The 54,737-nt window shown below is 71.0% G+C and carries 55 protein-coding genes (1 of these 55 running past the window's edge); 23 read left to right on the forward strand and 32 right to left on the reverse strand.

Features of this window, described 5'->3' with window-relative positions:
- Positions 1-177: 177 nt before the first annotated feature.
- Together ACFWXQ_RS46215 and ACFWXQ_RS46220 are read right to left on the reverse strand one after the other, a co-directional pair.
- Complete coding sequence (locus ACFWXQ_RS46215; protein WP_386270363.1) at positions 178-1,311, reverse strand: acyl-CoA dehydrogenase family protein; 1,134 nt, start codon at positions 1,309-1,311, stop codon at positions 178-180.
- A gap of 254 nt (positions 1,312-1,565) precedes the next feature.
- On the reverse strand, positions 1,566-2,240 hold the full coding sequence (locus ACFWXQ_RS46220; protein ID WP_383957337.1) for a TetR/AcrR family transcriptional regulator: 675 nt from the start codon (positions 2,238-2,240) through the stop codon (positions 1,566-1,568).
- Positions 2,241-2,374: 134 nt separating this feature from the next.
- Here ACFWXQ_RS46220 and ACFWXQ_RS46225 point away from each other — a divergent pair, with 134 nt between their 5' ends.
- On the forward strand, positions 2,375-2,842 hold the full coding sequence (locus ACFWXQ_RS46225; protein ID WP_383957335.1) for a nitroreductase/quinone reductase family protein: 468 nt from the start codon (positions 2,375-2,377) through the stop codon (positions 2,840-2,842).
- Between the two features lie 3 nt (positions 2,843-2,845).
- Positions 2,846-3,910 carry an aldo/keto reductase gene (locus tag ACFWXQ_RS46230; RefSeq protein WP_383957333.1) on the forward strand — a complete coding sequence of 355 codons (1,065 nt, stop codon included), beginning with the start codon at positions 2,846-2,848 and terminating at the stop codon, positions 3,908-3,910.
- A gap of 127 nt (positions 3,911-4,037) precedes the next feature.
- On the opposite strand, the gene ACFWXQ_RS46235 is transcribed toward ACFWXQ_RS46230, so the two are convergent.
- The 5 genes from ACFWXQ_RS46235 to ACFWXQ_RS46255 all read right to left on the reverse strand — a co-directional run bounded on the left by ACFWXQ_RS46235 (position 4,038) and on the right by ACFWXQ_RS46255 (position 7,699).
- Positions 4,038-4,496, reverse strand: coding sequence for a PPOX class F420-dependent oxidoreductase (locus tag ACFWXQ_RS46235; RefSeq protein ID WP_383942977.1), 459 nt, complete (start codon positions 4,494-4,496; stop codon positions 4,038-4,040).
- Positions 4,496-4,951 (reverse strand): lipocalin-like domain-containing protein, encoded by a 456-nt coding sequence (locus tag ACFWXQ_RS46240; RefSeq protein ID WP_383942980.1) that lies wholly within the window; start codon positions 4,949-4,951, stop codon positions 4,496-4,498. The genes ACFWXQ_RS46235 and ACFWXQ_RS46240 overlap by 1 nt, the downstream gene beginning before the upstream one ends.
- Positions 4,948-6,027 (reverse strand): DUF6081 family protein, encoded by a 1,080-nt coding sequence (locus ACFWXQ_RS46245; RefSeq protein ID WP_383942983.1) that lies wholly within the window; start codon positions 6,025-6,027, stop codon positions 4,948-4,950. The genes ACFWXQ_RS46240 and ACFWXQ_RS46245 overlap by 4 nt, the downstream gene beginning before the upstream one ends.
- 71 nt (positions 6,028-6,098) lie before the next feature.
- Positions 6,099-6,782: an HAD family hydrolase gene (locus ACFWXQ_RS46250; protein ID WP_383942986.1), complete on the reverse strand. Its 684-nt coding sequence runs from the start codon at positions 6,780-6,782 to the stop codon at positions 6,099-6,101.
- The gene (locus ACFWXQ_RS46255) at positions 6,779-7,699 is read right to left on the reverse strand and encodes a pseudouridine-5'-phosphate glycosidase (RefSeq protein ID WP_383942989.1); all 921 of its coding nucleotides are present in this window, start codon (positions 7,697-7,699) and stop codon (positions 6,779-6,781) included. The genes ACFWXQ_RS46250 and ACFWXQ_RS46255 overlap by 4 nt, the downstream gene beginning before the upstream one ends.
- A gap of 190 nt (positions 7,700-7,889) precedes the next feature.
- On the opposite strand from ACFWXQ_RS46255, the gene ACFWXQ_RS46260 reads away from it, so the two are divergent.
- Complete coding sequence (locus ACFWXQ_RS46260) at positions 7,890-8,948, forward strand: DUF6081 family protein (RefSeq protein ID WP_383942993.1); 1,059 nt, start codon at positions 7,890-7,892, stop codon at positions 8,946-8,948.
- A gap of 123 nt (positions 8,949-9,071) precedes the next feature.
- Here the strand turns inward: ACFWXQ_RS46260 and ACFWXQ_RS46265 are convergent, their stop codons facing one another.
- The 3 genes from ACFWXQ_RS46265 to ACFWXQ_RS46275 form a co-directional block, all read right to left on the reverse strand.
- On the reverse strand, positions 9,072-9,887 hold the full coding sequence (locus ACFWXQ_RS46265; protein WP_200398638.1) for an AfsR/SARP family transcriptional regulator: 816 nt from the start codon (positions 9,885-9,887) through the stop codon (positions 9,072-9,074).
- 350 nt (positions 9,888-10,237) lie between these two features.
- Positions 10,238-10,795, reverse strand: coding sequence for a hypothetical protein (locus ACFWXQ_RS46270; RefSeq protein WP_383942997.1), 558 nt, complete (start codon positions 10,793-10,795; stop codon positions 10,238-10,240).
- A gap of 198 nt (positions 10,796-10,993) precedes the next feature.
- Positions 10,994-12,526, reverse strand: a complete 1,533-nt coding sequence (locus ACFWXQ_RS46275) for an MFS transporter (protein ID WP_383943000.1) — start codon at positions 12,524-12,526, stop codon at positions 10,994-10,996.
- Between the two features lie 91 nt (positions 12,527-12,617).
- Between ACFWXQ_RS46275 and ACFWXQ_RS46280 the strand changes: the two genes are divergently transcribed.
- Both ACFWXQ_RS46280 and ACFWXQ_RS46285 read left to right on the forward strand, forming a co-directional pair.
- On the forward strand, positions 12,618-13,118 hold the full coding sequence (locus tag ACFWXQ_RS46280; protein ID WP_383943004.1) for a MarR family winged helix-turn-helix transcriptional regulator: 501 nt from the start codon (positions 12,618-12,620) through the stop codon (positions 13,116-13,118).
- Positions 13,119-13,268: 150 nt separating this feature from the next.
- Positions 13,269-14,516, forward strand: coding sequence for a sensor histidine kinase (locus ACFWXQ_RS46285; protein WP_383943007.1), 1,248 nt, complete (start codon positions 13,269-13,271; stop codon positions 14,514-14,516).
- A gap of 12 nt (positions 14,517-14,528) precedes the next feature.
- Here the strand turns inward: ACFWXQ_RS46285 and ACFWXQ_RS46290 are convergent, their stop codons facing one another.
- Both ACFWXQ_RS46290 and ACFWXQ_RS46295 read right to left on the reverse strand, forming a co-directional pair.
- Positions 14,529-15,134: a response regulator gene (locus tag ACFWXQ_RS46290; RefSeq protein WP_383943010.1), complete on the reverse strand. Its 606-nt coding sequence runs from the start codon at positions 15,132-15,134 to the stop codon at positions 14,529-14,531.
- A 43-nt stretch (positions 15,135-15,177) separates the two neighbouring features.
- On the reverse strand, positions 15,178-15,399 hold the full coding sequence (locus ACFWXQ_RS46295) for a hypothetical protein (RefSeq protein WP_383943013.1): 222 nt from the start codon (positions 15,397-15,399) through the stop codon (positions 15,178-15,180).
- Between the two features lie 350 nt (positions 15,400-15,749).
- Here ACFWXQ_RS46295 and ACFWXQ_RS46300 point away from each other — a divergent pair, with 350 nt between their 5' ends.
- Both ACFWXQ_RS46300 and ACFWXQ_RS46305 read left to right on the forward strand, forming a co-directional pair.
- A complete protein-coding gene (locus ACFWXQ_RS46300) occupies positions 15,750-16,748 on the forward strand; it encodes a beta-ketoacyl-ACP synthase 3 (RefSeq protein ID WP_383943016.1) in 999 nt (332 codons plus the stop codon).
- The gene (locus tag ACFWXQ_RS46305) at positions 16,745-17,287 is read left to right on the forward strand and encodes a flavin reductase family protein (RefSeq protein ID WP_383943019.1); all 543 of its coding nucleotides are present in this window, start codon (positions 16,745-16,747) and stop codon (positions 17,285-17,287) included. The genes ACFWXQ_RS46300 and ACFWXQ_RS46305 overlap by 4 nt, the downstream gene beginning before the upstream one ends.
- A gap of 22 nt (positions 17,288-17,309) precedes the next feature.
- Here the strand turns inward: ACFWXQ_RS46305 and ACFWXQ_RS46310 are convergent, their stop codons facing one another.
- The 4 genes from ACFWXQ_RS46310 to ACFWXQ_RS46325 form a co-directional block, all read right to left on the reverse strand.
- Positions 17,310-17,966, reverse strand: a complete 657-nt coding sequence (locus ACFWXQ_RS46310; RefSeq protein ID WP_383943022.1) for a response regulator — start codon at positions 17,964-17,966, stop codon at positions 17,310-17,312.
- Positions 17,963-19,306 carry a sensor histidine kinase gene (locus ACFWXQ_RS46315; protein ID WP_383943025.1) on the reverse strand — a complete coding sequence of 448 codons (1,344 nt, stop codon included), beginning with the start codon at positions 19,304-19,306 and terminating at the stop codon, positions 17,963-17,965. The genes ACFWXQ_RS46310 and ACFWXQ_RS46315 overlap by 4 nt, the downstream gene beginning before the upstream one ends.
- 468 nt (positions 19,307-19,774) lie before the next feature.
- Positions 19,775-22,012, reverse strand: coding sequence for an MMPL family transporter (locus tag ACFWXQ_RS46320; protein WP_383943027.1), 2,238 nt, complete (start codon positions 22,010-22,012; stop codon positions 19,775-19,777).
- A gap of 177 nt (positions 22,013-22,189) precedes the next feature.
- Positions 22,190-22,816, reverse strand: a complete 627-nt coding sequence (locus ACFWXQ_RS46325; RefSeq protein WP_383943030.1) for a TetR/AcrR family transcriptional regulator — start codon at positions 22,814-22,816, stop codon at positions 22,190-22,192.
- A gap of 82 nt (positions 22,817-22,898) precedes the next feature.
- On the opposite strand from ACFWXQ_RS46325, the gene ACFWXQ_RS46330 reads away from it, so the two are divergent.
- Entirely contained in the window at positions 22,899-23,897 is a 999-nt protein-coding gene (locus tag ACFWXQ_RS46330; RefSeq protein WP_383943033.1) for an alpha/beta hydrolase fold domain-containing protein, read from the forward strand.
- Positions 23,894-24,661, forward strand: coding sequence for an SDR family NAD(P)-dependent oxidoreductase (locus ACFWXQ_RS46335; protein ID WP_383943036.1), 768 nt, complete (start codon positions 23,894-23,896; stop codon positions 24,659-24,661). Before ACFWXQ_RS46330 ends, ACFWXQ_RS46335 begins: the two co-directional genes overlap by 4 nt.
- Before the next feature lie 3 nt (positions 24,662-24,664).
- On the opposite strand, the gene ACFWXQ_RS46340 is transcribed toward ACFWXQ_RS46335, so the two are convergent.
- Positions 24,665-25,336: an enoyl-CoA hydratase-related protein gene (locus ACFWXQ_RS46340; RefSeq protein WP_383943039.1), complete on the reverse strand. Its 672-nt coding sequence runs from the start codon at positions 25,334-25,336 to the stop codon at positions 24,665-24,667.
- Between the two features lie 271 nt (positions 25,337-25,607).
- Here ACFWXQ_RS46340 and ACFWXQ_RS46345 point away from each other — a divergent pair, with 271 nt between their 5' ends.
- The 3 genes from ACFWXQ_RS46345 to ACFWXQ_RS46355 all read left to right on the forward strand — a co-directional run bounded on the left by ACFWXQ_RS46345 (position 25,608) and on the right by ACFWXQ_RS46355 (position 29,424).
- On the forward strand, positions 25,608-26,987 hold the full coding sequence (locus ACFWXQ_RS46345) for a PHB depolymerase family esterase (protein ID WP_383943042.1): 1,380 nt from the start codon (positions 25,608-25,610) through the stop codon (positions 26,985-26,987).
- Between the two features lie 163 nt (positions 26,988-27,150).
- On the forward strand, positions 27,151-28,488 hold the full coding sequence (locus tag ACFWXQ_RS46350; RefSeq protein WP_383943078.1) for an SGNH/GDSL hydrolase family protein: 1,338 nt from the start codon (positions 27,151-27,153) through the stop codon (positions 28,486-28,488).
- Positions 28,489-28,629: 141 nt separating this feature from the next.
- A complete protein-coding gene (locus tag ACFWXQ_RS46355; RefSeq protein ID WP_383943045.1) occupies positions 28,630-29,424 on the forward strand; it encodes a maleylpyruvate isomerase family mycothiol-dependent enzyme in 795 nt (264 codons plus the stop codon).
- 92 nt (positions 29,425-29,516) lie between these two features.
- Here the strand turns inward: ACFWXQ_RS46355 and ACFWXQ_RS46360 are convergent, their stop codons facing one another.
- Positions 29,517-29,951 carry a MarR family winged helix-turn-helix transcriptional regulator gene (locus ACFWXQ_RS46360; RefSeq protein ID WP_383943081.1) on the reverse strand — a complete coding sequence of 145 codons (435 nt, stop codon included), beginning with the start codon at positions 29,949-29,951 and terminating at the stop codon, positions 29,517-29,519.
- A gap of 234 nt (positions 29,952-30,185) precedes the next feature.
- Here ACFWXQ_RS46360 and ACFWXQ_RS46365 point away from each other — a divergent pair, with 234 nt between their 5' ends.
- The gene (locus tag ACFWXQ_RS46365) at positions 30,186-30,701 is read left to right on the forward strand and encodes a YceI family protein (RefSeq protein ID WP_383943048.1); all 516 of its coding nucleotides are present in this window, start codon (positions 30,186-30,188) and stop codon (positions 30,699-30,701) included.
- Between the two features lie 102 nt (positions 30,702-30,803).
- Entirely contained in the window at positions 30,804-31,292 is a 489-nt protein-coding gene (locus tag ACFWXQ_RS46370; protein ID WP_383943051.1) for a MarR family winged helix-turn-helix transcriptional regulator, read from the forward strand.
- Between the two features lie 48 nt (positions 31,293-31,340).
- Here ACFWXQ_RS46370 and ACFWXQ_RS46375 read toward each other — a convergent pair whose 3' ends face one another.
- A complete protein-coding gene (locus ACFWXQ_RS46375; protein ID WP_383943084.1) occupies positions 31,341-31,736 on the reverse strand; it encodes a RidA family protein in 396 nt (131 codons plus the stop codon).
- A 124-nt stretch (positions 31,737-31,860) separates the two neighbouring features.
- Here ACFWXQ_RS46375 and ACFWXQ_RS46380 point away from each other — a divergent pair, with 124 nt between their 5' ends.
- Positions 31,861-32,838, forward strand: a complete 978-nt coding sequence (locus tag ACFWXQ_RS46380; RefSeq protein ID WP_383943054.1) for a helix-turn-helix transcriptional regulator — start codon at positions 31,861-31,863, stop codon at positions 32,836-32,838.
- Positions 32,839-32,917: 79 nt separating this feature from the next.
- Here ACFWXQ_RS46380 and ACFWXQ_RS46385 read toward each other — a convergent pair whose 3' ends face one another.
- Positions 32,918-33,241: a MazG-like family protein gene (locus ACFWXQ_RS46385; RefSeq protein WP_383943056.1), complete on the reverse strand. Its 324-nt coding sequence runs from the start codon at positions 33,239-33,241 to the stop codon at positions 32,918-32,920.
- 100 nt (positions 33,242-33,341) lie between these two features.
- Positions 33,342-33,908, reverse strand: coding sequence for a DoxX family membrane protein (locus tag ACFWXQ_RS46390; protein ID WP_386270366.1), 567 nt, complete (start codon positions 33,906-33,908; stop codon positions 33,342-33,344).
- 188 nt (positions 33,909-34,096) lie between these two features.
- Between ACFWXQ_RS46390 and ACFWXQ_RS46395 the strand changes: the two genes are divergently transcribed.
- The gene (locus tag ACFWXQ_RS46395; protein ID WP_383943058.1) at positions 34,097-34,423 is read left to right on the forward strand and encodes a nuclear transport factor 2 family protein; all 327 of its coding nucleotides are present in this window, start codon (positions 34,097-34,099) and stop codon (positions 34,421-34,423) included.
- 319 nt (positions 34,424-34,742) lie between these two features.
- Here ACFWXQ_RS46395 and ACFWXQ_RS46400 read toward each other — a convergent pair whose 3' ends face one another.
- Positions 34,743-35,531 (reverse strand): SDR family oxidoreductase, encoded by a 789-nt coding sequence (locus ACFWXQ_RS46400; protein ID WP_383943061.1) that lies wholly within the window; start codon positions 35,529-35,531, stop codon positions 34,743-34,745.
- A 143-nt stretch (positions 35,532-35,674) separates the two neighbouring features.
- On the opposite strand from ACFWXQ_RS46400, the gene ACFWXQ_RS46405 reads away from it, so the two are divergent.
- Positions 35,675-37,321 carry an alkaline phosphatase D family protein gene (locus ACFWXQ_RS46405; RefSeq protein WP_383943064.1) on the forward strand — a complete coding sequence of 549 codons (1,647 nt, stop codon included), beginning with the start codon at positions 35,675-35,677 and terminating at the stop codon, positions 37,319-37,321.
- A gap of 55 nt (positions 37,322-37,376) precedes the next feature.
- Here ACFWXQ_RS46405 and ACFWXQ_RS46410 read toward each other — a convergent pair whose 3' ends face one another.
- On the reverse strand, positions 37,377-38,378 hold the full coding sequence (locus tag ACFWXQ_RS46410) for a Gfo/Idh/MocA family protein (RefSeq protein WP_383943067.1): 1,002 nt from the start codon (positions 38,376-38,378) through the stop codon (positions 37,377-37,379).
- Between the two features lie 162 nt (positions 38,379-38,540).
- Here ACFWXQ_RS46410 and ACFWXQ_RS46415 point away from each other — a divergent pair, with 162 nt between their 5' ends.
- The 3 genes from ACFWXQ_RS46415 to ACFWXQ_RS46425 all read left to right on the forward strand — a co-directional run bounded on the left by ACFWXQ_RS46415 (position 38,541) and on the right by ACFWXQ_RS46425 (position 42,291).
- The gene (locus tag ACFWXQ_RS46415) at positions 38,541-39,932 is read left to right on the forward strand and encodes a Bcr/CflA family multidrug efflux MFS transporter (protein ID WP_383943069.1); all 1,392 of its coding nucleotides are present in this window, start codon (positions 38,541-38,543) and stop codon (positions 39,930-39,932) included.
- A complete protein-coding gene (locus ACFWXQ_RS46420) occupies positions 39,857-41,062 on the forward strand; it encodes a serine hydrolase domain-containing protein (protein WP_383943090.1) in 1,206 nt (401 codons plus the stop codon). The genes ACFWXQ_RS46415 and ACFWXQ_RS46420 overlap by 76 nt, the downstream gene beginning before the upstream one ends.
- A gap of 209 nt (positions 41,063-41,271) precedes the next feature.
- Positions 41,272-42,291, forward strand: coding sequence for a small ribosomal subunit Rsm22 family protein (locus tag ACFWXQ_RS46425; RefSeq protein ID WP_383943072.1), 1,020 nt, complete (start codon positions 41,272-41,274; stop codon positions 42,289-42,291).
- Here ACFWXQ_RS46425 and ddaH read toward each other — a convergent pair.
- Positions 42,280-43,101 carry a dimethylargininase gene (gene ddaH / locus ACFWXQ_RS46430; RefSeq protein ID WP_383943075.1) on the reverse strand — a complete coding sequence of 274 codons (822 nt, stop codon included), beginning with the start codon at positions 43,099-43,101 and terminating at the stop codon, positions 42,280-42,282. The two genes, ACFWXQ_RS46425 and ddaH, sit on opposite strands and share 12 nt — an antisense overlap.
- A gap of 302 nt (positions 43,102-43,403) precedes the next feature.
- On the opposite strand from ddaH, the gene ACFWXQ_RS46435 reads away from it, so the two are divergent.
- Complete coding sequence (locus ACFWXQ_RS46435) at positions 43,404-44,075, forward strand: TetR/AcrR family transcriptional regulator (protein ID WP_383952909.1); 672 nt, start codon at positions 43,404-43,406, stop codon at positions 44,073-44,075.
- Here ACFWXQ_RS46435 and ACFWXQ_RS46440 read toward each other — a convergent pair.
- Complete coding sequence (locus tag ACFWXQ_RS46440; protein WP_383952907.1) at positions 44,039-44,917, reverse strand: glycerophosphodiester phosphodiesterase; 879 nt, start codon at positions 44,915-44,917, stop codon at positions 44,039-44,041. The two genes, ACFWXQ_RS46435 and ACFWXQ_RS46440, sit on opposite strands and share 37 nt — an antisense overlap.
- Before the next feature lie 169 nt (positions 44,918-45,086).
- Between ACFWXQ_RS46440 and ACFWXQ_RS46445 the strand changes: the two genes are divergently transcribed.
- Positions 45,087-45,818 carry a bifunctional DNA primase/polymerase gene (locus tag ACFWXQ_RS46445; protein WP_383952905.1) on the forward strand — a complete coding sequence of 244 codons (732 nt, stop codon included), beginning with the start codon at positions 45,087-45,089 and terminating at the stop codon, positions 45,816-45,818.
- A gap of 233 nt (positions 45,819-46,051) precedes the next feature.
- Here the strand turns inward: ACFWXQ_RS46445 and ACFWXQ_RS46450 are convergent, their stop codons facing one another.
- The 7 genes from ACFWXQ_RS46450 to ACFWXQ_RS46480 all read right to left on the reverse strand — a co-directional run bounded on the left by ACFWXQ_RS46450 (position 46,052) and on the right by ACFWXQ_RS46480 (position 53,812).
- Entirely contained in the window at positions 46,052-47,056 is a 1,005-nt protein-coding gene (locus ACFWXQ_RS46450) for a hypothetical protein (protein WP_383952903.1), read from the reverse strand.
- Positions 47,057-47,230: 174 nt separating this feature from the next.
- Positions 47,231-48,076, reverse strand: a complete 846-nt coding sequence (efeU, locus tag ACFWXQ_RS46455) for an iron uptake transporter permease EfeU (RefSeq protein WP_383952901.1) — start codon at positions 48,074-48,076, stop codon at positions 47,231-47,233.
- Between the two features lie 2 nt (positions 48,077-48,078).
- Positions 48,079-49,443, reverse strand: a complete 1,365-nt coding sequence (gene efeB, locus ACFWXQ_RS46460; protein ID WP_383952900.1) for an iron uptake transporter deferrochelatase/peroxidase subunit — start codon at positions 49,441-49,443, stop codon at positions 48,079-48,081.
- A gap of 28 nt (positions 49,444-49,471) precedes the next feature.
- Positions 49,472-50,626 carry an iron uptake system protein EfeO gene (efeO, locus tag ACFWXQ_RS46465; RefSeq protein ID WP_383952898.1) on the reverse strand — a complete coding sequence of 385 codons (1,155 nt, stop codon included), beginning with the start codon at positions 50,624-50,626 and terminating at the stop codon, positions 49,472-49,474.
- Between the two features lie 176 nt (positions 50,627-50,802).
- Complete coding sequence (locus ACFWXQ_RS46470; RefSeq protein ID WP_383952896.1) at positions 50,803-51,645, reverse strand: heme ABC transporter ATP-binding protein; 843 nt, start codon at positions 51,643-51,645, stop codon at positions 50,803-50,805.
- The gene (locus tag ACFWXQ_RS46475; RefSeq protein WP_383952911.1) at positions 51,642-52,652 is read right to left on the reverse strand and encodes a FecCD family ABC transporter permease; all 1,011 of its coding nucleotides are present in this window, start codon (positions 52,650-52,652) and stop codon (positions 51,642-51,644) included. Before ACFWXQ_RS46475 ends, ACFWXQ_RS46470 begins: the two co-directional genes overlap by 4 nt.
- Positions 52,653-52,804: 152 nt before the next feature.
- A complete protein-coding gene (locus ACFWXQ_RS46480; RefSeq protein ID WP_383952894.1) occupies positions 52,805-53,812 on the reverse strand; it encodes a hemin ABC transporter substrate-binding protein in 1,008 nt (335 codons plus the stop codon).
- A 263-nt stretch (positions 53,813-54,075) separates the two neighbouring features.
- Here ACFWXQ_RS46480 and ACFWXQ_RS46485 point away from each other — a divergent pair, with 263 nt between their 5' ends.
- Positions 54,076-54,737, forward strand: the beginning of a protein-coding gene (locus ACFWXQ_RS46485; RefSeq protein ID WP_383952892.1) for an HtaA domain-containing protein. The gene runs 802 nt beyond the window's last position; the window shows 662 of its 1,464 coding nt (coding positions 1-662); the start codon lies at positions 54,076-54,078; its stop codon lies beyond the right edge, outside the window.

Consider the following 54,737-nt stretch of genomic DNA (forward strand, 5'->3'; position numbering starts at 1 on the left):
TGGGCGGCGAGGAGGCGTTCGTCGATGTGGTCCGGGTCCAGCTCGCCCGCCGCGGGCGCGCGGGCCCCCCCCCCCCCCGCCGGGGCGCCTGGCCCCCCGGCCCACCGTTCGGGCCGCGGCTGGGGCGCCCGGCCCCGTCTCCCGGGGCCGGCCGGCTCCGTCCGTGTTGCGCGGCCGCTACCGCGCCGGTGCCGGACCGCTGGTCTCCGTGGTCCACAGGCGTCCCTCGGCGTAGGCGAGCGCCGCCGATTCGAACTGGAGGGCCACGTGGGTGGCCGAGGTGTTGACGTCCCGCCAGTAGCGCTGGAGCGGGGCGCTCTCCCCGTAGCCCGTGGTGCCGCCGTTCGCCGCGAGCCGGTTGACCGCGGAGGCCAGCATCCGCACCGACAGGGCGGTGTCGCGCAGATTGCGCCGGGTCTGCTCGGGCGTCACCTCAGCGCCCAGGTCGGCGACTTGCGCGCACCGCTCAAGGAGCAGCCGCGCGGCGTCCGTCTCCCCGGCCGAGTGGGCCAGCACCCCGGCGAGCGCCTCGCGGCTGGGGCCCGGCGCCTGGGGCCGCAGGACCGCGCTGCGCGCCTTGACCACCGCGTACGCCGACCACTGGCCGAGCGCGCCCTCGGCGGCGCCGAGCAGCGGCCCGGCGAAGGAGAGACCGTTGGCCGCTTCCAGTGGCACGGTGTGACAGGGCGCCGTGGACGCCGTGGGGCGGCCCGTCAGCAGGTCGGCGCGGGCGAAGGCGCGCCGCTCGGGAACGAACACACCGGAGGCGACCACCGTGTGGCTGCCGGTGGCGCGCATACCCACGCTCTCCCAGCTCTCCACGACCTCCACCTCGGCCCGGGGAACCGCGAAGACCCGGGGCCCGGCCCCGTCGGGCAGCGTGGCGCACAGCAGCAGCCAGTCCGCGTACGCCACGGCGCTGATGTAGGGCCAGCGCCCGGACACCGTCCAGCCGCCGGCCGCGGGGGCGGCCTGCCCGAAGGGGGAGAGGGAGCCGACGACGAGCGCGTCCGGTCCCTGCGCCCACACCTCCCGGTAGCCCTCGGCGGGCAGATAGGCCGCCATCCGGCCCAGGTTGGCGGCCAGCGAGGCGCACCAGGCGGTGGCGGGGCAGGCGGCGCCGACCCGCGCCACCGCCTCGGTGAGCTCCGCGAAGGTGCCCTCGGCCCCGCCGCACTCCCGGGGTACGAAGTGCCGGGCGAAGCCGGTCTCGACCAGCAGTTTGACCACGTCGGGGTCGAGCTTGCGGGCCTCCTCGGCCCCTCGCACGGATTCGGCGGCCTGCCCGGCCAATTCCTCGGTGTCCAGCATCCTTGCGCCTCCCATGGACCGCGTCGTGCGGGGAAGCAGCCGTGGGCATGGACGTCGCGCTCCAGGGCGTGTTGCGAAAGTCCCGCCTGCCTGGCGACGCCTGGCACGCACTCTCGCCGCATCGGGCGGAAGGCCAAGTACGTCCAGTACGAGGCCTTCCGCCCGGCACGCCGAGAGCACGCACCAGACGCCGCCAGGCCCGTCCTCCGGACGGACGGCGGGACTTTCGCAACACGCCCTAGGCGGCCATGCCGTCAGCGGCGTGCGTTCGCGCACCCGTCGTCCGCCACGGTCCCGGGCTCCGCTGGAAGGCTGCTGGAGGTCGGCTCGACAGCGGCCGCCGTCACCGCTCCCGACTCCAGCGTGCTGCGCAGGAGCTGGTCGAAGCCGGCCTTGATGCGCTCCGGTGAGAAGCCCCTGACCCGGCACTGGTGGTCGATCAGGCTGGGCGCGAAGGGGGCCAGCAGCGCGTCCGCCAGAAAGTCCGCGTCGGCGTCCGGGCGCAGCTCGGCGATCAGCCGGCCGGCATGCGCGTGCTGAAAGTCGTAGGAGGCACTGAGGTAACGCGCGGGCGGCGAACTGGACTCGGCGAGCAGCAGCAGTTCCCGCTGCCCGACGGAGAGGTCGACGAGCGCGTGCAGGAAGGCACGCAGCCGGTCACCGGCGTCGGCCTGCGGCCCCAAGGGGGGCGGGCCCTCCACCACCCGGGCCCGGAACAGCTGGTGCTGTTCCTCCAGGAGCGCGAAGACCAGTCCGGCGCGGTCGCCGAAGCGGCGGTAGACCGTGCCCACGCCCACGTCCGCCACCCGGGCCACCTCGTCGAGGGAGAGCCGCTCCGCTGCTCCGGCGGCCACCAGACGGGCGGCCGCGGCCAGGATCTTCTGTCGGTTGCGCACCGCGTCGGCGCGTTCGGAGGGGGCTGCGGACATGGCCGTGAGCATAGTTCGCCCTTCTCCAGTGGCGTACGAGGTCGTTGCTTGCGATACGGAAGTCTCTCCGCTTAGGCTCGGCGCGCGTATCGATATGGAGAAATCTCCGTTTGTCTCGCCGAGAGGAAGTCCCCGTGGCTGCTGACCAGTTCGACCCCGCGCCCACCACGCCCGCCGAAGGAGACCCGGGCAGTTACAACCTCCCGGTCATGCAGGAGTTCCGGCAGAACGGGGGCAAGGTCGGCGGCCCCTTCGAGGGCGGTTCGCTCATCCTGCTCACCACCAAGGGGGCGAAGTCCGGCGTGGTGCGCACGGTGCCCACGCTCTTCTTCGCCCAGGCCGACGGCAGCCTGCTGATATTCGGCAGCAACGGCGGCGCGGACACCCACCCCGCCTGGTTCCACAACATCAAGGTGAACCCCCGGGTGACCGTCGAGACCGGCGAGGAGACCTACTCGGCCGTCGCGACCGAGGTGCCGGCCGGGAGCGAGGAGCGTGACCGTCTCTTCGCCGAGGCCGCCGCCGAGGTGCAGGCCTTCGCCGCCTACCAGTCCCAGACCGAGCGGAAGATCCCCCTGGTCATACTGAGCCGGAAGGACTGAGCCGTGCGCTACACGCTTCTCGGCAGGACCGGGGTCCGGATCTCCCGGCTGGCACTGGGCACCATGACCTTCGGCGACGACTGGAAGCTCCCCGAGGCGACACGCGCGCGGATCTTCGACCAGTACGCCGAGGCCGGCGGCAACTTCATCGACACCGCAGACGAGTACGGCGACGGTTCGGCGGAGACGGCGCTCGGCAAGCTGCTCGCCGGACGCCGTGACGAGTTCGTCCTCAGCACCAAGTACACGATGCAGACGCGGCCGGGTGACCTGAACTCCGCGGGCAACCACCGGAAGAACCTGGTGCGTTCCCTGGAGGCGAGCCTGCGCCGGCTCGGCACGGACCACCTGGACATGCTGTGGGTGCACGCCCGCGACACCCTCACCCCGGTGCCCGAGGTGATGCGAGCCCTTGACGACCAGGTGCGCGCGGGCAAGGTGCTCTACGTCGGGGTGTCCGACTGGCCCGCGTGGGAGGTGGCCCAGGCCAACACCCTGGCCGAACTGCGTGACTGGTCGCCCTTCGCGGGACTGCAGATCAGGTACAACCTGCTGGAGCGCACCGTCGAGCGTGAACTCCTTCCGATGGCCCACGCCTTCGACCTGCCGGTGTTCGCCTGGGGCCCGCTGGCCGACGGACGCCTCACCGGCAAGTACCTGCGGTCCGAGGAGGGGCGGCTGGACCACGTGGCCTGGGGGCAGGGCGGCACAGGACCCGGCGACGACGTCGTGGAGGAGACCGTGCGGGTCGCCGAGGCCGCCGGAGTCAGCCCCGCCCAGGTGGCGCTGGCCTGGCTGCTGTCCCGGCCCGGAAACGTGGTGCCGATCCTCGGCGCCACCAAGCCCGAGCAGCTCGCCGACAACCTGGGCGCCGTCGACGCCGTGCTGCAGGACGACTGGCTGGCGGGCCTGGAAGCGGTCAGCCGCGTGGAGCCGGGCTTCCCGCACGACTTCCTGCGCTTCCCGGCCATGCGGGACGCGATCTACGGCGACCGCTGGCAGCAGGTCGACGACCTGCGGACGACCGCGCGACGCGTGCCGGCCGACGACCGGTACGGGGCAGCCTGAGCGCTGCGCCGGAAGTGCGGTGCCTGAACCAGCAGTGCGAACCAGCAGTGCGAACCAGCAGTGCGGCGGAGCGGCCAACCGGCCCGCTCCGCCGCACTGTTGTGTCACCGCACCGGCCCCGGGAGGGCTATGCGTCCTTCACGTTCACGGTCTCCGACAGGTTCACCTTGGCGACGATCTGCTCCACCTTCACCCGGACCACGACGCCGTTGGGGATGGTGAACCGCTCGGAGAACTCCTCCTCGCGCCGCTTGCCGTGGTACCGGCCGCCGATCCGGGCGGTCCAGGTGCGCAGTTCGTCGATGTCCTCGCTGAGCGTCGCCCGCCCGCGCACCAGCACGAACGAGAAGGGCGGACGCTCGTCGTCCCACAGCATCGCGATCCTGCCGTCCCGTTGCAGGGAGCGGCCCTTCACGCTGTCCTTCTGGCACGTGTAGATGATGTCGTCGCCGTCCATGATGACTCCGACCGGGACCACATGGGGACTGCCGTCCTTGCGGACCACCGAGGCCTTCGCGGTCCTGGGCGGATCGGCCATGATGAACTCCCGCCACCAACCCTCGGGCGCGTCCACGTAGTTGGGCATCAGTGCGTCTCCTTCTCGTGCTGTTCCGCCGTCTCGTCGGACGCCGTGCTGTCGGATGCGGTGCCGTCGGCCTTCGCGCGCCGCCAGGTGAGCACGCGCTCCGGCGCGCGGCCCCCCACCGGTGTCACGGCCGTGCCGCGCAGCGACAGCGTTTCGCCGTCGAGCGTGACCCGGCGTATCTGCTCGGTGCCCGCCATCCGCGGATGGGCGCTGACCTGGACCCGGTGCGTCATCCGGTCCCCGGCCAGCCGCCACTGCCCCGAGTAGCCCATGTAGGTCTCCAGGGCCGGGGCGTCCCCGGTCTTCATCATGCTCACCGCGACATGGCCGTCCGCGGTGTAGATCAGCAGCCCGGCCGGCGCCTCGCCCAACGGCCCCGCCACCGTGCCCCCGTCCTCGCCCACCTCCGTGTACGAGGCCAGCCGCCACACTCCGACGACCTCCTCCGGCGTCACCGCGAGCGCCTGCTGGTGACGCGGTAGGAGCCGAGCCGCACGGCCGCGCCCTGTCCGAAGAGCCGCCCGGCGTCGGTGCTGTCCTCGTCGGCGAAGGTCTGTTCCTGCGGCGCGCCGACCGAGGGCCGGTAGTACGTGGTGTGCTTGCGCGCGGAGAGCCGTACGAGGCCCTTGTCGGTGGGCCAGGACGCGTCCAGCAGGGTCAGCAGTCCCAGCCCGGCGTTGAGCTGCCGCGGCTTGACCAGCGTCTCCTCGCCGCCCTCGTCCAGGGTCGCGGTGGACCGGTCGAGCCGGTACCCGATGCGGTCCACCCGGAAGTGCTCCTCGCCGTCGATCAGCCAGCGCACCACCCCGGCCGCGCGGTCGTAGGCGATGCCGAAGTCGTGGCTGTCGCCGGGCCGCCGCGCGACCAGCGGCACGGTGTGCGCGAACGAGGCGTAGTCGCCCAACTGGCCGCGCAGGAAGGTGGGGCGCCCGTACCAGGCGTAGATCCGCTTGTTGGTGACCACGAAGTCGAAGGAGACGGAGGTCTCCGGGTCGGTGGTCAGCATCATCGCGGAGGCCAGCCGCAGATCGTCCTCCGGATCCCGCACCGCGTCCCCGAAGGGATGGCCCGCGGTGCCGTAGGTCCGGCCGGAGAGCCGCGTCTCGAAGAGGAGCTCGTAACCCTCGTGGGCGTCGAACCCCGGGTGGCCGCTGGAAGCGGTGTGACTGGTGTACGCGATGAACTTGGCGTGGTCCCCGGAGCCGGGCATGCCGACCGGGTTCTCGGCGGGGATGGTCTGCGTGAACGCCGGCTCGCCGGTCGTGGGGTGGCTGCCACGTGCCCGCACGGACAGCTCGCCCTGGCGGGTGGTGACGATGCCGTCGTCGGCCCGGTAGGGGCCGCCGGCCACGTGGAACCACCGGGCGCCCTCGCCCTCGGTGCGGAACCCGTCGGCGAAGTCGTCCCAGACCATCCGGTAGCCGCGGTTGCCCGGTTTGGCGGTGGAGGTCCCCGGTGTCGTCATGACGGTGCCCAGCGCGGCGGCGGCGAGCAGCAGGCCGTGCCGGGAGACGAACGTTCTGCGCGGCATCGGAACCGCTCCTTTCCTCGGGGTGTCCAGGGGTGCGTCCGTGCGCGGGGTGCGGGGCGTGCGGGGCCCGATCACAGGTGTCCGTCCAGTACGGCGGTGACCGCCGCGGGGAAGGAGTCCACGACCGTGTCCGCTCCCGCCCGCATCAGTTCGTCGGGGCCGGACACGCCGTACGAGACACCGATGACCGTCATGCCGGCGGCCCGCCCCATCTCGGCGTCGGGCACTCCGTCGCCGATCACCAGGCACTGCTCCGGAGCGAGCCCGAGCCCCTTGGCGACATGCAGGGCCATGTCGGGGTGCGGCTTGCCGCGCTCCACGCTGTCGTCGCCCGCGATGACCGTCAGCCGGGTGTCCAGACCGGTGAGTTCGGCGATGGCGCGCGCGGCCTTCTCGACCTTCGAGGTCGCCATGGCCAGCCGGAAACCGGCGGCGGACAGCCGGTCCAGCCCTTCGAGGACCCCGGGATACAGCAGCCGCGGACCGGCCGCCCGCACATGGGCGCCGAACCGCCGCCCGTACTCCTCGGTCGCCTCGGCCACCCGCGGGTCCTCCACGGGAACGCCCAGCAGCCCGGCGAGCGAGGCGGGCAGCGGCCGGCCGACCGTGGAGAGGATCGCCCCTCGGGACACCGCCGTGCCCATCGCCGCGAGGACCTCGGCGGTGATGGTGGCGATGGCGGCGGGGGTGTCCGCGAGCGTGCCGTCCAGGTCGAGGATCACCCCACGCTCCGCCGCGGCGGGGGCGCCGGTCACCGCTCCGCCTGTACGGAGCTCAGGGCGGCGGAGAACTCTCCGGCGACCCGGGCGGTGCTGAGCAGCAGGGAGCGGCCGGCCTTGGGCAGCATGCCGCCGGAGGCCCGGGCCAGCGCCTTCATCAGGTACGGGCTGACCGCGTTGCCCACGATGCCCTCCTGGTCGCACTGGGCGAGGGCCTCGCCGATGGCCGCCTCGACGACCGCCTCGTCCACCGCGTCCTGCTCGTCGATGGGAGTGGTGAGCAGCACCGTGCCGGGTCCGTTGACCTGCCAGTGCGCCTCGGCGGCGCGCGCGGCGGTGTGCAGATCGTCCATGCGGGTCACGGGCACATCGGCCTCGCGCACCACGAAGGCCGCGAGCCTGTCGGTGCGGTACCCGTACACGGGGACACCGGCCGTCTCCAGGTACTCGGCGGTCAGCCGGTGGTCCAGGATGCTCTTCGCGCCGCCGGAGACCACGGTCATCTTCGTTTTGCGGAACTGGAGCAGGTCGGGGGAGATGTCGAGGGTGTCCTCGCCCCGGCGGTGCACACCGCCGATGCCCGCCGTGGTGAAGACCTGGATGCCGGCCCGCTCGGCGATCACGATGGTGCCGGCCACCGTCGTCGCCCCGAGGCCGCCGCCGGCCAGCGCGCCGCCGATGTCCCGCGCGCTGATCTTCGGAATGCCCTTGGTGGAGGCGAAGCGTTCGATGAGGGAGTCGGTCAGACCGACGACGAGCTTCCCGCCGGCGATCCCGATGGTGGCGGGCACGGCCCCGGCGCCCCGTACCGCCTTCTCGATCAGTGAGGCGGTCTCGGACGAGGGGTCGGTGGTGATGAGCGAGGACTCCAGCGCCACCACCGGACGCCGTTCCGCGAGCGCGGTGGCGATCTCGTCGCTGACCTCTAGCAGCTGGTCGGGCTGTCGTTCCATGTCCGGGGTGTCCTTCCTGAGGTGCGGGAACTGACTCGCCAGGCCACCCTCCCCGCCCCCGCTGGAGCCCCGGTCGAGGGGCTGTCGAAGCCCGTGCCGCAGCGGTCCTCAAGAGAAACTCCGGTGCCTTCCGGCACGGTCGCGGAACCGGAAACCGCTGAAACAGGGGGTAGTTGTGGCAAGGGGAACGATGAGACACAAGGTTGCGTACGCCGTGGTGGCCGCGGCGGCCGTGGTGGCGCTGCTGCCGGCGACCGCGCAGTCGGCGCCGACTGCGTCGCGGGCGGGGGCGGACGGCGGGACCGTCCTGTTCCAGGACACGTACGGCGCCGGCTTCACCACCGGTGAGAACGGCAACTGGCTGCTCCAGGGCGATGCGGAGTGGCCGACCGGGGACGCGGTCGTCACCACGCCGGGCGGCGTGCTCAACGTGGTGCCCACCGGCGTCAACCCGAAGACGGGCGACCCTGCCTACGCCCGCAGCACCGGACCGGACGGCGGCGCGGACTCGGACGACCACATCAAGTGGATCGCCTTCCCCAACCGGTTCACCGCCGAGAACGTCCCGGGCTTCGAGGTGCCGGACACCGGCTCCATCAGCTGTGTGCACAAGGTGGCGGGCCGGACCTTCGGCACCGAGAACCCGTTCGGGAGCACCGTCAAGGACCCGGCGTCCGACATCCGGCTCGCCTCGATCGCGCTGATCACCGCCGACTTCGAGTCCCGGGCGATCGCCGACTTCTCGGTGACCAACGACACCATCTACGCCATCTACGAGCGCCTGCCGAGCGACACGGAGGACTACGCCTCCTACGGCTACGCGATCCCGCTGGCCAAGACGGCACGGGGGGCGATGCACGAACTGGAGGTCCGGCTGGACCAGAGCGGCAAGCGGGTGACCTGGTTCGTGGACGGCCGGCAGAAGCTCCAGACCGACAAGATCGGCACGCGCGCCTTCGACCGCAAGTACATGACGCTCGACCACGGCGGCAAGGAGGAGCGGGTCGAGCTCGACCAGATGACCTGCGGCATGGGGCTGGGCAGTTTGCTGGACGGCGCCAAGCCGGGCGCGGCCGACGGCGGGGCGCTGGTGCGGCTCAAGCACAAGGACGGCTTCTACTTCGACCCGCGGCGCGGTGAGCCGGTGGAGCAGAAGTTCTTCGACCCCGACAGCAAGGTCGAGAACCGGCTCTTCGGCCAGGGCTCCGAGATCAGGGCGGACTGGACGAAGGTGATCCGCAGGCCCTGACCGGGGCAGCGGATCACGGGACACGACCGAGCGGGGCCGTCGAGTACTACGACGGCCCCGCTGTCGTGCGCGCTACCGGTTCTCACCGGCGCGCAGGTTCAACACCGCGCTTCGAACCGCGCGTCAGCGCAGTTCGAGGGCGAGATCGCGCTCCACATAGGTGCTTCGCGGTTTGTCCAGGCCTCCGCCCAGGACCTGCTGGTGCAGCCGCTGTATCCGGTCGGACGGTTCGACGCCCAGTTCGCCGACGAGCGCCGAGCGCAGTTGCTGGTAGACGTCGAGGGCCCGCCAGGTGTGCCCGGAACGGCACAGGGCGATCATCAGCTGTGCATGGAAGCTCTCGTGCATCGGATGCTGGGCGACCAGCATGCGCAGCTCACCGAGGAGTTCGGCGTGCCGGCCGAGCCGCAGATCGGCTTCGATCCGCAGTTCGAGCGCCCGCGCCCTGGCCTCCTCGATGCCGAGGATCTCGGTGTCCAGGACATGCCCCGTCGGTACGTCGATGAGGGCCGAGCCGTGCCACAGGCTCAGAGCCCGGCCGAGCACGTCGGCGGCCAGGCCGGCCTCGCCCCTCTCCAGTGCGGCGCTCCCCTCCGCCGTGAGCCGTTGGAAGGTTCCGACATCGCTGCTGTGCACCGGTTCGGACAACAGGTATCCGCCGAACCGCGTGGACAGTACGTCCTTCGCCGTCGGTCGTCGGACGTCCGGCCGGGCTGCGCTGATCCTGCGGCGGAGTTGAAGGATGTAGGTCTGCAAGGTGGTCTGCGCGCTTCGGGGTATTCGGTCACCCCAGATCTCCTCCATGAGAACCGGTACGGGAACGATCCGTCCGGCTCGCAGTGCGAGGAGTGCCAGAATCTGCCTAGGCTTGCCCGCACTCGGCACGATCGACGTGCCGTCCAGACGGATGTCGAGCGGTCCCAAAACTTCGATTTCCATATCCAGGCCCCCTGTCGGAAAATTCCAATTGGGAGCCTCGCAGAGCGACCTCGGATCGACATAGTGAATCCGCCATGGCTGTGCCTATGAATTCCTCATACCCGGTAGGGGTGATCGACACGGGGAGGAAAAGGTGGGGCGAGAACAAGCCAATATTGTGTGACGCCATGTCGGGCGACACACCCTGGCGATGTGAATTCTGGCACACCCCCACCGGAGCGGGCAACCTTATGTAACGCGCATTTATCGACCTGTTGGCCAGAATGTAAAAGCCCCGGCCCGGGAGACGGGTGCGGGGCTTTCTGCGGCGCTCGGTGCGGTTCGGGGCCGGCGCGGGCGCCGCGGGCGGTTCAGGACCGGCGGCAGTCCACATGGCTGATCTGTTTCCACGGCTGACCCTCGAACCGGATGAAGGCGTCGTCGGTGAACCGGTCCTCGTTGACCACCCGGAACTCGTCCTTGCTGTCCGCGTGCCCGCCGGGCGTGATGTACGGACCCTGGAAGCGCAGCATGCCGCGCTTCCAGCCGGCGGAGGACGCGGTTCCGGTGTTGCCCCAGGTGTCCCAGTAGAAGGAGGTGTACTGGTTGTCGACCGTGTTCAGGCCGAAGACCCAGCGCCCCTCGAAGTCGGGGCTCTTGAGGTGCATCTCGTAGAACTTGCCCTCAAGGGTCTTCTTGGTGTCCCAGTTGAGGGTGACCGTGGTGGGCTCTTCGAGCGTGAGGTCGGTGTACGCGCAGGTGTAGTCGCCGAGCAGGAAGTCGAGTTCCGTCATGGAGACCGCCTTGGCCGACCCTCTCGCATCCTGCTGGGCCCCGGCGGGCGCCGAGCCGATCAGCGGGAGCACGAGCACGCCGAGGAGTGTTCCGAGGCCGCCGCGGACGAGGCGCCGCGAAGTTGTGGAGCGCATGGGCACGTTCCTTTCCTGAAGGTCCCCGAGGTCCGAAGGCCTCGGGGTTTCGAAGGTCCTGTGCCGCACACTGTGGTCCGTGATGATCGAGGATCGGTCGAGGGCGTCCAGGGCGTCCGCGGTGTTCGGCGCGGACATGCCGGTGCCCCGCCGCGACCGACCGCGGCGGGGCACTCCTGACGAGGGCGGGGGTCCCTCTCAGGGCGCGACGCGCGCCTTCGTCCCGGCCTCCGGGGGCAGGGCCGTGCCGGCGGCGGCCGTCGCGTGGTGGTGGTCGGTGTCGGCATCGTCCGCGTCGACATCACTCACGTCGACCCGGCCCGGCGGCAGTACGAGGGCGAGCAGTCCGGCCAGTGTGTAGAGGCCGACGACGGTCAGCAGGCCGACGACCGCCGAGTCGGTGGGCGAGTGCCGGTCCTCCAGCAGCGTGAAGTAGACGGTGCCCACGATCGCGACACCGGTGGCCACGCCGATCTGGATGGACGTGTTGATCAGCGAGGACGCGGCGCCCGAGGAGGACTTGGGCATCTGGGCCAGCACGATGGTGAGCAGCGTCCCCGCGACCATGGCGAGGCCGATACCGGAGACGATCATGCCGGGCGCCAGGTGCCACCACTCCAGCGAGCCGGACCAGTGGTCGACGGTCCAGGTGATGACTCCCATGCCGACGGCCATGACCGCGCAGCCCAGGAGCACCACCCGGCGGCCGAGCGGCATCAGCTGAGGGGCCACGGCCGAGCCGATGCCCACACCCACGGTGAACGTCACCAGTGCCACGGCGGTGCGCAGGGGGGAGTACCCCTCGCCCGTCTGGAGATGGACCGTGAGGACCAGCTGATAGGCCATTCCGCAGAAGAACAGGATGGCGACGAGCAGGCCGCCGAGCGAGCTGCGGTGGTGCAGCAGTGCCGGGTCGATGATCGGTGACTCGCCGCGGGCGATCACCCGGTGCTCGTACCGGATGAACAGCCAGAGGATCACCGGGCAGGCGATCATCAGGGCGAAGGTCCACCAGGGCCAGTCCAGTTCGCGTCCCTGGACGAGCGGGAAGAGCAGGCTGATCAGGCCGACGGTCGCGATCAGGGTGCCGCGGATGTCGAAGCTCTCCCGGGTCTCCACGCGCGACTCGCGGGTGAGGACGGCGGCGGCGACCAGCGCGGCCAGTCCGACGGGAACGTTGACGTAGAAGACCGGCCGCCAGCCCAGTCCGAACAGGTCGGCCTCCAGCAGGACACCGCCCAGCAGGGGGCCGCCGATGCCGCCCACGGCCAGCGACATGCCGTACAGGGACATCGCCTTGGGGCGCTCGGACTTCGGGAAGTCCACCTGGAGCATCGCCAGGACCTGCGGCACCATCAGCGCGGCCGCGGCGCCCTGGAGGATCCGGGAGGCGATGAGCATCTCCGGGTTGACCGCCGCGCCCGCCAGCGCCGAGGTGACGACGAAGGCGCCCAGGCCGATGAGGTAGATCCGCCGGCGCCCGAGCTGGTCGCCGAGACGGGCACCGGTGATCATGGCGGCGGCGAAGGCCAGCGTGTACCCCGCCACCGACCACTCCAGCTGGGCGGACGAGGCGTCCAGGTCCTCCTGGACGGCGGGCAGGGCCACGTTGAGAACGGTGTTGTCCACCATGTCCATGAACACCGCGAACAGGGTGACGGCCAGCGTCGCCCAGCGCTTCGGGCTGTACTGCGCCTGGGGCGCCGTATCAGCTTGTTCTTCCACCGTCATGGGACGGCCCTTCCGGTAGGCTCGGGAGCAGCAAGGGAAGCAAGACAAATCTGTTTTGCTTTCAAAGCAAAGCTATTGCGGGGGCTGTGTCATGTCAAGCGATGGTCGGCAGGGGACAGGGCTGAGCGTCGACAACGGGGTCCGGACGCTCCTGCTCCTCATGCCGCGTGTCGTCGCACGAACCAAACGCACGCCGGTGCCTCAGCAGTTGGAGGAGTACAACCTCGCTCCGCGCCACCTCTCCCTGCTGGCCTACCTGTTCTTCGACGGTCCGCTCGCCGTCAGCGAGCTGGCCACCCGGCTGGAGCTGGTCCCGGCCACGGTCAGCCTGCTCGTCGGGGAGCTGAACCGGTACGGGGTGGTGGACCGCAGGGAGGACGAGGCCGACCGGCGCCGCAAGATCGTCAGCATCGCCGAGCCGTACCGGGAAGCGGTGCGCAGCTGGCTGGAGAACGGCGTCAACGCATGGCGGGTCGCACTCGAACCACTGAGTCCGGCCGAACGGCAGACCTTCATCGACACCCTGCGCGTGTACGAGCGGGAGCTCATGGGCGCGCAGGAGCGACAGGCAGTCGCTGCCACCGCAGACTGATCGACGTCCGCAGGCGCGCGCCGTGGCGCGCCTCTCGCGGAAACGGCCCGCCGAAGGGCGGGCCGGCCACATCCGTGATGTGACGGTTGTTCGCACGCCCCCGTGAACGACTGCGGGGGTCGGTCCATGTATGCGCAGGGGGAAAGCTACGTGGTCTACGCAGAGAATCGACTCCACGACTACGACTACGACAACCACTACGAATCCGATGACCATGAATCGGGAATCGGTGCGGAATTGGGTGCGACCGGGCTGAGACTGGCCCTGTTCATCACCGGCGCGGTCCAGTTGGGCTACGCGCTGATGGCAATCCTGAATCTGCTGAAGTGGCACCACGAATCCTTGAGTGTCGTGGGCGCCATCCTGATACTGATCGCATTCTTCGGGCTGCAGTTATTTCACTGCAATCCCTATGCCGTTCACCTCAGGGCCAGAGTCGGTCCCTGGACACTTGTCCTGCAGGCGGCACTGGCCTATACCCCGTTCCCCATGTTCGGCGTGCTGTGGGGCGGCTTCGGCGGATTCCTCTCGGGAGCCGTGCTGGTCGTGCTCCGGGGCTCGCCGCTCGCCTGGGTCCTCTTCGTCCTCAACGCCTCGGCCGTGCTCGGGCTCGCGCTCTCCACGTTCCCCCTCGCCCCGTCGGCCTATCTGACGCTCGCCACCGTGGTCATCGGGCTGATGGTCTACGGGCTGACCCGGCTGAGCGACATCGTCGTCGAGCAGTACAGGATGCGCCACCGGACGGCCTGGGCCGCCGTCTCGGGAGAGCGGCTGCGCTTCGCCCGCGACCTGCACGACCTGCTCGGCTACAGCCTCTCCGCCATCACGCTGAAAAGTGAACTGACGCTGCGGAAGGTGGGAGTCGACGACGAGCGCGCCCGCAAGGAACTGATCGAGACCCTGAACATCGCACGGCAGGCACTGGCCGACGTCCGGGCCGTCGCCCGTGGCTCCCGGAACCTGTCCGTCACGGCGGAGCTGCGCTCGGTGTCCGGAGTGCTCAATGCGGTGGACGTGGAGACCACCATCGAGGGCGAACCCGGAGACCTCGACCCGAGAACCGGCTCCATCCTGGCCATAGTGCTGCGGGAGGCCGTCACCAACCTGCTGCGCCACAGCGCGGCGAGCCACTGCCGCATCGAGTTCGGCGAGGCCGACGGACAGCTGTGGCTGGCGATCTCCAACGACGGCGTCGAGGCCGGGGTGTCACCACACACCGAGGCCGGCCGCCGCAGCGGTGGCCTCGGCAATCTCGCCGACCGGCTGGGTGCCGCCGGCGGAGGGCTGACCGTCACCACCGAGTGGGGCTGGTTCCACCTGCGCGCCGTCCTGCCGGCCAGGCCCGCCGGACCTCCGCCCCTTCCCGAGCGGCAGCCCACGCATCACCATGCGTGCTGACGTGAGAGGCGCTCAGATGACACCGTTGTCCTTGGCGATCCGGACCGCGTCGACGCGATTGCGGGCACCGAGCTTGTGGACGATCGTCGTGAGGTAGTTGCGCACCGTGCCGACGGTCAGATGCAGTTCCTTGGCGATGACTCGTACGTCCTCGCCCGCGGCGGCCAGGCGCAGTACGTCCACCTCGCGTGGTGTCAGCTGCTGCGCCGGGCCGTCCCAGGCCATCAGGGCGAGTTGCGGATCTATGACCCGCTGACCCGCCGCCACCTTGCGTATCGCCTGGGCCAGTTCGCTCGGCAGCGCGTCCTTGAGCACGTATCCGTCCACCTGGGCGGCGAGCGCACGGCGCAGCGCCGCCGGATTGCCGAGGCTCGTGATGATGAGGACCCGGCAGGAGGGGAGACAGGAACGGAGCTTCGACGCGGCCGTCAGCCCGTCGGTACCGGGCAGATCGACATCGATGACGGCGACGTCGGGCCGGTGCTCCAGCGCGGTGGGAAGAATGTCGTTCCCATTGCCCACCTCCGCCACGACGCTGAGGTCCTGCTCCAGTCCCAGCAACGCCACCAGTGCCCCGCGAAGCATGGGCACGTCCTCGGCGATGATCAGCCGTATCACGAGCCGTTTCCCCCTAGTTTATTGTTCAGCTTTCACTCGCTCGTCAGCGGCTTGAAGCGGTGGTAATGGGGTGGCAATCGCTTTCTTCGCCGCCTGCGGCCCGGTTGCGCCGGATCGCCCCGCGGAGGACCGGGAGCCGCTGGAGGATCTCGGCCCACGGACCGGTGATCAGGTGCGCGGCCTGCGGTTTCCTGCGCGAAGGGGCGACGCCGCCGTCCCGTTGGGCGTACGGCGCGACGACGAGAGTGTCCAGTTCGGTGTGCACGTAATCCCCCGAGGTCGAACGAGTTTCAACACCACCGATTCCAGTCGCTCTTTACCTTTCCGTCCGTCCGGAAAGCAAATCGATCAACCGGTCATCGGCCATCCGGTCTCCGCCATCGTAGTGTGAAATCTCTTGCGAATGGCTGATTCCTCCTGCGTTCTTAATGGGTGGGGCATGGTGAAAAGGGCCACGCTGCGGACAGTTGCGCAGAAGTCGGCCGCCCGCCGCGGCGCCCCGCCGCCACCCGCGCCCTGAGCTGTGCTCAAGGGCTTCTCCACCGTCCCCGTCGACGCTGGGCGCGAAGAACGTATCCGTTCACGGATGCCGCAGCCGATACGGAGGAGAGGGCGATGACACGGACCGTCCTGACAGCCGGGACCCGCCACAGCGTGCTTCTCGGGGTCGGCGGCTACCGGCCGCGCCGGGTGGTCGGCAACGCCGAGATCTGCCGGCTCATCGATTCCACCGAGGAGTGGATCGAGACGCGCAGCGGCATCGTCGAACGCCGTTTCGCGGACCACGACGAGACCCTGCTGATGATGGCCGCCACGGCCGCCGAGAAGGCCCTCGCACAGGCCGGGACCACGCCCGCCGAACTCGATCTCGTGCTGGTGGCCAGCATGTCCAACCTGGTGCAGACCCCGCCGCTCGCCGTGCGCGTGGCACACGAGCTGGGCGCGGGCGCCGCCGCGGGCGTCGATCTGTCCGCCGCCTGCGCCGGCTTCTGCCACGCGCTGGCCATGGCCTCCGACGCGGTCCGCGCGGGCAGCGCCCGCCGGGTGCTGGTCGTCGGCGCCGAACGCATGACGGACATCGTGGAACCCACCGACCGCACGATCTCCTTCCTCTTCGCGGACGGCGCGGGCGCGGTCGTCGTCGGAGACTCCGACACACCGGGGATCGGCCCGGTCGTACGGCGCGCGGACGGCGCCCACAGCGAGGCGCTGAGGATGACCGCGCCCTGGGCCACGGCCGAAGGGGCCGCCCCCGAACGGCCATGGATGCGCATGGACGGCCGCCGGGTCTTCCGCTGGGCCATGGACGAGGTGGCCCCCGCCCTGGCCCGGACGGTCGAAGAGGCCGGGCTGACGCCGGCCGAGCTCGGCGCCTTCGTCCCCCACCAGGCCAATCTCCGCATGATCGAGCTGATGTCCGAGCGGCTCGGACTCACCGGCGCCACCGCCGTCTCCCGCGACGTGGTGCGCTCCGGGAACACCTCGGCGGCGTCCATACCGCTCGCCCTGGAGGCGCTGCTCGCCTCCCAGGAGGCCTCCACCGGGGACACCGCGCTCCTCGTGGGCTTCGGAGCCGGCCTCAACTTCGCCTCCCAGGTGGTGGTTCTGCCGTGAACCGCACCGACCGGCGGGCCGTCGCCGACGTCGAGCCCTCTCAGGTCCGTGAGGGGTTCCGGGCCGCCATGGCCCAGCTCGCCGGCGGAGTCGTCGTCGTCACCACCGAGGACACCGACGGCCGCCCGTACGGATTCACCGCCACCTCGTTCTGTTCCGTATCCATGGATCCGGCACTGGTCCTGGTCTGCCTCGCCGAGACCTCCAGCTCGTACGAGGCCTTCATGGACTGCCGGGGTTTCGCGGTCAGTCTGCTGAGCCAGGAGCAGAGGACTCTCGCCACTCGTTTCGCCACCACGGGTGCGGACAAGTTCCGCGCCGAGGACACCGTGACCACCCCCCGCCTGCTCCCGGCGGTCGAGGGCGCGCTCGCGGTCCTGGACTGCGACGTACACGCCCGCCATCCCGCGGGCGATCACACCATCCTGGTGGGCGCCGTACGCCATGTCCTGCCAGGCCGGGGCGAGCCGCTGGTCTACCACGACCGGGCCTTCCAGCAGCTGCGCCACCCGGAACACCCCCGCCTGCCGCGTCCCTGACCGGCCATCGGCCGGGGCCCGCTCAGGCCGGCCGTACCAACCCCATGTCGTAGGCGAAGATCACCGCCTGGACCCGGTCCCGGGCGCCGATCTTCGCGAGGATGTGGCTGACGTGGGACTTGACCGTGGACTCGGCCAGGGAGAAGCGGTCGGCGATCTCGGCGTTGGACCAGCCCGTGGCGATGGCCGTCAGAACCTCGCGTTCGCGGACCGTGAGGGCGGTCAACTGGCGTTCCTGGGTGGGGGTGTGGCCCGGGAGGTGGGAGGAGAAGGCGTCGATCAGCTTGCGGGTCAGGCCGGGGGCGATGACCGCGTCGCCGGAGGCCACCGCCCGGATGCCCGCCGTCAGTTCGTCGGGGAGGGCGTCCTTGAGGAGGAAGCCGCTGGCTCCGGCGCGCAGGGCCGCGTAGGCGTATTCGTCCAGGTCGAAGGTGGTGAGGACCAGGACCCTCGATCGGCCGCCCGACTCCACGATCCGGCGGGTGGCCTCGATGCCGTCCATGCCGGGCATGCGGACGTCCATGAGTACGACGTCGGGGCGTAGTTCGGCGGTCATGCGGACCGCCTCGGCGCCGTGGGTGGCCTCGCCGACCACGGTGAGGTCGGGGTGCTGTTCCAGGAGCATGCTGAAGCCGAGGCGTTGCAGGGCCTGGTCGTCGACGATCAGGACAGTCGTCATGCGGGACGCTTCTCCGTGGGTGCGGTGTGTGGCGGGGGTGGCGTGGTGGTGGTCCGGAAGTGGGCGTCGACCGTCCAGCCGCCGTTGGTGTTCGGGCCCGCGGTGACGCTTCCCCCGTACAGGGCGGCCCGTTCGCGCATGCCCACCAGGCCGCGGCCCTCGTCCTGCGGGTCGGGGGAGTGCGGGGTGCGGGCGGGGCCGGTGTCCTCGACCGTGGCGTGTACGGACGTGTCGTCCGTGGTGAGGGTGACGTGGATCGTCGTGTCGGGCGCCGCGTGCTTGAGGGTGTTCGTCAGGGACTCCTGGATCACGCGGTAGACGGCCAGTTGGAGGCCGGGGGCGAGACCGGTGAGGGCGCCCCGGGTGTGCAGGGTGACGGTGGGGCCGGCGCCGCGGACGCGTTCGAGGAGGGGGTCGAGGTCGGCGAGGCCCGGCTGGGGGGCGAGCGGGCGGCCGTCCTCGGTGTCGCGTTCCTCGCCGATGACGGCCAGGAGGCGGCGCAGTTCGGCCAGGGCGCCGCGGCCGCTGTCGGCGATGATGCGCAGGGTCTCGGCGCCCCGCTTCGGTTTCGCCTCCGTGAGACCGGCAGCGCCGCCCGCCAAGCCGACGATCACGGCGAGGGTGTGGCCGAGGATGTCGTGCATCTCCCGGGCGACACGGGCGCGTTCGGCTGCGGCGGCGAGGCGGGCCCGCTGGTCGCGCTCCACCTCCAGGCGGACGGCGCGTTCGTGCAGGGCCCGGATGTACGCGTTCATGACCCGGCCGACCAGGCCCGCCGCGGCGACCGCCATCACGAGGGCCGACTGCACGATCGCCAGCACCGGCGTCTGCAGGAACTGCTCGTTCGGCTGTTCGGCGCCGCGGACGACGACCGCCACGGTCGTCTGCGCGACGGCGATCCCCAGACAGATGGCCAGCTGGGCGGGCCTGACACTGCGGCCCACATTGAGCAGTGCCACGATCCGCGCGCTCTCCGCGCCCGTGTCGGCGTCCAGGCTGAGGGCCACCGCGGAGACGGCGGAGGTGAGGGCGAAGACCAGCACGGGGCGCTGCTGCCGCCACAGCAGTGGGACACAGAACGCGACGATCAGCACCACCACCGTCGGTACGGCGGCTCCGATGCCGTTCGCCGCGTTCCGCAGGGCCGGGAGACCGAGACCGGCGCAGAGCAGCGGCACCACCCAGCGCCTGAACCCCGGATGGTCCAGGTCCGCCTGCCTCGTGCGGATGAGCCACTTCATGACCGCGACGTCCGAGCCCCGGTTCGTCCCGTCCAGCAGGGTCTCGGGCGCGATGGAAGGAGCCGATGGCCCGGGCCCGGGAGCGGTTGGTGCGGTCACGTCCTGACGGCCTCTCGTTGTGCGGGGGCCGCCCGCCGGTCCCCGGGGGAGTGGGACCGACGGGCGGGGCCGGGTGGGCAGGGCCGGTGCGGGTGCCGCTGCCGTGCGGGCCGTACGCCCTGCTGGGATCGTACGGCCGACGGGCTCGGCCCTGACCGGTGCGGACAGCCGAGTCGCGGCAGCTGGGGGGCAGCCGGGCCGCGGGCGGTGACGACGGCCGAGCCGCGGGGGGCGGCGGCGACCGAGCCGCGGGCGGTGGCGACCGGCTCGGCTCCCACCGACGCGGGCGGCTGGGCCGCGACCCCTGCCGGGTGGGGCGGTCGGGCCCTCGCCCTTGCCGGTGGGGCGGTCGGGCCCTCGCCCTTGCCGGTGGGGCGATCGGGCCCTCGCCCTTGCCGGTGGGGCGGTCGGGCCCTCGCTTTTGCCTGCGCGGGCGGTCGGGCTCTCGCCCTTGCCTGCGCGGGCGGTTCAGCCCTTGCCGGTGTGGACCGGTTCGGGGAGTTCCTCGCCCTTGCCCCTGCCGCCGGTCCTGTCGGTGTCCTTCTCCAGCAGGTGCCGCAGCTTCTCGCCCTCGACGTCCACGTTGGGCAGTATCCGGTCCAGCCGGCGGGGCAGCGCCCAGGCGCGGCGGCCGAGGAGGGCCATGACCGCGGGGACGATGGTCATCCGTACGACGAAGGCGTCGAAGAACACGGCGGCGGCGAGGCCCAGGCCGATCGACTTGATCAGCGCGGTGTCGCTGAAGAGGAACCCGGCGAACACGGAGATCATGATGACCGCGGCGGCCGTGACGACGCGGGCCCCGTGCCGGAAACCGGCGACCACCGCTTCCCGCGGCTCGGCCCCGTGGACGTACTCCTCCCGCATCCGGGTGACGAGGAAGACCTGGTAGTCCATGGCGAGTCCGAACACCACGCCGACCATGAAGATCGGCAGCACGCTCACGATCGGGCCGGTCTGGTTGACGCCGAAGACGTCCGCGAGCCAGCCCCACTGGAAGACGGCGACGACGACACCGAGCGTGGCGAGGACGCTGAGCAGGAAGCCGGCGGCGGCCTTGAGCGGGACGAGGATCGAGCGGAACACCAGCATCAGCAGGATCAGCGCGAGGCCGACGACCACACACAGGTACGGGATCAGGGCGTCGTTCAGCTTGTCGGAGATGTCGATGTTGAGGGCGGTGGTGCCGGTGACCATCAGCTCGGCGCCGGTGTCGTCCTGCAGGGCGGCGCCCCGGTCGCGGATGTCGGACACGAGGCCGACCGTTTCCTCACTGGTGGGGGAGCTGCGCGGGACGGCACGGATCAGGGCCACATCGCCGGTCCCGTTGAACGAGGCGGGGCTCACGGAGGCGACGTCGGGCAGATCGCCGAGCAGGGTGACCGCGTCCTGGGCGGCGGCCTTGGGGTCGTCGCTGCCGCGGGCGTCCACGACCACGGTCAGCGGCCCGTTGTAGCCGGGCCCGAAGCCGTCGGTGATGGTGTCGTAGGCGATGCGCTGGGTGCTGCCGGGGGTGGCCGTCGCGTCGCCCGGCATGCCGAGTTGCAGCGACAGGGCCGGGACGGCGAGCAGGAGCAGGCCGGCCACCGAGGCTCCGAGCACCTTCACCGGGTTGCGCAGGACGAACCGCGCCCAGCGCACGCCCATCGGCTCGCGCCGGCCCTGCTCGACCGCCCGCATACGGCTCGTCTTGAGCTTCCCGGTCGAGATCTTCGTACCGGCGAAACCGAGCATCGCGGGCAGCAGGGTGAGCGCGATGACCACGGCGACGACGACCGCGAACGCGGCGCCGAGGCCGATGTCGGAGAGGATCTTGATGCCGATGACGCTGAGTCCGGCCAGTGCGATGACCACGGTCAGCCCGGCGAACACCACCGCCGATCCCGCGGTGCCCAGAGCACGTCCCGCGGCCTCCTCCGGCTCGTGACCCTCCTTCAGCTCGCCGCGGTAGCGCGACACGATGAACAGGGCGTAGTCGATGGCCACCGCGAGGCCCAGCATCAGCGCCAGCGTGCTGGTGCTGGAGCTCAGGTCGATGAACGAGCCCGCCACGGTGATCCCGCAGATCGCCGCGAGGACGCCGAAGAGCGCGGTCAGCAGCGGCAGTCCGGCCGCGACCAGCGAGCCGAAGGTGATGACCATCACCAGGGCGGCGATCACGATGCCGACCAGCTCGGCCGCGCTCTGGTGGGACTCCTCGTTGACGGCCGTCCCGCCCATGCTGACCGTGAGACCGGCTCGGTCGCCCTGTTCGGCGACGTGCTCCAGGTCGGCGCGGGCGGCGTCGGTGATGTCGGCCTGGGCGACCTTGTAGGTCACCTGGGCGTAGGCGACGGAGCCGTCCTTGCTGACGGTGCCGCCGGTGTAGGGGTCGGCGACGCTCGCCACCTGGGACGCCGACTTGAGGTCGGCGACGAGCGACTCGACCTCCGCCTTGTGCGCCGCGGACGTCAGCTTCTGCCCGTCGGGCGCCTCGAACACCACGCGTGCCGTGGCCCCGTCGGCCGACGCCTGCGGGAACTCCTTCTCCAGCAGGTCCAGCGCCTTCTGGGACTGGGTGCCGGGGATGGAGAAGGTGTCCGACGCACTCGTGGACACACCGGCCGCGCCTATGCCGACGGCGGCGAGGACCGCGATCCACAGCATCAGGACGAGCCGTCGTCGCCTGAACGAGAACCGGCCCAGCCGGTAGAGGAAGGTGGCCACGGATTACTCCCAGCAGAATCAGCGTCGGGACAACGAACAGGGCCTGTGCGACCCGTGTCCCACGCTAGGAAGGGAATCCCGGCCACCTGCGGCACCGGAGATGCGAAACGGCGGGGCGGGGTAGTACCGGGGTACTACTCCGTTCTCATCCCGAGGAATACACGCCTCGGCGCATGGCTAGCCGGCCGCTGGGGATCCCGGCCGCTCGGTCTCCCAGCCGGCCGCCGCCGCGATGCCGATGAGCAGCGGCCAGAGGGCGGCGCCCATCTCCTCCGGGCTGCCGGGGCAGTCGTGGCGCAGCCAGTCGACGACGCTGCCGAGCACGGCTCCCGCCACGAACGCGGCCGCCGGGTCGTGCGGGGTGCCGGTGGCATCCGCCGGGTTCTCAGGGGCCGGGCTCCGGCTGGTGTGGGCGGTCACCGTCATGCGCTGGAGCAGGTGGTTGATGACCCGCGCGCTGCCGTCGTCGCCGAGCAGGGCCCGGTAGAGGGGGGCGTGTTCGGCCACGTGCGCGAAGAGGTCCGGCAGGGGGTTGTCCGGGGGGCCGCCGTCGGGGGTGGCCGGCGGGACCGCCGCGGGGCTGGCCGCCACCAGCTCGTCGAAGACCGTCGTGCACGCGGCGGCGGCCAGGTCGTGCACGTCGGTGTAGTGCTCGTAGAACGTCGACCGGTTGACCCCCGCGCGCTTGGTGATGTCCGAGACCGAGATCTGGCTGAGGTCCCGCTCGGCGATCAGTTCGCGCAGGGCGGTCTCCAGGGCGGCGCGGGAACGGCGGGTGCGGGGATCCATGGGACGTTCGGGCATTGTGTGAGCGTATCCTTTCCGCCACTTGTCGGTTAACCGACATATGATGGATAGTGGCGGGGGTCCACGGAACGGAGCCGTCATGTCCTTTCTCGCCCGGCCGGCGACGGCCTCCCTGGCCGCCAGGGCGATGCAGCGTCTCACCGCCCTGGCGGACCGGCGTATCGCGTCCTCCCTGCTCGGCCGCTATCCCGAGTACCCGAGGAACACGCGCGAGCTGACCGTCCCGACCTCGGCCGGCCCGGCCCGCGCGGTCGTGTACCTGCCCGCCGCCACCATTGCGGACACGGACGCCGCCGCTCCCGGCTCGGCCCCGGACTCGGTCCCGCCCGTGCACGTCAACTTCCACGGCGGCGGCTACGTCCTGCCGCCGATAGAACTCGACGACCCCCTGTGCCGATTCCTCGCGGCGGAAGCGGGCGTCGCGGTGGTCAACGTGGACTACGTCGTCGCTCCCCAGCACCCGTTTCCCGCCCCGCCCCATCAGGCGTACGAGATCGTCCGTTGGGTCGCTGCGCACGGCGCGGAGCACGGCTGGGACGGGGACCGGCTCACGGTGGGCGGCCAGAGCGCCGGCGGTGGCCTCGCGGCGGCGGTGGCCCGCCAGGCCCTGGAGGACAGGGGCGACGCGGCCCCGTCGATCGCGCTCCAAGTCCTCCACTATCCGCCGCTGGACCTCGCGACCGACGCCCGCGACAAGCGCGCCGCCATCGCCAAGCCGGTGCTGCGCCCCTGGATGGCGGACGTCTTCGACTCCGCGTACGTGCCTGACCCACGCCGCCGCACCGACCCCCTGGTCTCGCCGGCCCATCCGTCGGACACCGCGGACCTCACGGGGATCGCCCCGGCCTTCGTCGTCACCGCTGAGTACGACCTCCTGCGCGCGGAGGGCGTCCGGTACGCCGGGCGGCTGCGCAGGGCCGGTGCGCTGCTCGACCACTACGACGTCCCCGGAGCCGACCACGGCTACGACCAGAAGGACGCCGAAACGGCCAGGGACGTGTACGCCCTGATCGCCGCGCACGTACGCCGGGCCACGACCCCCGGGCCCGGGAACACCCCGAGGGAGAACCAGCCATGAGCACCAGCACAGGCCTGTCGGGCAAGTCGGTCGTCGTCACCGGGGCCGGCTCCGGCATCGGCCGCGCCGCCGCCCTGCGCTTCGCGGCGGAGGGCGCCCGTGTCGTCCTCGCAGACCTCAACGCCGACGGCGCCAAGGAGGCCGCCGAGGAGATCGTCGCGGCGGGCGGCACCGCGGTCACCGTGGTCGGGGACCTCAGCGAGCAGGGGACCGTCGACCAGGTCGTCGCCACCGCCGTGGACACCTTCGGCGGCATCGACGTACTGGTCAACAACGCGGGAATCATGGACAGGATGTCCGCCGCGGGGGAGACGGACGACGACGAGTGGGAGCGCGTCCTGCGGATCAACCTCACCGCGCCGTTCCTGCTCACCCGCGCCGCGCTGCCGCACCTTCTCGCGAACGGCAAGGGCGCGATCGTGTTCACCGCCTCCGAGGCGTCCCTGCGCGGCAGCGCGGCCGGCGCCGCGTACACCGCCTCGAAGCACGGCGTCGCCGGTCTGACCAAGTCGCTCGCCGTGATGTACCGCGACAAGGGCGTACGGACCAACGCCATCGCCCCGGGCGGCACGGTGACGGGCATCCAGGTCCAGGCGGACAAGGATGCCCACGGTCCGTCCGTGATCATGGGCTACATGGGCAATGTCGGCCGTGCGGCGGACGCCGACGAGCAGGCGGCGGCCATCGTCTTCCTCGCCTCGGACGCCGCCAGCAACATCAACGGCGTCATCCTGCCGGTCGACAACGGCTGGGCCGCCGTCTGAGGCTCAGCCGAGCGGGGTGTCGCCGTCCCGCAGGGTCCTCAGAACGGGCTCGTACATACGGGACTTGATGGTGCCGAGGGTCGGACCGGCCTTGCCGACCTGGGCCCGGGCGAGTTCCACGGCGGTCGTGCGTACGGCGTCCTCGGGCACCGCGCGGTCGACGAGGGCGGCGGCGAGGGCGTCGCCGCCCCCGTAGCGGCGGGCCGTGGTCATGGCCTCGTGCGCGGTCTGCGGGGTCAGCCGGGACTGGATCAGCGCGGACATGCCCGGTGTGAAGGGGATGTTGATGTCGGCCTCGGGCAGACACCAGAAACCGCGGTCGGCGCGCATCACGCGGAAGTCGTGGGCCAGCGAGAACATCGCGCCGGCCGCGAAGGTGTGCCCCTGGAGGGCGGCCACCGTGATCATGGGCAGGGACAGCATCCGCGCGAACAGCTCCTGGACGCCGGCGACGTACTCCTGTTGCTGGTCGGCGTGCGCGAACAGCCAGTCCAGGTCGAGGCCGGTGGAGTAGAACTTGCCGGTCGCGGCGGTCACCAGGGCGCGCGGCCCCTCCGCCTTCTCGACCTCGTCCAGGGCGGAGCCGACCGAGGCGATCCAGTCGGGGTGGAAGCGGTTCTCGCCGTCCCCGAGGTCGAGTACGAAGACGTCGTCCTGGCGGTCGAGCATGGGCATGATGACTCCCTCGTGAGGTTACCTATCGGTAACTTATGCCCGCGAGGGTGAACGCGCAACGGTCTGCGAGGGGTAACGCGCAACGGTCCGTGAGGGGGAACGCGCAATGGTCCGCGCGTCACGCAGTGGCCGGTTTCGGTCTCCCGCTGTGGGAGCGCTTCCACGACAGTCATGACCATGCCATGCGACCGGCCCCGTCGCATGGTGTCGCTCCACCACGCCACCACTCCATCGCGGCCTCCCCACGGGCCGCGATCCGGAAGGGACGGACATGTCCGCCACTGGCAGCAGCAACACCGTGAGGAGACTGTCGCGTTCGGGGCTCGCAGTGCTCTTCGGAGCGCTCGTTTCCCTGCTCGCGACCCTGCTTCTCGGCGCCCCCGGGGCCTCGGCCCGCACGGAGCCGACGACATCCGGGGCGACGGCCCGCGCGGCCGCCCCCATCGCGGCACCGACCGCCGCCCCCGCCGCGGCGCCCACCGCCGCACTCACCGAGGTCACCGACTTCGGCACCAACCCCAGCAACCTGCAGATGTACCTGTACGTGCCGGACAGCGTCACCGCGAACCCCGCGGTCGTGGTGGCCGTCCACTACTGCACGGGTTCCGGCCCGGCGATGTACTCCGGAACCGAGTACGCCTCGCTCGCCGACCGCTACGGGTTCATCGTCGTCTACCCGTCGGTCACCCGCGCCAGCAAGTGCTTCGACGTCTCCTCGCCGCAGGCGCTGAGGCGGGGCGGCGGCAGCGACCCTGTCGGCATCAAGTCGATGGTCGACTGGGTGACGCGCACCTACTCCGCGGACACCGGCCGGATCTTCGCCACCGGCATCTCCTCCGGCGCGATGATGACGAACGTCCTGCTGGGCGACTACCCCGACGTGTTCGCGGCCGGCGCCGCCTTCTCGGGCGTACCGTTCGGCTGCTTCGCCACCACCGACGGCTCCGAGTGGAACAGCGCGTGCTCGGGCGGCACCGTGATCCGCACCCCGCAGGAGTGGGGCAACCTGGTCCGCACCGCCTACCCGGGCTACACCGGGCCCCGGCCGCGCATGCAGGTGTGGCACGGCACCGAGGACGACGTCCTGCGCTACCCCAACTTCGGGGAGGGGATCAAGCAGTGGACCAATGTGCTGGGTGCCGGCCAGACCCCGGCCGCCACGGACTCGCCCCAGTCCGGCTGGACCCGCACCCGGTACGGCTCCACCGGTGACCGGGCTCCCGTCGAGGCCATCAGCCTCCAGGGCGTCGGCCACAACCTGTACGCGTACGGCATGGCGGCCCGGGTGCTCACGTTCTTCGGCCTGGACAGCTCGGGCCCCGGGCCCGGGCCCCAGCCCGGCGCCTGCAAGGTGACCGTCACGACCAACGCGTGGAGTACGGGACTCACCGGCTCCGTGACGATCACCAACACCGGCACCGCCCGCATCGAGGGCTGGAAGCTCGCCTTCACCCTGCCGTCCGGGCAGACCATCACCAACGGCTGGGGCGCCACATACGCCCCGGCGAGCGGGGCGGTGACCGCCACCAACGCCACGTACAACGGCACGATCGCGCCGAACGCGAGCGTCGGCTATCAGGCGAATCACGGCGGTATCAGCGGGGCTCCGACCGCGTTCGCTCTCAACGGGACCGCCTGCTTGGTCAGTTGACGGAGCGTCAGTAGACAGTAGTTCGTGACGTTCCGTCACATCCTGGCGGCCGGAGGTGTGTCCTCGGCCGCCAGAAACCCCGTCCGCCGCTCCGGAGGAGTTCACCGTGCCCGCGAAGCCGTCCATGCCGAGAAGAGCCCCGTTCGCCCGCCTGATCACCCGCATGCTCACCCCTTTCGTCCTCGTCCTCGCCCTCGTCGTGACTGCCTCCGCACTGGTGGCCCTGGTCGCCCTGGTCGAGGAGACCCGGGCCACGGAAGGGGGCACCGGCCGTCCGGCGGTGTCGTCCGCCGCCCGGCACTGGGTCAACACCTGGACCGCGATGCCGCAGCTCACCGAGCCGGGCAATATGCCGCCCCCGCCGTTCTCCGAGGACCGTGCCGTCCTGGCCGACACGACGCTGCGGCAGACCGTGCGTGTCTCGACCGGGGGCGAGCGCCTGCGGCTGCGTTTCTCCAACGCCTTCGGCGACACCGCGCTGCCGCTCACGGCGGTGACCGTGGCGCTCCCGCTCGACGGACGGGCCGGGGTCGCCGCGATCGAGCCCGGCACCCTGCGGCGGGTGACGTTCGGCGGGCGCGGGTTCGCGACCGTGCCCGCCGGGGCCCAAGTCGTCTCGGACGCACTGGACTTCGGCCTCCGGCCGGGCTCCAACCTGACAGTCACCGCCTACCTGGCAGAGGGGCAGCCCTCCCTCGCGCTCACCTCGCACCCGGGATCACGCACCACCTCGTATCTCCAGAAGGCCGACCGGACAAGGGACTTGGACCTGCCGGAGGCGACTCCCGTCAACCACTGGTATCTGCTCAGCGATGTCGAGGTGCTCTCCGGGCGTGGCACGGCAGCCGTTGCCGTCCTGGGCGACTCCCTCACCGACGGCCGCGGTTCCACCACCAACGGGAACAATCGCTGGCCGGACCGTTTCCTGGACCGGCTGCACGCCCGGGCCGCGACCTCGGACGTCGCGGTCCTCAACCAGGCGGCCGGCGGCAACCGCGTCCTCAACGACGGACTCGGCCCCAATGTCCTGGCCCGCCTCGACCGTGACGTCCTGTCCCGCAGCGGCGTCTCCTGGCTGGTCGTCTTCGAGGGGGTCAACGACATCGGCACCGCCGCGGCCACCCCCGCCGCCCAGCGCAGCGTCACCGCCGAACTGATCGCAGCGTACGAGCAGATCGTGCTCCGCGCGCACGCCCAGGGCATCCGGGTGTACGGGGCCACGCTGACGCCGTTCGGCGGCAACGCCATGTACGACGACCCCGACGGGCACCGTGAGTCGGCCCGGCAGGCGGTCAACTCCTGGATCCGTACGAGCGGGAGGTTCGACGCGGTCGTCGACTTCGACCGTGCCGTCCGTGACCCGCGGGACCCGCGCCGGCTGCTGTCCGCCCTGCACGACGGGGACTGGCTGCACCTCAACCCGGAGGGCTACCGGGCGCTGGCCGCGGCCGTCCCGCTGCGGCTCTTCCAGCGGGCGCCCGCGAGGCTCGATGTCGGTTGACGGTTCAAGTGGAATGACCTACGGTCCAGCTTGAAGGTTCAAGTTAATGATGAGGCAAGTCAAGGTGCGTCAGGCTGGCCCCGTACGGAACGCGGCTCGAATCGGGCCGCCAATTCACCGCCTTCTTACCGGAGTTGAGAAATGACCGAACGTGCCGACCAGATCATCGGTGCTCTGCGCAGCGGACACGACTACCTCACCACCGTTGTGCACGGCCTTGCCGCCGCCGACCTCGACCGGCCCTCCGGGGCGTCGGAGTGGACCGTCGCCCAGGTGCTCAGCCACCTCGGCAGCGGCGCGGAGATAGGCCTGGCCGCCCTGGAGGGCGCGCTGAGCGGCACCGGGCCCAAGGACATGGACTTCAACAAGTCCGTGTGGGCGCGCTGGGACGCGATGTCCCCGGCCGAGCAGGCCGAGGGGTTCGTCAGCTCCAACGAGGCGCTGGTGCGCGCCTACGAGGACCTTGACGCGCAGACGCGCCAGGACCTGCGGATCGACCTCGGATTCCTGCCCGCACCCGTGGACGTGGCCACCGCCGCGGGCATGCGGCTCAGCGAGTTCGCCAACCACTCCTGGGATGTGGAGGTCGCCTTCGACCGGACCGTGGGCCTGGCGCGGGCGGCGACCGAGCCGCTCCTCGACCAGGTCGGCATGCTCATAGGCTTCGTCGGCAAGGCCGACGCCCTCGGCGGCCGGCACGTCCGCGTCGCCGTCCGCACCACGTCCCCCGAGCGCTCGTTCGGGCTGGACCTGGGCGACACGGTCGCGCTCACCGACGAACCGGCCGAGCCCGACGCCGTGCTCAGCACACCTGCCGAGTGGTGGCTGCGGCTCGTCACGGGCCGCCACGCGGCCGCGAACACGCCCAACGGTGTGGCCGTCACCGGGGACGGCCTGACTCTGGACGACCTGCGCCGGGTGTTTCCCGGCTTCTGACGGTACGTATGCCATGTGGTGAAGGGCTGTGGTCGAGGGGGTGCTCCCCGCGGCCACGGCCCTTCGCGGTTCCGTGGCCCTTCGGCGGGCCGCTACTCCGGCTTCTCGGCGCCGTGCCCCTCGGCTGCCGGGACCGGCGGTACCGGCAGCAGATCGTGCAGTTGCGCGTACCGCTGGGCGCAGGCCGTCCGGGCGATGGCCTCGGAGACGGCGTCGGCCAGGGGGCGCGAGGACTCGCTCAGCAGCCGCCGTGCCTTGTCCGTGAGTGTCACCTCGATGCCGCGCCGGTCGCCGCAGGCCGAGTTCTTGCTGATCAGCCCCGCGTGCTGCAGACAGGCGACCTGATAGGTCAGCCGCGTCTTCGGGCGCCCCAGCAGCTCCGCGATCCGGGTCATGCGCAGGCTGGCGCCGGGCTGGTCGGCCAGCAGGCACAGCACCAGGAACTCGTCGTGCGAGATCCCCATGGCGTCCTTGACCCGTGAGCGCAGCGACTGCTCGATCGCCCCGGCCGCGGCCAGCAGGCGCATCCAGGCCTTCAGCTCGGCAGGCAGCAGCCCGTCGTCGTCGGCCGGCAGCCCGTCTCCGCCCGTCGACAGCCCGTCTCCGCCCGTCGGCTCGCGTTCGGGCTGGTCGGCGAGTGCGGAGGAGTCGGCCATAGTCCCCAAGTCTACCTGTTGTTCAATTTTGGATAATCGACTAGCGTGGGGTCATCCAAATTTGGATTACTGAGTCGACCGTTCGAAACCGTCAGGAGAAGTCCCATGACCGTCGCCGTAGAAACCGGCCTGTGGCAGCTCGACCCCGCCCGCACCACCGTCGCCATCAAGCACAGGACGATGTGGGGCCTGGTCAACGTGAAGGGCGTCTTCGCCGGCGTCACCGGCGAGGGCGAGGTCCAGCCCGACGGCACCGCCCGCGGCACGATCACCCTGGACGCCGCGTCCCTGGACACCAAGAACCGCAAGCGCGACGAGCACCTGCACGGCAGCGACTTCTTCGACGCCGACCGGCACCCCTCCCTCGTCTTCGCCGTCCGCAACGCCACGGTCCGCCAGGACGACACCGTCGAGATATCCGGTCAGCTGACCGCCCGTGGCATCAGCCGCCCCCAGACCGTCACCGCCCGCGTCACCGGCGCGACCGCCTCCGCGGTCACGCTCACCGCGGAGTTCACCGTGGACCGGGAGCAGTTCGGCATGGGCTGGAACCAGATGGGCATGATCCGCGGCCTGACCACCGTCACGGCGACGCTCGCTTTCACGCGTACGTCCGCGTAGGCGACGCGGGCAACGCAGGCGACGCGGGCGGGGCCTGCGAGGGCTGGGGCGGGGCTTGCAGGGCGGGCCGATCACTTGAACCGTCACGTTAAAGTGGCGGCCATGGAGACCCCGCAGGAGCCTCGCCGGCTGACCGACGGCGAGAAGGAGGCCTGGCACGCGCTGGCCGGCGTGCTGGTCAGGCTGCCGGGCGCGCTCGACGCGCAACTGCAGCGCGACGCCGGGGTCAGCCACGTCGAGTACCAGGTGATGGCGATGCTCTCCGAGGCCCCGGAGCGCACGATGCGGATGAGCGAGGTCGCCGGCTACACGGGCACCTCGCTGTCCCGCCTCTCCCATCTGGTCAAGCGGCTGGAGAAGAGCGACTGGGTGCGCCGTACGCCCGATCCCGCCGACGGCCGCTACACCCTCGCCACCCTCACGGACGCGGGCCGGGACAAGGTCGTGGCGACGGCCCCCGGGCACGCGGAGGCCGTGAGCCGCTACGTCTTCGAACCGCTGACCCGGGCCCAGCAGCGGCAGTTGCGCGACATCGGCCGCCGCATCTGGGGGACCGTCGCACCGGACGACCACTGCCTGCCGCCGGGCTGATGCCCCCGAGCCGATGCCCCTGAGCTGATGCCTCCGTGGGGGCCCGCATCAGGCGACGGCGGTTCCTTCCAGCTCGACCAGCTGGCCGGGGATCGCAAGCCGTGTCACCCCGAGCATCGTGCTGGTCGGCGCCACCCCGGCGGCGCCCAACCGCCCCGCCAGCACGCCGTAGTGCTGGAAGAGCAGATCGACGTCGGTCGTGTAGACGTTGAGCCGGACGAGGTTTGCGAGAGACATGCCGGCCTCGCCGAGCACGGCCTCCAGGTTGCCGACGCTCAGCGCCAACTGCGCCGCCATGTCGCCCTCGTGCTGGGGCTTGCCGTCCTCGCTCATCGCGGTCTGGCCCGAGATGTACAGGGTCCGGGTGTGCCCGGAGACGACCTCGCCCTGGTTGAATCCCAGCTCCGCCGACCACGTCACCGGGTTGACCGCCGTTCGTTCCACTGCCACATCAGCTCCATTCGATTGATAGGGAGTACGTACGCCCTCGGCTCGGTGGCCGCGGGCTGATGACGAGCCTCGCAACAAATCACGACACCCTCAGTCATGTATTCGATAGCGTTCCCGTATGCGCGCCGACCGGCTGGTCTCCCTGGTGTTGCTGCTGCGCCGGCGCGGCCGGCTGACCGCGGACACGCTGGCCCGTGAGCTGGAGGTGTCCACCCGCACCGTGCTGCGCGACATCGAGGCTCTGTCCGCGGCCGGCGTCCCGGTCTACGCCGAACGCGGCAGGCACGGCGGCTTCGCGCTGATGCCCGGTTTCCGGACCGAGCTCACCGGACTGAACCACGACGAGGCCCTCGCCCTGCTGACCGCCGGATCGGGCCGAGGCGAGCAGGCGTTCGGCCTCGGCTCGGCGCTCGCCTCGGCCATGCGGAAGGTCGTCGACGCGCTGCCCGAAAGCCACCAGGCCGCGGCGAGCGACGCGGCCCAGCGGTTTCTCGTCGACCCGGAGACCGACCTGCTCTCACGCCGGCTGGTCACCGAGGACGTACCCGACACCACCATGATCGAGGTCCGGCGCGCGGTGCTCGCCGGACACAAGCTGCGTATTCACTACGCGGCGACGGGCCGGCCGCCCCAGTGGCGCACGGTTGACCCGATCGGCCTGGTCACCGCACGCGACCGGGCCTACTTGCTGGCCACGAGATCCGGCGAGGACCGCACCTACCGGCTGTCGCGAGTGCTGGCCGCCGAGGAACTCCCCGAACCGGCACAGCGACCGGACCGGGTCGATCTGGACCGGATCTGGCGGGAACGCTCCGCACGGTTTCTCTCCGGCAGCGACCACATCACCGTGCTGGTCCGGGTGAACCCGGAGCGGCGGGAGGACCTGCTGGACACCGCGCTGGCCGTCCGCGCGGAAGAGCCCGACGCGGACGGTTGGCTCCGGCTGGAGGTGACCTTCCAGGACTCCCGGCACGCCGAATGGGCGCTGTGGCAGCTCGGCATGGACGCCGAGGCCCTGGCCCCGCAGTCGTTGCGCACCACCCTGCGCGACCGGGCCGCCGCGATTGCCGCCCTCTACGGAGACTCGTCGTCCTGAGGCCGACGCTCCCCAACGACCGTACGGCGTAAGGCTTTTCCTGCGATTCCTGCGCTTCCCGCGTTTCCTCCGTGGAGCGTCACGGGTTCAGCGAGCGGTTCGTCACGCGCGCCAGGTGCGCGGCGAACACCTCGCGAGTGTCCGGTGTCAGCGTCCGCAGCGCCACCGCGGCCGTGATGATCACGTCGCACAGCTCGGCCTGGACGTCGTCCCAGGTGTGGGAGACGCCCTTGCGCGGGTTCTGACCGGTGGCGCCGATCACCGCCTCGGCGACCTCGCCGACCTCCTCCGAGAGCTTCAACATCCGCAGGAGCAGGGCCTCTTGGGGCGGACGGGCCGGCTGGGAGCTCGCCAGCCGGTCCTGGATGCGGTCGATGGACTCCCAGAGATCGTCGTCGCTCATGACGATCAGCCTGTCACGAGCCGGGGCGCGTCGGGGCGGGTGCCCATGGCCGTCCCTGTGCTCAGTGGTCGTGCTCAGTGGTCCCAGGTCCCAACCGGTCCTAGGCGCTGTACGACATGCTGTCCTCGCCGAACAACTCCCCCTGCTCGCCCTCCTTCTCGCTCCGTAGCCGCTTGTTGCGGAGCCCCACCACGGCCAGCGTCGCGGCCGCCGTGCCCGCGAGGGCGAACGGCACCATCCAGCCGCGGTCGACCGCGTGGCCGAGGGCGTGGTCCAAGGAGAGCCGGCCGGGGCCCGCGACGGCGAGGCCCGCCGCCGCGAGGCCAAGGGACGCGGCGTGTTCGTAGCCGCCGCTCTCGTTGAAGAAGCCGTTCGGGGCATGCACCGCCGACGCGCCCGCCATCGCCCCGGCCGCGGCGGCGCCGGCCGCCGGGGTCGCGAGGCCCAGTGCGAGGAGCGTGCCGCCGCCCGCCTCCGCCAGGCCCGACGCGGCCGCGCTCGCCCGGCCGGGCGCGTACCCCACGGACTCCATGAACCGGCCGGTCCCGGAGAGCCCGCCCCCGCCGAACCAGCCGAAGAGCTTCTGCGTCCCGTGCGCCGCGAGCACCCCGCCCGTGCCGAGGCGGAGCAGCAGCAGTCCCAGGTCGCGTCGGTCGAAAGAGGTCACGGTGCTCGTCACTCCTCGGATGTCCCGGCTGGTGTCCCGGTCGGCGTCCCAGTCGGCCGTTCTCATGCGAACGGCTCCTTCTGTCTCGTACGCCGCCTGCCCACCGTCGCACCGAACGGCCGCCCGGGTCCTCGCCCGCGCCGCCGTTCGGGTGGCGGGGGCGGCCGGGCGGTGTGAGTCTGACGTCCATGACGATTCAGGTAGCCAAGCTGAGCAACCCGGCCGTCCGGGATTTCGTCAGCGCCGTGAACGCCCATGACCGGGACGCCTTCCGGGCCGCCCTCACGCCCGACGCGACGATGTCCGACGACGGCTCGGACCGCGACCTCGACGAGTGGACCGAGCGGGAGATCTTCGACTCCCACGGCCATATGGAGGTCGACAACGAGTCGGACGGCGGCCTCGCCCTCCTCGCCCGCTACAGCAACGACGCCTGGGGCGAGATGCGGACGCGCTGGAGCTTCACCGTCGACGGCGGCGGCAGGATCTCCCGCTTCGAGACCGGCCAGGCGTAACGCCGGGCTCTCGCCCGGATTGGTGGGCAGCCGTTCCGTGGCCCGGGTCGCAATCCCGCGGTCCCACGCGGAATCCCCCCACCCGAGCCGCCGGAACGGCTGCCGCCTCCCCCCAGAGGTGTGGCACGGAAGCCCTGTGCTCCAAGTGTGAAGTTCTGGTGGAGGAGTGTCGAGCATAGGCCCGTAACCGGCCGAGATACCGCGGAGGTATCTCCTCCGTTTGTGCAGATTAGGTCGCGGCCCCGCGCCCCTTCAGGGGCGCGGGGAACTGCGCGACCAGCCACAGTCGGCCCGCACCTTCCCGACGGCCGGCGGCAGCCTACCCCCGCCCCACAAACGGCATCGCGCTAGCGAGAACCGTAGCGAACTGCACATTCGCCTCAAGCGGCAACGCCGCCATATGCCGCACCGTACGAGCCACGTCCGCCACATCCATCACCGGCTCGGGCGCCACCTCCCCGTTCGCCTGCAGCGCCCCCGTCTGCATCCGCTCGGTCATGTCCGTCGCCGCGTTGCCGATGTCGATCTGCCCGCAGGCGATCCGGTAGGGCCGCCCGTCCAGCGACAGCGACTTCGTGAGACCGGTCAGCGCGTGCTTGGTGGCCGTGTACGCGGCCGACTGCGGGCGGGGCGTGTGCGCCGAGATCGAGCCGTTGTTGATGATCCGGCCGCCCTGCGGATCCTGCTCCTTCATCTGCCGGTACGCCGCCTGCGCGCACAGGAACGCCCCGTCGAGGTTGGTGCCGACCACGTGCCGCCATGCCTCGTACGGCAGTTCCTCGAACGGCACTCCGCCCGGGCCGAACGTGCCCGCGTTGTTGAAGAGGAGGTCGAGCCGCCCGAAGCGGTCCCGCACGGCGGCGAAGAGCGCGGCCACCTCGTCGGGCCGCGAGACATCGGTGCGCACACACAGGGACGTGCTGTCTTTCGCGGCCGGCTGCCCTTGGCGTGCCGTCTCCGCGAGCGCCGCCGTCTCCTCCAGGCGCTCCGCGCGGCGGCCCGCGAGCGCCACCGACCAGCCGGTGCGCAGCAGTTCCACGGCCACGGCCCGGCCGATCCCCGAGCCCGCTCCTGTCACGATCGCGATCTTCGTTCCCATGGCGTTCATGGCCCAGCAGCGTACGTGAGGGTGTACGAGGTTCCGCCATACGGAACTCATCTGTCCGACATCTGACTGTTGTGTACGCGACAGTCCGGCGTCGACCCTGACCACTCCAATGCCTTGTACAACAACAGTCAGGGGAGGGCCAGATGACACCCGCAGGCCACCAGCACCCGTCGCAGCACGCCCCCGAACTCCGCGCCGCCGCCCGTCACCTCGGACGCCGCCGTTTCCTCACCGTCACCGGCGCGGCCGCCGCGCTCGCCTTCGCCACCAACCTGCCGACCGCGGGCGTGGCGGGAGCCGCGGAACTCGACGCGGCGAAGATCGCCGACAACCCCTTCACGCTCGGTGTCGCCTCCGGTGACCCGCAGGCCACCTCGGTCCTGCTCTGGACCCGGCTCGCGCCCAGCCCGTACCAGGCCGACTCCGGCCTGCCGTCGCAACGCGTCACCGTGCGCTGGGAGTTGGCCCGCGACGAACGCTTCCGGCAGATCGTCAGACGCGGTGCGGCCGTCGCCCACCCCGAGTTCCACCACACCGTGCACGTCGAGGTCGGCCACCTCGACTCCGACCGGGTCTTCTACTACCGCTTCCGCGTGGGCAGTTGGGTCAGCGAGACCGGCCGTACGCGCACCGCGCCCTCGTCCCGCTCGCGCGCCTCCGAACTGACGCTGGCCGCGGTCTCCTGCCAGGCGTACCACGACGGGTACTTCACCCCGTACGCCCATCTCGCCGAGGACGACGTCGACGTGGTCTTCCACCTCGGTGACTACCTGTACGAATACGCGGTCAACTCCGTCGGCGGCGTGCGCAATTACACCGACCGCGTGCTGCCCGGCGTCTTCAACCGGGAGACGATCACGCTGGAGGACTACCGGCTGCGGTACGCCCTCTACAAGTCCGACCCCGATCTGCGGGCCGCGCACGCCGCGCACCCCTTCGTCGTCACCTGGGACGACCACGAGACCGAGAACAACTACGCGGACGACATCCCCGAGAACGACGTACCGCCGGAGGAGTTCCTGCTGCGCCGCGCCGCCGCGTACCGCGCGTACTGGGAGAACCAGCCGCTGCGTCTCCCGCAGCGGCCCCAGGGTCCCGACATGCGGCTGTACCGCCGTCTGAACTGGGGCAAGCTCGCGCAGTTCGACATCCTCGACACCCGGCAGTACCGCACCAACCAGGCGAACGGCGACGGCTGGAAGACGCCCACCCCCGAGTCGGAGGCCGAATCGCAGACCCTGCCGGGGCTTGCCCAGGAGCGGTGGCTGACCGACGGCTGGAAACAGTCGAGCGCGCTGTGGAACGTCGTCCCGCAGCAGGTCGTCTTCGCCCGCCGCAACAACGCCGCCGCCGGCAACACCACCCTCAGCATGGACTCTTGGGACGGCTACCCCGCCTCGCGTCGGCGTCTCCTCGCGGGCGCCCAGGCCGCCGGTGTGGAGAACCTGATGGTGCTCACCGGCGACGTCCATGTGTCGTACGCCTTCGACATCAAGCGGGACTTCGCCGACCCGGGGTCGCGGATTCTGGGTACGGAGGTTGTCACCACGTCGGTCAGCAGTGGGCAGAACGGGGCCGCCCGGCCTGCCAACTGGGCGGGTTATCTTGCCGCCAACCCGCACATGAAGCACTACAACGGGCATCGTGGGTATGCGACGGTTCGCCTCGGGCGGGAGTCGGCCCGGGTGGACTTCAAGACGGTGGCTGCCGTGACCACGCCTGGGGCTGCGATCACGACCGCCGCGTCGTTTGTTACTGAGGTGGGGGATCAGGGGCTCAAACCGGCGTGACCTGCGGGTCGTTCGTGGCTGGTCGCGCAGTTCCCCGCGCCCCTGAAGGGGCGCCTCAGCTGAGCTCTGACGGGTAGTGGACGCCGACGCGGTTTCGTACCGCGTCGAGCGTTCGCATTACTGCCAGCGTGCCGTCGAGGGGGACCAGAGGGGACTCGGTCTCGCCGGTCTGGAGGCAGCGCATGACCTCGATGGCCTCGTGCTTGAGGCCGGCCTGGGTTCCGTCGGTCGCGCTCGCGGTGAACTCCTGCGGGTCGCGGCCGTCGCGGTGCAGTACGAAGCGGTCGGCGTGGAAGAAGCCGGACGGGATGTCGATACGGCCCTCGGAACCGGTGACCGAGGCGGAGGTCGACGTGCCGCCGACGAGAGAGCAGTGCAACGAAGCGAGAGCGCCGCTCTCCCAAGAGAGCAGCATTCCCGTCTGGAGATCGACGCTCTCGTCGGAGAGCACCGCTCTCGCCATCACCTCCGAGGGCTCCCCGAGCAGCAGGTGCGCGAACGACACCGGATAGACGCCCAGGTCGAGCAGCGCGCCACCGCCCTGCGCCGGATCGCGCAGCCGGTGAGTGGGCGGGAAAGGCCCCGAAAGGCCGAAGTCGGCCTGGACCGTGCGGACCTCACCGATCGCCCCCTCGTCGACCAGCGCCTTCAGCTGCCGGATCAGCGGGTTGCAGTACATCCACATGGCCTCCATCAGGAAGCTCCCGCGCTCCTTCGCGAGGCCGACCAACTCCTCCGCCTCACGCGAGTTCAGCGTGAACGCCTTCTCGCACAGCACGTTCCGGCCCGCCTCAAGACAGAGCCCGGCCGCCGCGCGGTGCGCCGAGTGCGGAGTCGCGACGTACACGACATCCACGTCCTCGTCCGCCGCGAGGCTCTCCCAGTCGCCGTACGCCCGGGGGATCCCGAACCGCTCCGCGAACGCCTTCGCCGACTCCTCGGTGCGCGACGCCACCGCGACCACCTCGGCGTCCGGCAGATCGATCAGATCCGCCGTGAACGCCCCGGCGATCCCACCGGTCGCCAGCACGCCCCACCGCACACGCTCTCCCGCCATCCCCAACCCCTCGTTCCGTGAGCACGATCACCCGATGTCCGACGACCCGAACCCGAACGTGGTCGACGACCCGAACATCGCCGACGACTCGAACGCGATGGTCTCGACCACCTGTACGAGCTGAGAGCATAGGTGGCGTATTCCACAAGCAGGGAGGGGCACATGTCCGAGCGTGGCCGCACCACGCGGGACCAGGACGGCCCGGAGGGGCACATACCGAGGGCGGCCGTCACCGACGCGGTCAGCGAAGAGACCGCGATCGCCGCCGCCGCGGCGCCGGTACCGCCACCGGAGGCCCGCCGTTCCGTGGGGCTGCTGGTCACCCTCGTCCTCGGCGGCCTCACCGCCGTACCGCCGCTGTCCATCGACATGTACCTCCCGGCGCTCCCCGAGGTCACCGACGCGCTCCACGCGTCCGCGGCCACCGTGCAGCTGACCCTCACCGCGTGCCTCGCCGGCATGGCCCTCGGGCAGCTGGTCGTCGGCCCGATGAGCGACAAGTGGGGGCGCAGACGGCCGCTGATCGTCGGACTGCTCCTCTACGTCGTCGCCACCGCCGTGTGCGCGTTCGCGCCCACCATCGAACTCCTCGTCGCCTTCCGGCTCCTCCAGGGCCTCGCGGGCGCCGCCGGGATCGTGATCGCCCGGGCCGTCGTACGCGACCTCTACGACGGCGTCGACATGGCCCGCTTCTTCTCCACACTCATGCTGATCTCCGGGGTCGCGCCGATCATCGCCCCGCTCATCGGCGGACAGGTGCTGCGGATCACCGACTGGCGGGGCGTCTTCTACATCCTGACCGCCGTCGGGATCGTGCTGACCGTCGTGGTCTGGCGGATGCTGCCGGAGACCCTCGCGCCCGAGCACCGCCACAGCGGCGGCACCGTCGAGGCGCTGCGCACCATGCGCGGTCTGCTCGCCGACCGTGTCTTCACCGGCTACATGCTCACCGGCGGCTTCGCCTTCGCGGCGCTCTTCGCGTACATCTCCGCCTCGCCGTTCGTGATCCAGGAGATCTACGGCGCCTCCCCGCAGACGTACAGCATCCTCTTCGGCGTCAACTCCATCGGCCTCGTGGCCGTCGGCCAGATCAACGGCAAACTGCTCGTCGGCCGGGTCAGCCTCGACAAGGTCCTCGCGGTCGGCCTCGCGATCATCACCACCGCCTCGGCCGCGCTGCTGCTGATGGCGAGCGGGGTCTTCGGCGAGGTCGGCCTCGTCCCGATCGCCGTCGGCCTGTTCGTCCTCATGTCCGCGATGACCCTGTGCATGCCCAACACCAACGCGCTCGCCCTCATGCGCACCCGGCACGCCGCGGGCTCCGCGTCCGCGCTGCTCGGCACCTCCTCCTTCCTCGTCGGCGCGCTCGCCACACCCCTCGTGGGCATCGCCGGGGAGCACACCGCCGTCCCGATGGCCGTCGTCCAGTTGGCGTGTTCACTGGTCGCCGTCGGCTGCTTCGTGGGACTGTGCCGTCCCTGGCGGAGACAGGCGGACGCGAAGGGTGGGGGTTCCCCCGCTCGAGCGCAGCCGAGAGTGGGGGAGGAGAGCTGAGCGCACCGAGACTGCGCCTCGGCACACCGGAACGTGCCGGGCTCGACCCCGACGAACTCGACCGTCTCGTACGGGAGTTCCGGCGGCTCACCGACGGGGACCGGCCCTGGGCCCCGGGCGCCGTACTGGTCGCCGGACGCGGGCCCGTGATCGCCGTCGAGGAGGCGGCGGGCTGGGCGGTGCGGTACTCCGCGTACGACGAGGTCACCGGCGCGGGCGTCGAGCTGCCCCGCGAGGCCCGCGTCCCGATGACCGCGGACACCCCCTTCGACCTGGCCTCGCTCACGAAGCTCTTCACGAGCGTGGCCGCCGTGCAGCAGCTGGAGCGCGGCACGCTCGGCATCGACGCGCGGGTCGGGGCGTACCTTCCGGACTTCACCGCGGCCGCCGAGTACGGCATCACCGTGCGGCATCTGCTCACCCACACCTCCGGGCTGCGGCCCGAACTCCCGCTGTACGACTGCCGGGACGACAGGGCACGGCTCGCCCTGCTGCGCGCCGAGGAACCGCTGACCGCGCCCGGCGGCGCGTACGCCTACTCGGACCTCAACATGCTGCTCCTCCAGTACGTCCTCGAACGGATCACCCGTCGCCGGCTGAACGTCCTCGTCCGGGACGGCATCACCCGGCCGCTCGGAATGACGGCCACCGGGTTCGGACCCCGCCCGGGCGCGGCCGCCACCGAGGACCAGCGGCGGCCATGGGCCAAGGCGGACCGGGGGATGCTGCGGGGCGAGGTCCACGACGAGAACGCCTGGGCGCTGGGCGGCATCGCGGGCCACGCGGGCCTCTTCTCGACGGCGGGCGACCTGGCGGTCCTGTGCCGGGCGCTGCTGGCGGGCGGCTCGTACGGCACCGCCCGCATCCTCGGCCCCGACTACGTCGAGCTCCTCCTCTCCCCGCCCGGCCTCGGCTTCGCCCTCGACCAGCCCTGGTTCATGGGCGAGCTGGCCGGCCACGGCGCCGCGGGCCACACGGGCTTCACGGGTACGTCGCTGGTCCTGGACCCGTCGACGGACACGTTCCTGGTGCTCCTGGCGAACACGGTCCACCCACGCCGCCGGCCCCCGGACAGCGGCCCCCGAGCGGCAGCGGCGACACGACTGGCACGGGCGGTACGGGGGGCGTGAGCGGTGCGCTGATTTGTGAGCGGTGCTCTGATATGCGGCCGGTGCTCTGGTTTGTGACCGGTGCTCTCGATCGTTGGCGCTGTGCCGATGTGTGAGCGGTGCTTCCGGCGGCCGGTCCGGTGGCCGCCGCCGAGCATGGCGTGAGCGGTGCTCTCGTCGGAGAGCACCGCTCACCCGGCTCACACCCGCACCCCTCGTAGAATTCCCCCGTGACCGCCCCCGTTTCCCCAGCCGAGACCCTGCGCGCGGCCCTGGCGGGGCTGCTCGACGGGCTGCCGACGAAGGCGGCCGCGCAGGCCGTCGAGCGGCTGATCGTGAACTACCGGGGGACCACCCCGACCGACGCCCCGATTCTGCGCGACCGCGCGGACGTGGCCGCGTACGCCGCGTACCGCATGCCCGCGACCTTCGAGGCCGTACGCGCCGCCCTGGACGCCTTCGCGGACGTCGTGCCCGAGTGGGCGCCGGGCAGCCATGTGGACGTGGGCGGCGGGACGGGTGCGGCGACCTGGGCCGTCAGCGCCACCTGGCCCGAGGAGCGGCCGGTGACCGTACTCGACTGGGCCGAACCCGCGCTCGCCCTCGGCCGTGAACTCGCCTCGCGGAACCCGCTGTTGAAGTCCGCCGAGTGGCACCGCTCTCGTATCGGAGCGGCGCTCACCATCGAGAGCACTGATCTCGTCACGGTGTCGTACGTCCTCGGCGAGCTCACCGAGCAGGCCCGCACCGAAGTCGTGGACGCCGCCGCGGCCGCCGCCCGGGCCGTCGTGATCATCGAACCCGGCACACCGGACGGCTACACCCGAGTCATCGAGGCCCGCGACCGCCTGATCGGCGCCGGCTTCCACATCGCCGCTCCCTGTCCGCACAGCGCCGCCTGCCCGATCGTCCCCGGCGAGGACTGGTGCCACTTCTCGGCCCGGGTCAGCCGTTCCTCGCTGCACCGGAAGGTCAAGGGCGGCTCACTGGCGTACGAGGACGAGAAGTTCAGCTATGTCGCCGCCACCCGCTTCCCGGTGGCCCCGGCCGCCTCCCGGGTCGTACGGCGGCCGCAGATCCGCAAGGGGCAGGTGCTCCTCGACCTGTGCGAGACCGAGGAGCAGCTGCGCCGCTCGACCGTGACGAAGCGCCACGGCCTCCTCTACAAGGCGGCCCGCGACGCGGACTGGGGCGACGCCTGGCCGCCCCCGTCCTCCGCCCCGGATGAGGGCGAGAGCTCAGACGCGTAGCTCCTGCGTGCAGCACTTCACGCTGCCGCCGCCCTTGAGGAGTTCGCTCAGGTCCATGCCGATCGGCTCGTACCCCCGTTCCCTGAGCGGGTCGAAGAGGCCGGTCGCGGACTGCGGAAGCAGCACGTGCAGACCGTCGGAGACGGCGTTCAGGCCGAGCGCCGCCGCGTCGTCGTCGCCCGCGAGGAGCGCGTCCGGGAAGAGCCGGCGCAGCACCTCGCGGCTGCCGGGGGAGAAGGCCGGCGGGTGGTACATGACCTGGTCCGTCGTGTCGTCGAGTACGGCGAGGGCCGTGTCCAGGTGGTAGTAGCGGGGGTCGACCAGGTCGAGTCCGATCACCGGCCGCCCGAAGATCTCCTGCGCCTCGCCGTGCGAGAGGGGGCTGGCCCGGAAGCCGCGTCCGGCCAGTACGTAGGAGGCGGTGACGGCGAAGTCGCCCTCGCCCTCGTTGATGTGGACCGGTTCGTGGACCCGGTCGAAGCCGTTCGTGCGGAACCAGTCCAGGTGGGCCTCGGCTTCCGCCTCCCGCTCGCGGAAGGCGAAACGGGCGCCCAGGACCCGGCCGTCGACGACGGTCGCGCCGTTCGCCGCGAACACCATGTCGGGCAGGCCGCGAACCGGGGTGAGTTCCTCGACCGTGTGGCCGAGGGTGCGGTAGCGGTCTCGGAGGTCTTCCCACTGGGCGACGGCGAGGGGGACGTCGACGGGCTTGGCGGGGTCCATCCATGGGTTGATGGAGTAGGTGACCTCGAAGTGTGCAGGTGGGCACATCAGGTAGCGCCGGGGTGTGGCGCGGCGGGGAAGGTGCAAGGAGGGCTCCTTACGGGTTCTGCGGGTACCGCGGGGGCAGTTGGTGCCCATGGTGCGCCGCGAGCGGGCCTCCCGGCGGGAGCCGAACGGGTTGTTTTCGCCCCCGCCGCCCCTACCCATTCCCGTCCCTTGCTCAGGGGCTCCGCCCCCGAACCCCCGCTCCTCAAACGCCGGAGGGGCTGGGTTTCAGTGGGGGTCTGGGGGCGTCAGCCCCCAGGGGAAGGGAATGGGTAGGGGCGGCGGGGGCGAGAATCGTTGTTCGGCGAGACGGAGCGTCTTGTCTGGCTGGTAGATTTGGGGGCATGGCTCACACGTCCGCCCAGCCCCCGCAGAAGCCCGCCCCCGACTCCAGCCGCCGCAGCGAGAAGTCCCGGCGGGCGATCTATGACGCCGCCCTCGCGCTCGTGAGCGAGGTCGGCTACCCCAAGACCACCATCGAGGGCATCGCCGCACGCGCGGGCGTCGGCAAGCAGACGATCTACCGGTGGTGGTCGTCGAAGGCGGACGTCCTGCTGGAGGCGTTCATCGACCTGAGTGCCCAGGCGGCGGAGGCGGCCGCCCGGCCGGAGGTCATCGGGGAGGGAGCGGAGTACGAGATCCCCGACACCGGCGACCTGGAAGCCGACCTCAAGCTGGTGCTGAGGGCCACGGTCGACGAACTGCTCGACCCCACCTTCGAGGCCCCGTCGCGAGCCCTGGCGGCCGAGGGTGTCGTCAACGAACAGGTCGGCCGGGAGTTCGTCGGCAAGCTCCTCGAACCCCAGCTTCAGCTGTATGTGAAGCGCCTGCGGGCCGCCCAGGAGCAGGGCGCCGTGCGCGCGGACATCGACCCGCGCATCGCCCTGGAACTCTTCGTCTCGCCGCTCGCCCAGCGCTGGCTCCAGTACACGGGCCCCATCTCGCACGAGTACACGGACAAGCTCGTCGAGTACGCCCTCTACGGCCTCGCGCCACGAGGCCCCGCCGCCCGCTGACCTCCCGCCCGGCGGCCCTCCGCCCGCGCCAGCCGTCCCGGCGCGTCCGTGATGATCCCGTCGCAGCCGAGCGCGAGGGCGCGGTCGCGCTGCGCCGGGGTCACCACGGTGTGCGCCCACACACGGGGGATGCCGGACCTGACCGCCCGTACGAGATCGCGGTCGCGGGCCTTGTGGTCCACGTCCAGGACGTCCACGAACTTCCGCCACCGCTCGGGCCGGTCCGTACGCATCTGCCGTGCCGACCGCCACAACTGCGAGACCAGGCCCATGCGGTGGGCCCGCCACGCCACGGCCGGGTGGTTGGAGTTGACCAGCACCGAGCGGGTCAGGCCGCGTGACCTGATCATCGCGGCGAGGGCCGGCAGGCTCCGCGGGTCCTTGGCCTCCAGCATCAGCACCACCCGGCCACCGAACCGGTCCAGCACCTCGGCGAGCGTCGGCGGCCGCTCGGAGCGCCAGCTGCCCGGCAGCCCGTCCTCGGGGCGCAGCCTGACCCCCTCCCAGTCCCGCCGGTCGAGCGCGTGCACCGGGCCGCCCATGAAGGTCGTGCGGTTCAGGGTCGCGTCGTGCATGACCACCATCGTCCCGTCGCGCAGCATCCGGGTGTCCAGGTCGAGCACCTGGGCCGTACCGCGCTCGTACGCGGCCATGAGGCCCGACATGCTGTTCTCCGGCACCTCCCGGGCGCCGCCGCGGTGTGCGGTCTGGACGATGCGGGGGAGTGCGGCCACCGTCAGCGGGCCGGCGCCCCACTCGGGCGGAGCGATCGCACTGCCCTGTCCCACGAGGGCCAGGGACGTGAGACCCGCGATACCCGTCAGCGCAGACCGTGTGACCATGCCGACACCGTAGGCGGGCAAATCGTCTCAAAGTATGCAATGACACTCGATGGATGGCCCGGTCGGGCATCGTCCCGCCTACCCCGGATGTGGGCTCCGGCCCCCCGTGACGCAGGATGGTGGGACCATAGGGCATGCTGTCCGCACAACAGCCAGGGCGAGGGGATCGATGAGCGCAGAGATGGGCCGCCGCTCGGGCGGGCAGGGCAGGATCTCCCAGTGGCTGCGTGGCCGACGGCCTCGTACGGACTCCGGGGACGACTCCCCGGGTCGTGAGGAACTGCTGCTTGCCGCCGCCGGAGCCGGGCTGCCGCTCGCGCCCGCCGCTCATCCCTCCGCCTACCGATGTTCCTGTGACCGTGTCGGGTGTCCCACCCCCGCGCGGCACCCCGTGTCGTTCGCCTGGCAGACGCAGTCCACGACCGACCGGGCGCAGATCGAGCGGTGGGCCCTGCATCAGCCGCTGGCCAACTTCATCACCGCGACCGGCATGGTGCACGACGTGCTGGACGTTCCGCTGGAGGCGGGGCAGGAGGCGCTGGAGCGGTTGCTCGCGCTCGGGGTCGAGGTCGGGCCCGTGGCGGTGTCCGGGGGTGACCGGATGCTCTTCTTCACCGCTACTCGGGGTACGCCCGAGGATGAGGACGAGTGGTGGCCGTGTGAGCTGGATTGTCATCCGGAGACGATGGATGAGCATCCGGGGCTTCGGTGGCATTGCCGGGGGTCTTATGTGCTGGTGCCTCCGGCGCGGTTGCCTGGGGAGTTGAGTGTGGAGTGGGTGCGGGGGCCGGAGCATGGGCTGCCGGATCCGTTGTCGTTGCTTGAGGTGCTTACCGATGAGTGTGCTCGGTATGCGGGGGTTGAGCGGGATCATGTTGCGGCGTGGCCTCTTCGGGGCTGACGCCCCGTACCCCTCGTCTCGCTTGTTGCCTTGTCCGCGGGCCGGTGGGGGCTGGTCGCGCAGTTCCCCGCGCCCCTAAAAGCCAAAGATTGCGCAGTTCCCCGCGCCCCTGAAAGCTGAAAGCCAAAGACTGCGCCGTTCCCCGCGCCCCTGAAGGCCAAAAGCCAAAAGATTGCGCCGTTCCCCGCGCCCCTGAATAGTCCCCGCGCCCCTGAATGGGTGGGGCGCCCGCCTTACTCGCCCTTCGCCGCCGTCAAGCCCTGGATTCTGCCCAGGAATTCCACCTGTTGGTTTGCGGCGTCCTTGGACGGGTCCAGTACTGCCTGGTTTGAGATGGATTCCAGGGTCAGGGACTGTTTTGGGTCGCCGGTCATGAGGGCCTTGACGTCGGCGTTGGTGACGTTGATGGGGACGCCCTGGGCCGCTGTCTGCTTCTGGTAGTGGCGGGTGGTGAAGAAGACGAGGGCGCCGCCGGTGGTGGTGCGCAGGGCCACCGGGGCGTAGTCGCCGGAGGCGAGGGGCTCGTCGATGTACTGCTGGGCGAGGCCGGGGCGGCTCGCGCTCTTCGTGCGGTCGGAGCGCCACTTCGTGGTGTGGGTGCCTGCGGCGAAGGTGTCCCCGCCGTCCTTGAGGTAGGTCGCGTAGTCCTGGGGGAGGTCCCCGGGCGCGACCGCCAGGTCCGCCGCGGTCGCCGTGACCGGTTCCGCCCAGCCGTCCTGGTCCTTCTTGAAGTCCGGCACCTCTTCGGCGGCGACGATCGTCAGATACGACACCTGCCACACGTCGTCGGCGTCGCCCCGCGTGAACACCAGCAGCCAACGGTCCTCACCGCGGCCCTTGTTGGCCTTCGAGTCGGTGACGAACCAGCGAGGCCAGCCCGCCTTCTTCGGGATCGTGAACTCGGTGTCGCTCAGCTCCAGCGGCACGTAGTTCGGGTTGCCGCCCGGCTGGTTCTTGCCGCCGGCCTTCAGCTTCGCGCCGTCGATGTCCCCGAGGGCACCCGTGACCCGGTCCGCGTCCAGGGACGGGTCGTTGGCGCCGTTGGCCTCGTTGTAGGCGGCCGTGAAGTCCGTCAGCGCACGCGCGGCCTCGGTCTTCGTGGCCCCGGGGAGGACCTCCCGTTCCCCGTGCACCACCACGCAACCGCTCGCCGTCACCGACAGCACGGTCACCGACGCCGCCGTCAGCGCGCTCCGGCCGAGCCTGCGAGGCCTACGAGGGCCGTGATCCCTGCGCATGGGTACCGTCACCGTCACATTCCCCTTTCCCGGAGGGGAACCCTACCGGGGCCTGTCGGCGCGTGGGTGGGGGGATCACGTAGTGCTGCCGCACCGTGATCCAGTATGCGGAGCGCTCCGCGGGATTTGTCGGGTGCGGGTTCGTCTTGGCTGGTCGCGCAGTTCCTCGCGCCCCTAAGGGGCTCGGACCGGCGCCGGTGTCTTCGGTCGTGCTTCGCCGGACCGGGAAGGGGCCAGGAAGAACGCGAGGGTCGTCACCAAGTACAGGGACCACACGATGACTTGGAGGACCGTCGGGTCGGGCTGGAAGTTGAGGACGCCCTTGAGGAGGGTGCCGTACCAGCTGTCCGGCGGGATGGTCTCGCTGATGTCGAAGGCCTTGTTCGTCAGACCCGGCAGGAAGTCGGCCTCCTGGAGGTCGTGGAAGCCGTACGCGAGCACGCCCGCGGCCACCACGACCAGCATGGCGCCGGTCCAGGTGAAGAACTTGGCGAGGTTGATGCGCAGGGCGCCCCGGTAGAAGAGGTAGCCGAGCACGACCGCGGTGGCGATGCCCAGCAGCACGCCGATCAGCGGGCCCTCGGTGCCGTCGCTGGACGCGCGGACGGACGTCCACACGAACAGGGACGTCTCCAGGCCCTCGCGTCCCACGGCCAGGAACGCGGTCGCGACCAGCGCGCCCGTGCCCATCTGCAGCGCCGCGTCCAGCTTGCCGTGCAGGTCGGCCTTCAGATGGCGGGCCGTCCGCCGCATCCAGAAGACCATCCACGTGACCAGGCCGACCGCGATGATCGACAGCGAGCCGCCGAGCGCCTCCTGCGCCTCGAACGTCAGCTCCTGGGAGCCGAATTCGAGCGCGCAGCCGAAGCCGAGGGCGAGACCCACCGCGATGGCGATGCCGATCCAGATCGGCTTCAGGGCGTCCCGCCGGTCCGTCTTCACCAGGTACGCGATGAGGATGCAGACGACGAGGCTGGCCTCCAGGCCCTCGCGCAGGCCGATCAGATAGTTCGCGAACACGCCTACGCCTCCTTGGAGTTCGTGGAGCTCTTCGAGTCCTTCGAGAACAGGGACCGGCCCCACCAGTCGTCCTTGTCGCGGACGCCCGGCGGGACCGTGAAGACCGCCGAACCCACGTGCTGGATGTACTCGTTGAGCGCGTCGGCCGCCAGGCTCCGCTGCACCGGGATGAAGCCCTTGCGCACGTCCCGCTGGTACGCGAGGAAGAACAGGCCCGCGTCCAGGCGGCCGAGGCCGTCGGTGCCGTCCGTGAAGGAGTAGCCGCGGCGCAGGAGTGTGGCCCCGGCGTTGGTGTCGGGGTGCGCGAGCCGTACGTGCGCGTCGGGCTTCATCGCCTTCAGGAACGGCTTGTCCCGCTCCTTGGCCTTCCCGACCGGAGCGCCCTCGCCCTTGTCGCGGCCGAAGATGTCCTCCTGCTCCTGGAGGGAAGTACGGTCCCAGGTTTCGATGTTCATGCGGATGCGCCGGGCCACGAGATACGAGCCGCCGACCATCCAGGCCGGGCCGTCCTTCTCCTCGACCCACACGAACTTCTTCAGCCGGTCCGTCTCCGTGCCCGCGATGTTGCGGGTGCCGTCCTTGAACCCCATGAGATTGCGGGGCGTCTGGGCCTCCGGAGTCGTCGACGACGTTTTACCGAAGCCCAGTTGGGACCAGCGGATGACGACCTTGCCGAAGCCGATCCTGGCGAGGTTGCGGATCGCGTGCACCGCGACCTGCGGGTCGTCCGCGCAGGCCTGGACGCACAGGTCGCCGCCGCTGCGGTTCCTGTCGAGGTTGTCGCCCGCGAACTTCGGCAGGTCGACCAGGGCTTCGGGCCGCCGGTCCGCGAGGCCGAACCTGTCGAACAGGGACGGGCCGAAGCCGATCGTCAGGGTCAGCCGCGACGGTTTGAGGCCCAGCGCCTCCCCGGTGTCGTCCGGCGGTGCCTCGGCCAGGCCGCCGTACGCGCCCTCGCCGACCGCGTGCCCGGCGGTCATCCGGCGCGCTGCCTCGGTCCAGTCCTTAAGCAGTTGGACGAACGCGGCCCGGTCCGTCGTCTTCACGTCGAACGCGGCGAAGTGCAGCCGATCCTGTACCGGGGTGGCGATGCCCGCCTGGTTCGTGCCGTGGAAGGCGACCGCTGCGCCCGACGAGGCGGCGGTCGGTTCCGCGTCGTCGCCGTTGCGGGCCATCGCCACAGCGCCGCCGGCCGCGGCGGCCCCGAGCGCGAGCCCGGCACCGCCCCAGCCGATCAGCGAACGCCGCGACGGAGCACGGGAGTCGGCGCCCCGCGTCCCGCCGGCCTCCGCCCCTTCCCCTGTACCCGTCGTGTCGGTCGTACCCGTCGTGTCGGTCGTGTCCGTCGTGTTCGTGGTGTCGGTCATGGCGCCAGGGCCCCTCTTACGTCACGTGCTACTTGACGACGGCGGCGGCGAGCTTGGACAGCGGCTCCGCGAGCGCGTTCACCGCGTCGGAGAGCTCCTTGCGATCGGCCTTGCCGACCTTGTCGTACGACGTGAAGACGTAGGTGCTCTTGTCCTCGCGGTACTTGTCGAGCAGCGTGTTCAGCGCCGCGAACTGTGTGTCGAGCTCCTTGGTCAGCGCCGCGTCGTTCTCGGAGGCGACCGGCTTCAGCAGCTCGTACGACTTCTCCGCGCCCTCGACGTTCGCCTTGAAGTCGACGAGGTCGGTGTGCGAGTAGCGCTCCTCCTCGCCGGTGACCTTGCCGGTGGCGACCTCGTCGAGGAGTTCCTTGGCGCCGTTGGCCATCGAGGTCGGGGTGATCTCGGCCTTGCCGACCCGCTTCTGCCAGTCGGTCAGGTCGGTGATCAGCTGGTCGGCGAGCTCGGAGTCGCGGGCGGTGAGCTTCTTGTCCTTCCAGAGCGAGCGCTCCAGGCGGTGCCAGCCGGTCCAGTCCTTCTCCAGGTCCTGGCCCTCCTCCAGACCGTCCTCGCGCAGGTCGACCTTCGGGTCGATGTCGCCGAAGGACTCGGCGACGGGCTCGGTCCGCTCCCAGCCGATGCGCGAGTCGGCGTACGCCTTCTTCGCGGCCTCGATGTCGCCGTCCTTGACCGCCGTGGCGAAGACCTTCGCCTTGGGCAGGGTCTCGTCGGCCTGCTCCTGCGCGTACTCGCGGTAGGCGGCGACCGCCGCGTCCAGGCGCGGGTCGCGCTTGGCGACCTTGCCGGAGCCGGTGGCCGTGACGTCCTGACGGATGCCCTTGCCCTTCATGCCCGGCTTGCAGGCGATCCGGTAGTCGCCCTCCTTCACCTCGGCGGTGACCTTCTGCTTGGTGCCGGGGCCGATGTTCTCGCGCTCGGTGACGATCCGGTCGTCCGGGAAGAGGAGGTAGACCTCGGTGACCTTGGAGCCCTTGTTCTCTATGTCGATCTGGACGTGCCCGGACGGGAACTTCGTCGTCGACACCTCGCACTTGGAGTCCGTGGCGGTCACCTTGACGACGCGGTCGTCGCCGCCCGAGGCATCGCTCTTCTCGGTGCAGCCCGTGACAGCGGCCAGCGCCGCCGCGGTCACGGCGGCGGTGACGGAGAGTCGGACGGCGCGCATACAGGCTCCAAGAGGTCACAGGGGAGGCACAGGTTCTCGGTGAGGCTGCCCTAACTTATCTGAGGCTTACCTGACTGAAAGCTGCCCGTCCAGTGATTCAGCTCTCATTGGTGAGGTACGGCCACGGCCTGATCACGGTGGCTCAATACGCCCCCCACGAAACGGTCAAAGACCGGTCAAGAACCCCTCGCCGGGGCCACCAGGACCTCGCCGGTGCGTGGATGCGGGAAGACCTCGACGGGCTGTTGGTAGACGTCCGAAAGTAGTCGGTCGGTGAAGACCTCGGCCGGCCGTCCGTCGGCCACCGCACGCCCGGCGCGCAGGATCACGACCCGGTGCGCGTAGGCCGCCGCGAGCCCCAGATCGTGCAACACCACGACCACCGCGTCCCCGGCGTGCGCCCTTGCGCGGCAGACCCGGAGCACCAGTTCCTGGTGGCGCAGGTCCAGGGCGGCGGTCGGTTCGTCGAGCAGCAGCAGCCGGGTGCGCTGGGCGAGCACCCGGGCGAGCGCCACCCGGGCCCGCTCACCGCCGCTGAGCGCCGAGAAGGCGCGGCCCGCGAAGTCCGTGACCTCGGTCGCCGCCATGGCCCCGGCCACCGCCGCGTCGTCTGTTTCCTCTGCGTACTCCTCCGCCTGTCCGGCCCAAGGCGCCCGGCCCATCCGTACGACCTCCTCGACCGCGAACGGGAAGGAGAGCGCGGCGGACTGGGGGAGCACCGCCCGGCGCAGGGCCAGTTCCTGCGCCGACCAGCCGGACACCGGGCGACCGTGGACGCGTACGACTCCCGCGGCGGCCGGGAGATCGGCGGCGAGCGCGCCCAACAGGGTGGACTTTCCCGCCCCGTTGGGCCCGACCAGGGCCAGCACCTCGCCCGCGCGGGCCACGACGTCCACACCGGCCAGCACCTCGCGGCCACCGAGCCGCACGTGCAGCGCCTCCGCCTCGGCGAGTACGTCACCGGGGTGCACCGGGCCGGGAGGCGCGGGCCTCGTACCGGGCAGCCTGAGCCACCTCATGCCCAACCTCCTTGCCTGCGACGGGTCCTGCGCAGCAGCCAGAAGAAGAACGGGCTGCCGAAGAGCGCGGTGAGCACCCCGAGGGGCAGCTCGGCGGGCTCCACGACGGTACGGGCCGCGAGGTCGCCCGCGAGCAGGACTACCGCACCGCCGAGCGCGCTGCCGGGGATGAGGAAACGGTGGCCGGGACCGGCCGCCATGCGCAGCAGATGCGGGATGACGAGCCCGACGAAGCCGATGACACCGGAGACGCTCACGGCCGCGGCCGTCAGCAGCGCGACGACCAGGATCAGCACGACACGCAGCCGCTCGACGTCCACGCCCAGATGCCGGGCCGGGCGCTCGCCGAGCGCCAGCAGGTCCAACTTCCGTGCGTAGAAGGGCGCCACGGCCAGCCCGAGCGCCGCGCACGGCAGCACCGCGAGCACCTTCGGCCAGGTGGCCTGGGAGAGCGAGCCGAGCTGCCAGAAGGTGATCTGGTTCACCGCCGCGGTGTCCGCCAGGAAGATGAACAGGCCGATCAGCGCGCCCGCGAAGGCGTTCACCGCGATACCGGTGAGGATCAGCGTCACGACCTCCGTACGGCCGCCCGAGCGGGACATCGAGTACACCAGCAGGGCCGTGCCGAGACCCGCGACGAAGGCGAAGGCCGGCAGGGTCCAGTTGCCGAGGAAGTTCAGGCCGAGCGAGATCGCGGCGACCGCGCCGACCGCCGCGCCCAACGAGACGCCGATGACGCTCGGTTCGGCGAGCGGATTGCCGAACACGCCCTGCATCAGCGCGCCCGCGCACCCCAGCGAGGCGCCGACGAGCAGCGCCAGCACGATCCGCGGGAAGCGTACGTTCCAGAGCACCGACTCGGGTACCCGGCCGAGTTCGCCACCGCCGAGTCCGGCGCGGTGCGCGATGGACGACAGGACGTCACCGGGGGATATCTCGTACGCGCCGAGCCCGGCGGAGGCCAGGGTGAGGAGGCCGAGGAGGACGGCGAGGCCGACGGTGAGCAGCCAGGGGGCGCCTCGGCGGGGTCTGGCGGGGGGTTCGTTGGCGGCCGCCGTCGCCTCGGTCCCGGCTGACGCATCCCCGGTCCCTGCTGACGCATCCCCGGTTCCGGCCGCCGTGGCGTGGTCCTCGGGCGCGGCGTCCTTGTCGGTCACGGTCACTTGGCGTCCCCGTACAACTGGTCGACCAGGGACTTCAGTACCTGGTCCGTGCGGGGACCGTAGTTGAGCAGGACGCCGTCCTCGATCGAGACGACCCGGCGCTCCATTCCGGCGGGGGTCTGGGCGACACCGGGGATCTTGACGAGACCGTCGATGCCGCCGACGGATTCGAGGCCCTTGGACATGACGAGGATCGCGTCGGGGGCGGCCTTGGCGAGGGCCTCCGTGGTGATCGTGGTGAAGTCCTTCTCCAGTCCCGACTCGGCCCCGCCGTCCACCGCTCCCGCCGCTTCGAGCAGTGAGGTGGCTCCGGAGTCCTTGCCGCCGATCAGATAGACGGAGGCGCTGCCGCGGAGGTAGAGGAAGGCGACGCGCGGCTTGTCGGTCTCCTTCGGAATGTCCTTGCGCACGGCGGCGATCCGCTCCTCGGAGCGCTTCGTGAGCTCCTTGCCCGCTGCCGGTACACCGAGGGCTCGGGCCACCGTGTTGATCCGCGGGCCCACGTCCTCCAGACCCTTCGCCGGGTCGACGACGAGCACGGGGACACCCGCGTCACGGATCTGGTCCATCGCCTCGTCGGGCCCGGTGGTGGTCTCGGCCAGCACGAGATCGGGCTTGAGCGACAGGACGCTCTCCGCGGAGACGTCGTGGTTGCGGGTGACCACCGGCAGCTTCTCCGCCTGCGCGAAGGTGGCGGTGATGTCCCGGGCGACGACCCGGTCCCCGAGCCCCAGCGTGAACACGATCTCACTGAGACTCCCGGACAGCGGAACGATCCGCTCGGCGTCCCTGACGGTGACCTTCGTGCCGTCGGACGAGCGCACGGTGACCGGGAGTTGGGGGGTCGGGGTGTCCGCCAGCGGCTCGACCCGGTCGGCGGCGGCTTCGGCCCTGGCGGCCGGCTCGCTCCCGGCCGCGCCGTCCTCGGAGGAGCAGGCTGTGGTCACCGTCAGCGCGAGCACCGCAAGCAGTGCCCCCGCCACTCGAGTACGCAGACGTCGCACGGTCGCGTGGTTCCTTTCGTAGGGAGCGGCCCGGTTTCGGGTGGTTCACGGGTAGGCAGGGGGCGCCCTTCGGCTTTTTTTGGGGGCGCGGGGAACTGCGCGACCAGCCCCCACCGGCCCGCAGCCAACAAACGACCCGCAGTCCCCCTCTTCTGTCTCATCCGATGCTTCCCGCATCGGAAGACATAGCTTAGGTTAGCCTTACCTTTCTCGCCAGAACCGCCCCGGATCCGGCCAGATCCCGCCCCTCCCGGAGGACCCGAATGCCCTCGCGCCCGCCCCTACGCACCTACGTGACCCTGCTCTGCGCAGCAGTACTCGTGGCACTGCTCCCGGCCGGTCAAGCCCAGGCGGCCGGCCGTACCGTGCAGGGCGGCCGCCTGGACTGGGGCATCAAGTCCTCCTTCCAGAGCTATGTCACCGGCCCGATAGCGAACGGCAGTTTCTCCCTCACGGGCGGCGCGGCCACGGTCGGCGGCAGCCAGTTCCGCTTCCACTCGGCGACCGGCACGTACGACGGCGCCTCGGGCGCCTTCGACGCCGGCTTCTCCGGCGGTGTCCACTTCCTCGGGCACAAGAAGGACGACGGCACGTATCAGCTCGACCTCACGATCAGCCGCCCCACCGTGCGCCTCTCCGGCAACGGCGGCACCCTCTATGTCGACGTCATCAGCAAGGCGAAGGGCACCGGGGCGGTCACGACGTCCTCGCAGGTGCCCTTCGCCTCCCTCTCCCTGGGCGGCATCAACATGAAGGGCGGCGGCAACGCGGTCCAGTTGAACAACCTGCCCGCCACCCTGACCGCCCAGGGCGCCAAGTCCTTCGCCGGTTACTACACGGCCGGCACCGCCCTCGACCCGGTCAGCCTCTCGGCGGACGTGAAGGCCGCGGCTGCCGCCGAGCCGTCGCGCAAGCCGTCCCCCTC

Origin of the sequence: Streptomyces sp. NPDC058697, from assembly GCF_042715345.1 — a bacterium.
Classification (GTDB): domain Bacteria; phylum Actinomycetota; class Actinomycetes; order Streptomycetales; family Streptomycetaceae; genus Streptomyces; species Streptomyces liliifuscus.

Excerpts from the sequence above, each read along its gene's own strand:
- ACFWXQ_RS46415 (WP_383943069.1), top strand. The coding sequence starts at position 38,541 with ATGTCCGAGCGTGGCCGCACCACGCGGGACCAGGACGGCCCGGAGGGG.
- ACFWXQ_RS46255 (WP_383942989.1), bottom strand. The coding sequence starts at position 7,699 with ATGGAACGACAGCCCGACCAGCTGCTAGAGGTCAGCGACGAGATCGCC.
- ACFWXQ_RS46260 (WP_383942993.1), top strand. The coding sequence starts at position 7,890 with ATGAGACACAAGGTTGCGTACGCCGTGGTGGCCGCGGCGGCCGTGGTG.
- ACFWXQ_RS46385 (WP_383943056.1), bottom strand. The coding sequence starts at position 33,241 with ATGAGCGACGACGATCTCTGGGAGTCCATCGACCGCATCCAGGACCGG.
- ACFWXQ_RS46410 (WP_383943067.1), bottom strand. The coding sequence starts at position 38,378 with ATGGCGGGAGAGCGTGTGCGGTGGGGCGTGCTGGCGACCGGTGGGATC.
- ACFWXQ_RS46440 (WP_383952907.1), bottom strand. The coding sequence starts at position 44,917 with ATGGTCACACGGTCTGCGCTGACGGGTATCGCGGGTCTCACGTCCCTG.
- efeO (WP_383952898.1), bottom strand. The coding sequence starts at position 50,626 with ATGCGCGCCGTCCGACTCTCCGTCACCGCCGCCGTGACCGCGGCGGCG.
- ACFWXQ_RS46350 (WP_383943078.1), top strand. The coding sequence starts at position 27,151 with ATGCTCACCCCTTTCGTCCTCGTCCTCGCCCTCGTCGTGACTGCCTCC.
- ACFWXQ_RS46360 (WP_383943081.1), bottom strand. The coding sequence starts at position 29,951 with ATGCGCCTGCTGGCCGCGGCCGGGGCGATCGAGCAGTCGCTGCGCTCA.
- ACFWXQ_RS46215 (WP_386270363.1), bottom strand. The coding sequence starts at position 1,311 with ATGCTGGACACCGAGGAATTGGCCGGGCAGGCCGCCGAATCCGTGCGA.
- efeB (WP_383952900.1), bottom strand. The coding sequence starts at position 49,443 with ATGACCGACACCACGAACACGACGGACACGACCGACACGACGGGTACG.
- ACFWXQ_RS46365 (WP_383943048.1), top strand. The coding sequence starts at position 30,186 with ATGACCGTCGCCGTAGAAACCGGCCTGTGGCAGCTCGACCCCGCCCGC.
- ACFWXQ_RS46470 (WP_383952896.1), bottom strand. The coding sequence starts at position 51,645 with ATGAGGTGGCTCAGGCTGCCCGGTACGAGGCCCGCGCCTCCCGGCCCG.
- ACFWXQ_RS46400 (WP_383943061.1), bottom strand. The coding sequence starts at position 35,531 with ATGAACGCCATGGGAACGAAGATCGCGATCGTGACAGGAGCGGGCTCG.
- ACFWXQ_RS46220 (WP_383957337.1), bottom strand. The coding sequence starts at position 2,240 with ATGTCCGCAGCCCCCTCCGAACGCGCCGACGCGGTGCGCAACCGACAG.
- ACFWXQ_RS46340 (WP_383943039.1), bottom strand. The coding sequence starts at position 25,336 with ATGCCCATGCTCGACCGCCAGGACGACGTCTTCGTACTCGACCTCGGG.
- ACFWXQ_RS46265 (WP_200398638.1), bottom strand. The coding sequence starts at position 9,887 with ATGGAAATCGAAGTTTTGGGACCGCTCGACATCCGTCTGGACGGCACG.
- ACFWXQ_RS46310 (WP_383943022.1), bottom strand. The coding sequence starts at position 17,966 with ATGACGACTGTCCTGATCGTCGACGACCAGGCCCTGCAACGCCTCGGC.
- ACFWXQ_RS46270 (WP_383942997.1), bottom strand. The coding sequence starts at position 10,795 with ATGCGCTCCACAACTTCGCGGCGCCTCGTCCGCGGCGGCCTCGGAACA.
- ACFWXQ_RS46280 (WP_383943004.1), top strand. The coding sequence starts at position 12,618 with ATGTCAAGCGATGGTCGGCAGGGGACAGGGCTGAGCGTCGACAACGGG.
- ACFWXQ_RS46405 (WP_383943064.1), top strand. The coding sequence starts at position 35,675 with ATGACACCCGCAGGCCACCAGCACCCGTCGCAGCACGCCCCCGAACTC.
- ACFWXQ_RS46335 (WP_383943036.1), top strand. The coding sequence starts at position 23,894 with ATGAGCACCAGCACAGGCCTGTCGGGCAAGTCGGTCGTCGTCACCGGG.
- ACFWXQ_RS46245 (WP_383942983.1), bottom strand. The coding sequence starts at position 6,027 with ATGCCGCGCAGAACGTTCGTCTCCCGGCACGGCCTGCTGCTCGCCGCC.
- ACFWXQ_RS46445 (WP_383952905.1), top strand. The coding sequence starts at position 45,087 with ATGAGCGCAGAGATGGGCCGCCGCTCGGGCGGGCAGGGCAGGATCTCC.
- ACFWXQ_RS46435 (WP_383952909.1), top strand. The coding sequence starts at position 43,404 with ATGGCTCACACGTCCGCCCAGCCCCCGCAGAAGCCCGCCCCCGACTCC.
- ACFWXQ_RS46330 (WP_383943033.1), top strand. The coding sequence starts at position 22,899 with ATGTCCTTTCTCGCCCGGCCGGCGACGGCCTCCCTGGCCGCCAGGGCG.
- ACFWXQ_RS46325 (WP_383943030.1), bottom strand. The coding sequence starts at position 22,816 with ATGCCCGAACGTCCCATGGATCCCCGCACCCGCCGTTCCCGCGCCGCC.
- ACFWXQ_RS46450 (WP_383952903.1), bottom strand. The coding sequence starts at position 47,056 with ATGCGCAGGGATCACGGCCCTCGTAGGCCTCGCAGGCTCGGCCGGAGC.
- ACFWXQ_RS46395 (WP_383943058.1), top strand. The coding sequence starts at position 34,097 with ATGACGATTCAGGTAGCCAAGCTGAGCAACCCGGCCGTCCGGGATTTC.
- ACFWXQ_RS46275 (WP_383943000.1), bottom strand. The coding sequence starts at position 12,526 with ATGACGGTGGAAGAACAAGCTGATACGGCGCCCCAGGCGCAGTACAGC.
- ACFWXQ_RS46380 (WP_383943054.1), top strand. The coding sequence starts at position 31,861 with ATGCGCGCCGACCGGCTGGTCTCCCTGGTGTTGCTGCTGCGCCGGCGC.
- ACFWXQ_RS46355 (WP_383943045.1), top strand. The coding sequence starts at position 28,630 with ATGACCGAACGTGCCGACCAGATCATCGGTGCTCTGCGCAGCGGACAC.
- ACFWXQ_RS46300 (WP_383943016.1), top strand. The coding sequence starts at position 15,750 with ATGACACGGACCGTCCTGACAGCCGGGACCCGCCACAGCGTGCTTCTC.
- ACFWXQ_RS46370 (WP_383943051.1), top strand. The coding sequence starts at position 30,804 with ATGGAGACCCCGCAGGAGCCTCGCCGGCTGACCGACGGCGAGAAGGAG.
- ACFWXQ_RS46235 (WP_383942977.1), bottom strand. The coding sequence starts at position 4,496 with ATGCCCAACTACGTGGACGCGCCCGAGGGTTGGTGGCGGGAGTTCATC.
- ACFWXQ_RS46345 (WP_383943042.1), top strand. The coding sequence starts at position 25,608 with ATGTCCGCCACTGGCAGCAGCAACACCGTGAGGAGACTGTCGCGTTCG.